Annotated in this window: 55 protein-coding genes (1 of these 55 running past the window's edge); 23 read left to right on the plus strand and 32 right to left on the minus strand. The window is 68.6% G+C overall.

Translation table 11 applies throughout. The features are described from left to right. The 10 genes from CPH63_RS00485 to rplM form a co-directional block, all read right to left on the minus strand. Positions 1-19, minus strand: partial view of an alpha/beta fold hydrolase gene (locus CPH63_RS00485; protein WP_096301085.1) — the 5' portion only. 1088 nt of this gene lie to the left of the window's left edge; 19 of the gene's 1107 nt are visible here — the first part of the coding sequence; it begins with the start codon at positions 17-19; its stop codon lies off the left edge, out of view. Next, the gene (gene alr, locus CPH63_RS00490) at positions 12-1187 is read right to left on the minus strand and encodes an alanine racemase (protein ID WP_096301086.1); all 1176 of its coding nucleotides are present in this window, start codon (positions 1185-1187) and stop codon (positions 12-14) included. The genes CPH63_RS00485 and alr overlap by 8 nt, the downstream gene beginning before the upstream one ends. Positions 1188-1201: 14 nt before the next feature. After that, positions 1202-2632 carry an NAD(P)H-hydrate dehydratase gene (locus CPH63_RS00495; protein ID WP_096301087.1) on the minus strand — a complete coding sequence of 477 codons (1431 nt, stop codon included), beginning with the start codon at positions 2630-2632 and terminating at the stop codon, positions 1202-1204. A gap of 10 nt (positions 2633-2642) precedes the next feature. Next, a complete protein-coding gene (locus tag CPH63_RS00500; protein WP_157749174.1) occupies positions 2643-3311 on the minus strand; it encodes a lysoplasmalogenase in 669 nt (222 codons plus the stop codon). A gap of 10 nt (positions 3312-3321) precedes the next feature. After that, the gene (locus tag CPH63_RS00505; protein WP_096301089.1) at positions 3322-4362 is read right to left on the minus strand and encodes an NAD(P)/FAD-dependent oxidoreductase; all 1041 of its coding nucleotides are present in this window, start codon (positions 4360-4362) and stop codon (positions 3322-3324) included. Between the two features lie 53 nt (positions 4363-4415). After that, entirely contained in the window at positions 4416-6275 is a 1860-nt protein-coding gene (glmS, locus tag CPH63_RS00510; protein ID WP_096301090.1) for a glutamine--fructose-6-phosphate transaminase (isomerizing), read from the minus strand. Positions 6276-6322: 47 nt separating this feature from the next. Then, positions 6323-7165, minus strand: a complete 843-nt coding sequence (locus tag CPH63_RS23465) for a hypothetical protein (RefSeq protein ID WP_157749175.1) — start codon at positions 7163-7165, stop codon at positions 6323-6325. Positions 7166-7256: 91 nt separating this feature from the next. Continuing rightward, positions 7257-8597 (minus strand): phosphoglucosamine mutase, encoded by a 1341-nt coding sequence (glmM, locus tag CPH63_RS00520; protein ID WP_096301092.1) that lies wholly within the window; start codon positions 8595-8597, stop codon positions 7257-7259. A 10-nt stretch (positions 8598-8607) separates the two neighbouring features. Further along, a complete protein-coding gene (rpsI, locus tag CPH63_RS00525; protein ID WP_091354334.1) occupies positions 8608-9003 on the minus strand; it encodes a 30S ribosomal protein S9 in 396 nt (131 codons plus the stop codon). A 19-nt stretch (positions 9004-9022) separates the two neighbouring features. After that, complete coding sequence (gene rplM, locus CPH63_RS00530) at positions 9023-9463, minus strand: 50S ribosomal protein L13 (RefSeq protein WP_096304851.1); 441 nt, start codon at positions 9461-9463, stop codon at positions 9023-9025. 330 nt (positions 9464-9793) lie between these two features. Here rplM and CPH63_RS00535 point away from each other — a divergent pair, with 330 nt between their 5' ends. Then, positions 9794-10255, plus strand: a complete 462-nt coding sequence (locus tag CPH63_RS00535) for an SRPBCC family protein (RefSeq protein WP_157749177.1) — start codon at positions 9794-9796, stop codon at positions 10253-10255. Between the two features lie 101 nt (positions 10256-10356). Here CPH63_RS00535 and CPH63_RS00540 read toward each other — a convergent pair whose 3' ends face one another. Together CPH63_RS00540 and CPH63_RS00545 are read right to left on the minus strand one after the other, a co-directional pair. Beyond that, a complete protein-coding gene (locus CPH63_RS00540; protein WP_096301094.1) occupies positions 10357-11976 on the minus strand; it encodes an ABC-F family ATP-binding cassette domain-containing protein in 1620 nt (539 codons plus the stop codon). Between the two features lie 107 nt (positions 11977-12083). Then, a complete protein-coding gene (locus tag CPH63_RS00545; RefSeq protein WP_096301095.1) occupies positions 12084-12464 on the minus strand; it encodes a DUF952 domain-containing protein in 381 nt (126 codons plus the stop codon). Positions 12465-12505: 41 nt separating this feature from the next. Here CPH63_RS00545 and CPH63_RS00550 point away from each other — a divergent pair, with 41 nt between their 5' ends. After that, positions 12506-13063, plus strand: coding sequence for an NUDIX domain-containing protein (locus CPH63_RS00550; RefSeq protein ID WP_096301096.1), 558 nt, complete (start codon positions 12506-12508; stop codon positions 13061-13063). 12 nt (positions 13064-13075) lie between these two features. On the opposite strand, the gene CPH63_RS00555 is transcribed toward CPH63_RS00550, so the two are convergent. The 7 genes from CPH63_RS00555 to pdxH all read right to left on the minus strand — a co-directional run bounded on the left by CPH63_RS00555 (position 13076) and on the right by pdxH (position 21211). Continuing rightward, positions 13076-13717, minus strand: a complete 642-nt coding sequence (locus CPH63_RS00555; RefSeq protein WP_096301097.1) for an MBL fold metallo-hydrolase — start codon at positions 13715-13717, stop codon at positions 13076-13078. A 55-nt stretch (positions 13718-13772) separates the two neighbouring features. Further along, on the minus strand, positions 13773-14945 hold the full coding sequence (locus tag CPH63_RS00560) for an ABC transporter permease (RefSeq protein WP_157749178.1): 1173 nt from the start codon (positions 14943-14945) through the stop codon (positions 13773-13775). Then, positions 14942-15835, minus strand: a complete 894-nt coding sequence (locus CPH63_RS00565; RefSeq protein ID WP_096301099.1) for an ABC transporter ATP-binding protein — start codon at positions 15833-15835, stop codon at positions 14942-14944. The genes CPH63_RS00560 and CPH63_RS00565 overlap by 4 nt, the downstream gene beginning before the upstream one ends. Positions 15836-15846: 11 nt before the next feature. Then, positions 15847-16746: an aldose 1-epimerase family protein gene (locus tag CPH63_RS00570; protein WP_096301100.1), complete on the minus strand. Its 900-nt coding sequence runs from the start codon at positions 16744-16746 to the stop codon at positions 15847-15849. 84 nt (positions 16747-16830) lie between these two features. Beyond that, on the minus strand, positions 16831-19161 hold the full coding sequence (locus tag CPH63_RS00575) for a hypothetical protein (protein WP_157749179.1): 2331 nt from the start codon (positions 19159-19161) through the stop codon (positions 16831-16833). A gap of 119 nt (positions 19162-19280) precedes the next feature. Then, the gene (locus CPH63_RS00580; protein ID WP_206745624.1) at positions 19281-20570 is read right to left on the minus strand and encodes an MFS transporter; all 1290 of its coding nucleotides are present in this window, start codon (positions 20568-20570) and stop codon (positions 19281-19283) included. Next, complete coding sequence (gene pdxH / locus CPH63_RS00585) at positions 20567-21211, minus strand: pyridoxamine 5'-phosphate oxidase (RefSeq protein ID WP_172892128.1); 645 nt, start codon at positions 21209-21211, stop codon at positions 20567-20569. Before pdxH ends, CPH63_RS00580 begins: the two co-directional genes overlap by 4 nt. A gap of 117 nt (positions 21212-21328) precedes the next feature. On the opposite strand from pdxH, the gene CPH63_RS00590 reads away from it, so the two are divergent. The 5 genes from CPH63_RS00590 (at position 21329) to CPH63_RS00610 (ending at position 28566) form a co-directional block, all read left to right on the plus strand. Continuing rightward, the gene (locus tag CPH63_RS00590; protein WP_096301104.1) at positions 21329-22435 is read left to right on the plus strand and encodes a citrate synthase 2; all 1107 of its coding nucleotides are present in this window, start codon (positions 21329-21331) and stop codon (positions 22433-22435) included. 30 nt (positions 22436-22465) lie between these two features. Further along, positions 22466-23575, plus strand: coding sequence for a phosphoserine transaminase (gene serC / locus CPH63_RS00595; RefSeq protein ID WP_096301105.1), 1110 nt, complete (start codon positions 22466-22468; stop codon positions 23573-23575). Positions 23576-23638: 63 nt separating this feature from the next. Further along, a complete protein-coding gene (sepH, locus tag CPH63_RS00600; protein ID WP_096301106.1) occupies positions 23639-24859 on the plus strand; it encodes a septation protein SepH in 1221 nt (406 codons plus the stop codon). 121 nt (positions 24860-24980) lie between these two features. Then, positions 24981-26762: an ABC transporter ATP-binding protein gene (locus CPH63_RS00605; RefSeq protein WP_371365068.1), complete on the plus strand. Its 1782-nt coding sequence runs from the start codon at positions 24981-24983 to the stop codon at positions 26760-26762. Continuing rightward, positions 26755-28566, plus strand: coding sequence for an ABC transporter ATP-binding protein (locus CPH63_RS00610; protein WP_096301107.1), 1812 nt, complete (start codon positions 26755-26757; stop codon positions 28564-28566). The genes CPH63_RS00605 and CPH63_RS00610 overlap by 8 nt, the downstream gene beginning before the upstream one ends. A 47-nt stretch (positions 28567-28613) precedes the next feature. On the opposite strand, the gene CPH63_RS00615 is transcribed toward CPH63_RS00610, so the two are convergent. From CPH63_RS00615 to CPH63_RS00640, 6 genes are all read right to left on the minus strand, one after another. Continuing rightward, entirely contained in the window at positions 28614-29402 is a 789-nt protein-coding gene (locus CPH63_RS00615) for an RNA methyltransferase (protein ID WP_096301108.1), read from the minus strand. Next, positions 29402-30787 (minus strand): MFS transporter, encoded by a 1386-nt coding sequence (locus CPH63_RS00620; RefSeq protein WP_197704509.1) that lies wholly within the window; start codon positions 30785-30787, stop codon positions 29402-29404. The genes CPH63_RS00615 and CPH63_RS00620 overlap by 1 nt, the downstream gene beginning before the upstream one ends. Positions 30788-30797: 10 nt before the next feature. After that, complete coding sequence (locus CPH63_RS00625) at positions 30798-31232, minus strand: MarR family winged helix-turn-helix transcriptional regulator (RefSeq protein WP_096301109.1); 435 nt, start codon at positions 31230-31232, stop codon at positions 30798-30800. Positions 31233-31321: 89 nt separating this feature from the next. After that, positions 31322-31819, minus strand: coding sequence for a GNAT family N-acetyltransferase (locus tag CPH63_RS00630; RefSeq protein ID WP_096301110.1), 498 nt, complete (start codon positions 31817-31819; stop codon positions 31322-31324). After that, positions 31816-32556, minus strand: a complete 741-nt coding sequence (locus CPH63_RS00635; protein WP_096301111.1) for a DUF5995 family protein — start codon at positions 32554-32556, stop codon at positions 31816-31818. The genes CPH63_RS00630 and CPH63_RS00635 overlap by 4 nt, the downstream gene beginning before the upstream one ends. Then, a complete protein-coding gene (locus tag CPH63_RS00640) occupies positions 32556-33392 on the minus strand; it encodes a hypothetical protein (RefSeq protein WP_096301112.1) in 837 nt (278 codons plus the stop codon). The genes CPH63_RS00635 and CPH63_RS00640 overlap by 1 nt, the downstream gene beginning before the upstream one ends. A 59-nt stretch (positions 33393-33451) precedes the next feature. On the opposite strand from CPH63_RS00640, the gene CPH63_RS00645 reads away from it, so the two are divergent. Both CPH63_RS00645 and CPH63_RS00650 read left to right on the plus strand, forming a co-directional pair. Next, positions 33452-36013: an AAA family ATPase gene (locus tag CPH63_RS00645; RefSeq protein WP_096301113.1), complete on the plus strand. Its 2562-nt coding sequence runs from the start codon at positions 33452-33454 to the stop codon at positions 36011-36013. A gap of 109 nt (positions 36014-36122) precedes the next feature. Continuing rightward, entirely contained in the window at positions 36123-36395 is a 273-nt protein-coding gene (locus CPH63_RS00650; protein ID WP_096301114.1) for a DUF4242 domain-containing protein, read from the plus strand. 50 nt (positions 36396-36445) lie between these two features. Here CPH63_RS00650 and CPH63_RS00655 read toward each other — a convergent pair whose 3' ends face one another. Next, positions 36446-38488, minus strand: a complete 2043-nt coding sequence (locus CPH63_RS00655) for a bifunctional chorismate-binding protein/class IV aminotransferase (RefSeq protein WP_096301115.1) — start codon at positions 38486-38488, stop codon at positions 36446-36448. 45 nt (positions 38489-38533) lie between these two features. Here CPH63_RS00655 and CPH63_RS00660 point away from each other — a divergent pair, with 45 nt between their 5' ends. Further along, positions 38534-38812: a DUF2530 domain-containing protein gene (locus tag CPH63_RS00660; RefSeq protein WP_096301116.1), complete on the plus strand. Its 279-nt coding sequence runs from the start codon at positions 38534-38536 to the stop codon at positions 38810-38812. Positions 38813-38819: 7 nt separating this feature from the next. Here the strand turns inward: CPH63_RS00660 and CPH63_RS00665 are convergent, their stop codons facing one another. Then, positions 38820-39581: a DUF3027 domain-containing protein gene (locus CPH63_RS00665; protein WP_096301117.1), complete on the minus strand. Its 762-nt coding sequence runs from the start codon at positions 39579-39581 to the stop codon at positions 38820-38822. An 86-nt stretch (positions 39582-39667) separates the two neighbouring features. Between CPH63_RS00665 and CPH63_RS00670 the strand changes: the two genes are divergently transcribed. The 5 genes from CPH63_RS00670 (at position 39668) to CPH63_RS00690 (ending at position 44518) form a co-directional block, all read left to right on the plus strand. Further along, positions 39668-41389 carry an MFS transporter gene (locus CPH63_RS00670; protein WP_157749180.1) on the plus strand — a complete coding sequence of 574 codons (1722 nt, stop codon included), beginning with the start codon at positions 39668-39670 and terminating at the stop codon, positions 41387-41389. A gap of 31 nt (positions 41390-41420) precedes the next feature. Next, positions 41421-41882, plus strand: coding sequence for a DUF2771 family protein (locus tag CPH63_RS22670; RefSeq protein WP_157749181.1), 462 nt, complete (start codon positions 41421-41423; stop codon positions 41880-41882). A gap of 1 nt (position 41883) precedes the next feature. Continuing rightward, positions 41884-42570, plus strand: coding sequence for a futalosine hydrolase (locus CPH63_RS00680; protein ID WP_197704511.1), 687 nt, complete (start codon positions 41884-41886; stop codon positions 42568-42570). After that, entirely contained in the window at positions 42567-43397 is an 831-nt protein-coding gene (locus tag CPH63_RS00685; RefSeq protein ID WP_096301121.1) for a 1,4-dihydroxy-6-naphthoate synthase, read from the plus strand. Before CPH63_RS00680 ends, CPH63_RS00685 begins: the two co-directional genes overlap by 4 nt. Before the next feature lie 149 nt (positions 43398-43546). Next, positions 43547-44518 carry an aldo/keto reductase gene (locus tag CPH63_RS00690; RefSeq protein ID WP_096301122.1) on the plus strand — a complete coding sequence of 324 codons (972 nt, stop codon included), beginning with the start codon at positions 43547-43549 and terminating at the stop codon, positions 44516-44518. Between the two features lie 65 nt (positions 44519-44583). Here CPH63_RS00690 and CPH63_RS23575 read toward each other — a convergent pair whose 3' ends face one another. Further along, a complete protein-coding gene (locus CPH63_RS23575) occupies positions 44584-44967 on the minus strand; it encodes a cold-shock protein (RefSeq protein WP_091361356.1) in 384 nt (127 codons plus the stop codon). 181 nt (positions 44968-45148) lie between these two features. Here CPH63_RS23575 and CPH63_RS00700 point away from each other — a divergent pair, with 181 nt between their 5' ends. The 8 genes from CPH63_RS00700 to CPH63_RS00735 all read left to right on the plus strand — a co-directional run bounded on the left by CPH63_RS00700 (position 45149) and on the right by CPH63_RS00735 (position 53153). Beyond that, the gene (locus CPH63_RS00700; RefSeq protein ID WP_157749182.1) at positions 45149-45442 is read left to right on the plus strand and encodes a hypothetical protein; all 294 of its coding nucleotides are present in this window, start codon (positions 45149-45151) and stop codon (positions 45440-45442) included. Between the two features lie 154 nt (positions 45443-45596). After that, complete coding sequence (locus CPH63_RS00705; RefSeq protein ID WP_157749183.1) at positions 45597-46475, plus strand: DUF4328 domain-containing protein; 879 nt, start codon at positions 45597-45599, stop codon at positions 46473-46475. Between the two features lie 74 nt (positions 46476-46549). Further along, the gene (locus CPH63_RS00710; RefSeq protein ID WP_096301125.1) at positions 46550-47536 is read left to right on the plus strand and encodes a S66 peptidase family protein; all 987 of its coding nucleotides are present in this window, start codon (positions 46550-46552) and stop codon (positions 47534-47536) included. Between the two features lie 83 nt (positions 47537-47619). Then, entirely contained in the window at positions 47620-47826 is a 207-nt protein-coding gene (locus tag CPH63_RS00715) for a hypothetical protein (RefSeq protein WP_096301126.1), read from the plus strand. 20 nt (positions 47827-47846) lie between these two features. Continuing rightward, positions 47847-50252, plus strand: a complete 2406-nt coding sequence (locus CPH63_RS00720) for a helicase-associated domain-containing protein (protein ID WP_096301127.1) — start codon at positions 47847-47849, stop codon at positions 50250-50252. A 202-nt stretch (positions 50253-50454) separates the two neighbouring features. Continuing rightward, positions 50455-52104 (plus strand): DNA repair helicase XPB, encoded by a 1650-nt coding sequence (locus CPH63_RS00725; RefSeq protein ID WP_096304854.1) that lies wholly within the window; start codon positions 50455-50457, stop codon positions 52102-52104. 181 nt (positions 52105-52285) lie between these two features. Then, positions 52286-52678: a DUF805 domain-containing protein gene (locus CPH63_RS00730; protein WP_096301128.1), complete on the plus strand. Its 393-nt coding sequence runs from the start codon at positions 52286-52288 to the stop codon at positions 52676-52678. Positions 52679-52952: 274 nt separating this feature from the next. Continuing rightward, positions 52953-53153: a cold-shock protein gene (locus tag CPH63_RS00735; protein ID WP_091361352.1), complete on the plus strand. Its 201-nt coding sequence runs from the start codon at positions 52953-52955 to the stop codon at positions 53151-53153. A gap of 53 nt (positions 53154-53206) precedes the next feature. Here the strand turns inward: CPH63_RS00735 and CPH63_RS00740 are convergent, their stop codons facing one another. The 4 genes from CPH63_RS00740 to CPH63_RS00755 form a co-directional block, all read right to left on the minus strand. After that, positions 53207-53782 carry a carboxymuconolactone decarboxylase family protein gene (locus tag CPH63_RS00740; protein WP_096301129.1) on the minus strand — a complete coding sequence of 192 codons (576 nt, stop codon included), beginning with the start codon at positions 53780-53782 and terminating at the stop codon, positions 53207-53209. After that, on the minus strand, positions 53779-54693 hold the full coding sequence (locus CPH63_RS00745) for an SDR family NAD(P)-dependent oxidoreductase (protein ID WP_096301130.1): 915 nt from the start codon (positions 54691-54693) through the stop codon (positions 53779-53781). Before CPH63_RS00745 ends, CPH63_RS00740 begins: the two co-directional genes overlap by 4 nt. Before the next feature lie 73 nt (positions 54694-54766). Continuing rightward, entirely contained in the window at positions 54767-55810 is a 1044-nt protein-coding gene (locus tag CPH63_RS00750; RefSeq protein ID WP_096301131.1) for a glutathione S-transferase family protein, read from the minus strand. A gap of 75 nt (positions 55811-55885) precedes the next feature. After that, entirely contained in the window at positions 55886-56797 is a 912-nt protein-coding gene (locus CPH63_RS00755) for a hypothetical protein (protein ID WP_096301132.1), read from the minus strand. Positions 56798-56974: the final 177 nt, after the last annotated feature.

Raw genomic sequence — 56974 nt, forward strand, 5'->3', positions numbered from 1 at the left:
CCTTACGTTTGCTAGCCATGGGCGACCTGCTCGACCAGGTCGGTACTGGATTCCGACGCTGGGCGATCTGCGTCCACGTAGGTGCGTGGCACTCGAACCCCGATCCGGGTGACGATCTCGTAGTGGATGGTGCCGAGCGCATCGGCCCAATCCTGCGCCGTGGGCTCGCCGCCGGCGCCCGAACCGAAGAGCACGGCGTGATCGCCCGCCTCAGCCCGCCCGGCACCGATATCCACGACGAACTGGTCCATACAGACCCGTCCGCTGATCTGGTAGCGCTGCCCGTTTATCTGCAATGGCCCGAGATTTGTGGCATTTCTCGGTACGCCGTCGGCGTAGCCCAGGGGCACCAGGGCCAGCGTCGTCTCCGATTTGGTGATGTAGGCGTGCCCGTAGGAGACGCCCTCACCGGCGCTGACCCGCTTCACCGAGGCCAGCTCCGCGCGCAGCGTCATCGCCGGGGTGAGGCCGAAGTCGCCGAGTTCCCCGGGGACGGGCGAGAGCCCGTAGATCGCGATCCCAGGGCGGACCAGATCGAAGTGCGTCTCCGGCAACGTGAGGGTGGCCGCCGAGTTCGCCAGGTGACGTACCCGCGGCACCACACCGTCTCGGGCGGCCAGGTCAAGGGCCTGGTGGAAGTTGTCGACCTGGAGCGCGATGGTCGGGTTGCCGGGCTCGTCGGCGTAGGCGAAGTGGCTCCAGATCCCCACCGCCTCGACGTAGCCGTCGGCCTCCGCGGTCGCGGCGGCGCGAACCACCTCCGGCCAGTCGGTGACGTAGGCGCCGTTGCGGGACAGGCCGGTGTCGATCTTGAGGTGGACGCGCGCCGGTAGGCCGACCCGGCGGGCCTGGCTGATGACCACGCGCAGTGCCCAGAGGCTGTTCACGTTGATGTCGACGCCGGCCTGAATCGCCGCCCCGACCGTCTCAGCCTCGGACGGGGTCCAGAGCCAGGCCAGAATCGGCGCCTCGATGCCGGCGGCCCGCAACTGCAGGGCCTCGTCGATGATGGCCACCCCGAGCCAGCTCGCCCCGCCGGCCAGCGCGGCCCGAGCTGAGGGGAGCAGGCCGTGGCCGTAGCCGTCGGCCTTGACCACCGCCATCAGCTCGGCGCTGGTGCCGGCGCGCAGGGTCTCGACGTTGCTACGGATGGCCGCCAGATCGACGACGGCTTCGGTGCGGGACATCCTTTAAGTCTGACCTATCGGCGAACGGATGCCACGGCAAGAGGTAGGCGGTTGAGCACATCGGTCGCATCGGGGTTGCCATCGGCACCGGCCAACTGCCCCGCCACACCGTGCAGGTAGGCGCCGGTCGCCGCCGCCAGGGCGGCCTCGATGCCGGTGGCCAGGATCGAACCGATGAGGCCGCTGAGCACGTCTCCGCTGCCGGCCGTGCCGAGCCAGGGGGTGCCGGTGGTGTTCACGAAGGCGGTGCCGTCGGGGGCGGCGACGACGGTGGCGTCGCCCTTCAGCAGCAGGGTGACGTTCAGCTCCCGGGCCGCCCGGCGGGCCGACTCCAGCCGGTCGCCCGACACGGGTCCGGCGATGCGCTCGAACTCCCGGTCGTGCGGGGTGAGCAGGGTGGGCGCGCGACGCTCGGCCAGCAACTGCTTCTGCTCCGCCAGCAGCGTGATGGCATCCGCGTCGACGAGCACCGGGACGTCGGTGGCCAGGGTCTGGGCGAGTAGGCGACCGGCCGCGGCGTCGGTTCCGATTCCGGGGCCGATGACCCAGGCCTGCACTCGCACATCCCCCGGCGCCGTCGCGTCATGGACCACCACATCCGGGTAGTGGGCCCGTATCTGCTCCGGCGCGGTGCCGAGGTAACGCACCATCCCCGCTCCACCGCGCCGGGCGGAGCCGGTGGCCAGCAGCCCGGCGCCGGAGTACTGCGCGGAGCCGGCGATGACCCCGACAACCCCGCGGGTGTACTTGTCGTCGGTCTCGGAGGGCTGCCGCAGCAGCGAGGCGACGTCACGCTCCTCCAGCACCTGCACGTCCGGCTCGGGCAATTCCAGGCCGATGTCGACCAGGCGCACCTGGCCGCTGCGCGCGGCGCCGGCCCCGGTGACCAACCCGGCCTTCAGGCCGCCGAAGGTGACGGTCAGGTCGGCCGGCACCGACGCGCCCTCGACGACACCGCTGTCGGCGTCGACGCCCGACGGGATATCGACGGCGACGACCAGCGCGTCGGTGATGGCGGCGACCAGTTCGGCCGCCTCCGGGCGCAGTGCCCCGCGCCCGCCGATGCCCAGGATCCCGTCGACCACGAGGTCGGTGGCGCGGACCGCCGACGCTGCGGACGTGGTGACGATCCGGCCGCCGGCGGAGATGAGGGCCGCCAGCCCCGCCGCGTGCGTGCGTGGCGGGTCAAGCAGCGCCGCCTGCACCCGCACGCCCCGACCGGCCAGGATCGCCCCGGCGAAGAGGGCATCGGCGCCGTTGTTCCCGGAGCCGACCAGCAGCACCGCCGAGCTGCCGTAGAGACGTCCGGTTCGTAGCCGCAACTGGCGAGCGCAGACGCCGGCCAGCGCGGTGGAGGCCCGGGCCATCAGGGCGCCATCGGGCAGCTGCGCCATCAGCCGCTCCTCGGCGGCGCGGATCTGCGCAACTCGGTAGACGCCCTGCATCGACGCGCTCCTATCGGCTGGTCGGGTTCGGATCGGCGGTGGCGGTGCAACCGCTGATCAAGAGTGCCTGACCGGCGGTGTAGGTCGCCATCACCAGGGCGTCCGAGCGGGGTATCGGCCGGCCGAAGCGGTCGATGGCGATGATCAGGTCGGAGAGGCAGAAGAGGGTGGCCCCGGCAATTACCCGCGGCCGCCCGGTGCCGAGCGCGACGGCGAACATGGACGCGATGATCGCGCCGTAACCGGTGACCGGCATTCGCATCGGGCCGGCTCGCCGGGCCAGCGTGAGGCTGACCGTGGTGGCCAGCCCGGCCGCCGGCAGAGCGAGCCCGGGACGGCGTCGGAGCCCGGCCCACCCGGTGGATCCGTCCCTGTTCTCCAGTCTCGCCAGGGCCGCGATGTAGGCGCAGTGCGCGAGCAGGAAGGACCCGAGACCGGCGGCGAAGGCCGGCTCCGTCGTCGCCAGCAGCGCCGTGTCGCCGGCCGTCGAGAGCACCAGCGCGCTCCCGATCAGACGCGGCTGCTGCGAATCCGGGACCTGCAGGGCCAGCGTCGGCATCAGCAGTGGCTTGGTGAGCCGGCGCCAGCGGCGGGCCGGCGCACCGGGCGGGGTGGCGGCGAGCGCGGTGTCGGCCGCGGCGAGCAGCGCAAAGAGGCCGAGCCGGCGTCCGCGGTTCATCGGCGCGGGTTCAGTGCGACGAGGACGGCGAGGTGGCACCCGAGGCTGGGGCGTAGTCCGACAGGTGCCCCGGAAACGCCGAGACATCCGGGTTGAGGTAGGCGGCGGCGTTGTTCACCGCGGTGGCCACCTCGCCGAAGCCGGTCGCGATCAGCCTGACTTTTCCGGGGTAATCGACGATGTCGCCGGCGGCGTAGATGCCCGGTACCGAGGTGGCGCCGAGGGTGTCGGTGGCGATGTGACGCTTCCCGGCGATCTCCAGGCCCCACTCCAGCAGCGGCCCGAGATTGGCGGTGAAGCCGAGGGCGGCGACCAGCTTGGTGCAGGGCAGGGTGACCGGCTCGCCGGCCACGTCCACCTTCACCTCGAAGACCTCCGGGTCGGCCCGGACGTCGGTGACCTGGGCGTCGGTGAGGAGCCGGACGCTGGATTCACGCAGTAACTCGACGGAGTGCGGGTGGGCCCGGAACTGGGCTCGGCGATGAACGACGGTGACCGACTTGGCGATCGGCTCGAGCATCAGCGCCCAGTCCAGCGCGCTGTCCCCGCCGCCGACGACGACGACGTCCGCTCCCTCACAGATCGTGGGATCGGGCACGAAGTGCACCACGCCGTGGCCGAGATGCTCCTCCCCCACCGGCAGCGGCCGTGGGGTGAACGTCCCGATGCCGCCGGTGATGACGATGGCCCGGGCGTGCACCTGCAGCCCGGTGGACGTGGTGACGGTGAACTTGTCGGCGTGCCGGGTCAGCCCCGCCGCCTGCTCACCGAGCAGGTAGGTCGGGTTGAAGGCGCCGGCCTGCTCGACGAGCTGCTCGACGAGCGTGCGCCCCTTGACCGCCGGAAAGCCGGCGACATCGAAGATCGCCTTCTCCGGGTACATGGCGGTTATCTGGCCGCCAGGCTCCTCCAGCGAGTCCATCACCGCGACCGAGAGCGTCCGAACCCCCGCGTAGTAGGCCCCGAAGAGCCCCACCGGGCCGGCGCCGACGATGAGAATGTCGACGGAGGTGCTGAACGGTTCGGATGCCGCGTGCGCGTCTGAGGTCACTTCGCGATCCTCGCAGACAAATCGCGAGATGGGCAGGTGGCGCCGCGAAAGTCTTATTCGACGGTGACGGACTTGGCCAGGTTGCGGGGCTTGTCGATGTCGCAGCCGCGGGCCAGCGCGATCTCGGCCGAGAGGATCTGCATCGGGATGGTGGTGACGAAGGGGGCCAGCAGGGTGGGCGTCGCCGGCACCTCGATGAGGTGAGCGGCGTGCTTGCGAGCCTGCTCGTCGCCCGCCTCGGCGATGACGATGGTGCGGGCTCCACGGGCGGTGATCTCGGCGATGTTGCTGAGCATCTTCTGGTGCAGCAGGGGGCGGCCGAGCGGCGACGGCATGACCACGACCACCGGCAGCCCGTCCTCGATGAGGGCGATCGGGCCGTGCTTCAGCTCGCCGGCCGGGAACCCCTCGGCGTGCATGTAGGCCAGCTCCTTGAGCTTCAACGCGCCCTCCAGTGCCACCGGGAAGCCGACGTGACGGCCGAGGAAGAGGACGGCCTTGCTGGACGCGATCTCCCGCCCCAGGTCGTGCACCTCGTCCATCATGCCGAGGGTGCGGCTGATCGCCTCCGGCATGGCGGCCAGCGCGTTGTATTCGGCGACGATCTCGTCGCCGTACTTGGTGCCGCGGGCCTGGGCCAGCGCGAGGCCGACCAGCTGCACCGCGGCGAGCTGGGCGCTGAAGGTCTTGGTGGCCGCGACCCCGATCTCCGGCCCGGCGTGGGTGTAGAGCACCGCGTCGGACTCGCGGGGAATCTGGGCGCCGTTGGTGTTGCAGATGGCCAGCACCTTGGCCTTCTGGTCGCGGGCGTGGCGCACGGCCTCCAGGGTGTCGGCCGTCTCGCCGGACTGGCTGATCGCCACCACCAGGGTCTGCCGGTCCAGCACCGGGTCGCGGTAGCGGAACTCCGAGGCCATCTCGACCTCGACCGGGATGCGCGTCCAGTGCTCGATGGCGTACTTGGCCAGCAGACCGGAGTGATAGGCGGTGCCGCAGGCGACGACGAAGACCTTGTCGACGTCGCGGAGCTCCTGCTTGTCCAGGCGTTGCTCGTCGAGGATGATCTCGCTGCCCACCAGGTGACCGCGCAGCGTGTCGGCCACCGCGGCCGGCTGCTCCTCGATCTCCTTGAGCATGAAGTACTCGTAGCCACCCTTCTCGGCGGCGGCGAGGTCCCAGTTGATCTCGAAGGGCTTCCCGTCGACCTCGATCCCGTCGAAGTCGGTGATCCGGTAGGCGTCGGCGGTGATCTCGATGATCTGGTCCTGGCCCAGCTCGACGGCGTGCCGGGTGAACTCGATGAAGGCGGCGACGTCGCTGCCGAGGAACATCTCACCCTCCCCGACCCCGACCACCAGCGGCGAGTTGCGCCGGGCCGCGACCACCTCGTCCGGGTGTTCGCGATCGACGACGACCAGGGTGAAGGCCCCTTCGAGTTCGCGGCAGGTGGCCCGCAAGGCATCGCCCAGGCCGCGGCCGTTGTCCAGTTCGCGGGCGACGAGGTGGGCCACAACTTCGGTGTCGGTGTCACTGCTGAACTCGACGCCGGTCGATTCGAGGTGGGCCCGCAGCACGCTGAAGTTCTCGATGATGCCGTTGTGCACGACGGCTATCCGTCCCGAGCCACCGACGTGCGGGTGGGCGTTGCGGTCATTCGGGGCGCCGTGGGTGGCCCAGCGGGTGTGACCTATGCCGGTGGTGCCGGTGATGTCGCGTCCGGCCAGTTCCTTGTCCAGGTTCTCGATGCGGCCGGCCTTCTTGGCCACCTGCAGCTCGGCGCTACCGGCGTCACCGACCGGGGTGACGATCGCCACCCCCGCCGAGTCGTAGCCGCGGTACTCCATACGGCGTAGACCCTCGACGATGACGTCGAGCGCCTGCCTTGGACCGACGTAACCCACGATTCCGCACACGACTCAGAGGATACCTGGGATGGGCCCTCCGTCCCGGTCGATCGCGGCTACGGGGTGAGCGACGCGGAGCTGTCGCTGGGCGTCGTCGCCGCCGGGGCGGTCGGAGTGGCCACCGGGGCTGGGGTCGGCTCGCTGGTCGGAGTCGGGGCCGGCGTCGGCTTGCTGGTCGGCTCGGGTGTCACCTCGACCGTCGGGGTGGGCGTGGCGGCCGGGGTCGGGTCAGTGGTCGCAGTCGGCGCTGACGGTACTGACGTCGTCGCCGGAGCAGGGGTGGTCTTGGTCGTCGTACCGCCGCTGAGCGACGTCCCGCTGCCATGCTCGCCCTGCACCACTGCGGCCAGCGGTCGGTGGGCGGCGATCTCGAAACCGGTGACGCCGACCATCAGGGCGGCGAAGATGGAGAGCGTCGCGACGGCGGCGTGGCGCCAATCGAGGGTCGAGAAGAAACCGCTCTTCGGCGCCTTGGAGGTCGCGTTCGACCGGGTTGCATCGGACCGGTCGTCGGCCGGGACCGGTACCAGCGCCTGGGTCGGCCGCTCTTCGGCGACGGAGTGGATCGGCGGTATGTCGGTGAGGGTGTAGTCACTGGCCCGGGCGTGCCGGTCGCGGGTGACGGTGATCGGCACGACTTCGCGGACGACCTCGGTGGTGCGGCGCAGGGAGTGGCCGAAGACGGCGTTTCCGGTGACGGTGAGCACGCTGGCCACGGCGGCTCCGACCACGGTGCCCGATATGCCGAGGTAGGAGGCGGCGACGGTGGCCAGCACTGCGGTGATCGCGCTGGCGATGATCTGGGTGGCCGATAGGCCGAGGCGCGATTTCTCGCCGCTTTTTCCGGGTGATTCATGGTCGGACGGCTGGACGGGACGGGGCGTTTCGGTATTCGGCATGACGAGTCCATTGTCCCGAGACCCGATGTGCGTCTCCAGCGACACTCACACGCCTCACAGGTCGAGCGTCGGGCCCCAAAGGTGGCCTGCTTCAGCTGGCGGCGGCGACCACATCGGCGACCCGGTGGGCGATCTGCTCGGCCTGATCCGAGGTCGGCGCCTCGACCATCACCCGTACGAGATTCTCGGTGCCCGACGGTCGCAGCAGAATCCGGCCCAGGTCGCCGAGCTCGCCGTCAGCCTCGGCGACGGCGGCCGAAACCGTGGCGGAGGCAGCCACGGCGGCCTTCTCCCCCACCGGAACGTTCAACAAAACCTGGGGCAATCGCTGCACGACCGCCGCCAGCTCGGCCAGCGGCGAGTTGGTGCGGGCCATCGCGGCCATCACGTGCAGCGCAGTCAGCAGCCCGTCGCCGGTGGTGGCGGCGTCGGTGAAGACGACATGCCCGCTCTGCTCACCGCCGAGGTTCAAGCCTCGTTCGCGCAGCGCCTCGAGTACGTACCGGTCCCCGACCGCAGTGGTGACGACTTCGATACCCGCGTCGCGCATCGCGTGGTGGAAGCCGAGGTTGCTCATCACCGTCGCCACCACGGTGTTCTCGACCAGGGTTCCGCCGTCGCGCATCGCAGTGGCGCAGAGGGCCAGGATCTGGTCGCCGTCGACGATCTCACCGTCGGCGTCCACCGCCAGGCAGCGGTCGGCGTCACCGTCGTGGGCGATCCCCAGATCGGCTCCGGCCGCGACAACCTGCTTGGCCAGCGCCTCGATGTGGGTCGACCCGACACCGTCGTTGATATTGAGGCCGTCGGGTGCAGCGGCCACCACCGTGACTGTGGCGCCGGCCCGTCGATACACCTCGGGGGCGACCGTCGACGCTGCGCCGTGGGCGCAGTCGACCAGCACGTGCAGACCGGCCAAGGACTCCGGAACGGCCTTGAGAAGATGGGCGATGTACTGCTCACCGGCGTCCGGAACGTCACGAACGCGACCGACTCCTGAGCCGGTGGGACGACCGGTCGGCTCGCCGGCCAGGGCCAGCTCTTCGATCTCGACTTCGAGATCGTCCGGGAGCTTGTGGCCACCCCGGGCGAAGAGCTTGATGCCGTTGTCGGGCATCGGATTGTGGCTGGCCGAGAGGACGACGCCGAGATCGGCGTTGAAGAGACCGGTGAGGAAGGCGACGGCCGGGGTCGGCAGCACGCCGACCCGCAGCACATCGGCGCCGGCACTGGCCAGACCGGCCACCACGGCGGCTTCGAGCATCTCGCCGCTCGCGCGCGGGTCACGACCGATGACCGCCACCGGTCGGTGGGTCGGGTCGTGTCCGATGAGTACCCGCGCCGCCGCACCTGACACCGCGAGCGCGAGCTCGGGTGTCAGGTCGGCGTTGGCGCGACCGCGTACCCCATCTGTGCCGAATAACCGGCCCATCGATGAGGGATTAACGCTTGGAGTACTGAGGAGCCTTACGGGCCTTCTTCAGACCGTACTTCTTACGCTCCTTGACCCGCGGGTCACGAGTGAGGAAGCCGGCCTTCTTCAGGGCCGGACGGTCGTCGGGCTCGATGTTGATGAGCGCCCGGGCGATGCCGAGGCGAAGCGCACCGGCCTGGCCGGTGATGCCGCCGCCGGAGAGGATCGCGATGACGTCGTACTGACCGTCGCGCTCGAGGGTCACGAACGGCTCACGGATGAGCTGCTGGTGAACCTTGTTCGGGAAGTACTCGGCCAGCGTGCGGCCATTGAGCTTGAACTCGCCCGTTCCGGCTACGAGGCGGACGCGGACAATGGCCTCTTTACGACGGCCAACGGTGGGTGCATAAGCTGCTTTAGTCACTGAAAGTCTCCTATCGCGCTTACTGCGCGACCTGCTTGATCTCGAACGGCTCGGGCTTCTGGGCGGCGTGCGGGTGCTCCGGGCCTGCGTAGACCTTGAGCTTCTTCAGCTGGGCGCGGCCCAGCGTGTTCTTCGGGAGCATGCCCTTGACAGCCAGTTCGACGACGCGCTCGGGCTTGGTCTCGAGCAGCTCACCGACGGTGCGCTTGGAGAGACCACCCGGGAAGCCGGAGTGGCGGTAACGGAACTCGCCGAGCTTGGAGCCGGTGACGGCAACCTTCTCCGCGTTGATGATGACGACGAAGTCGCCGGTGTCGACGTGCGGCGCGAAGGTCGGCTTGTGCTTGCCTCGCAGCAGTGTCGCGGCCTGGGACGCCAGACGTCCGAGGACGATGTCATTGGCGTCGATGACGTGCCAGCGGCGGGTGATCTCGCCGGGCTTTGGGCTGTAAGTTGCCACTTTGCTCATTCTCTCTAGTCGGTCTTCACGACGCTGGTTGCGCCGCCCCCACGGTCGTCTCCGCCTCGTGGCGGTTCGGACCCCAGGACATGGCCGTGCGTGTGCTGTCCAGTGGACGCACACCAGCCGATGACTCTACCTGGGCGCCTGGCGTCCGGCCAAATCGTCGGTTGCCAGCGTTCCCGGCCCGTCCCCCGGCTCTTCACCCGGAATTGCCGGTTTCACCGCCCAGATCGGCAATTCCGCGCGAAAGGCGGCTGGGCGGCGGCGGGCGGAATTCCCACCGCAGGAGGATTCCCCGACGGCACCGCGACTGCGATGATGTCGCCCATGGCCGACCTCAGCGAGAGCATCGACATCACCTGCAGCCCCGCCCAGATCTACGGAATGGTCTCCGACCTGCCCCGGATGGGTGAGTGGAGTCCGGAGAACCGGGGTGCCCGCTGGTTCGGACGACCGGCCGGACCGGCGGTGGGAGCGAAGTTCGTCGGCGTGAACCGCTTCAAGTGGCTGGTCTGGCCGACCAATGGCCGGGTCACCGTGGCCGACCCCGGCAGCGCCTTCTGCTTCGAGGTGGTGGCGGGCCCGCTGCCGGTCGCGCGCTGGGAGTACCTCATCACGGCCACCCCCGACGGCTGCACGGTCACCGAGTCCTGGACCGACCGGCGCCCCAACTGGATGCTCAAGCCGATGAACCGGATCTTCGGCGCGCCGCGGGAGACGCTCAATACCACCGGCATCAAGATCACGCTGGCCAATCTGAAGCAGGCGGCCGAACACACGTCGGTCTGAGATCGGGCCCGGTCGAGGTCCGTCACAACCCGCTCGCGGGGAGTTTTTTGCCCGGATTCCGGGAAGAAAACTCCCCACAAGGTGGACATTGGCCGTGCCAACTAGCGGGCCCGGGCGACGCGACCCTCGTCGAAGACCGGCTCGGCCGACTCGTAGACGATCCCGTCCGCCCCGAAGACCAGGAAGCGGTCGAAGGATCGGGCGAACCAGCGGTCGTGGGTGACCGTGACGACGGTTCCGTCGAAGGCGTCGAGGGCCTCCTCCAGTGCCTCGGAGCTCAGCACGTCCAGGTTGTCGGTGGGCTCGTCGAGCAGCAGCAGCGTCGCACCGGAGAGCTCGAGGAGCAGGATCTGGAAGCGGGCCTGCTGCCCACCGGAGAGCGAGCCAAAGTTCTGATCACCCTGCTGCTGCAGGGCATAGCGGCGCAGGGCCGCCATCGCTCGTCCCCGGTCGACGCCGCTGCGACCCTCCTCGCCATGCCAGAGCAGGTCGACGAGGGTGCGCTTCATCCACTCCGGGTGGGCATGCGTCTGGGCGAAGAGGCCGGCCACCACGCGGGAGCCGAGGCGGAACTCGCCGGTGTGCGCGACCTCGGCGCCGCCGAGCATCCGCAGGAAGTGCGACTTCCCGGCACCGTTGGCCCCGAGGACGGCCAGCCGCTCTCCGTAGTAGATCTCGAGGTCGAACGGCTTCATCAGGCCGGTGAGTTCCAGCTTCTCGCAGATGACGGCCCGCACTGCGGTGCGACCACCGCGCAGCCGCATATTCACCTGCTCGTCCTCGGGCTTCTCCGGCGGCGGCCCCTCCGCCTCGTAGCGGGCGAGGCGAGCGGCCTGCACCCGGTACTTCTGGGCCATTACTTCCGAGATTCGCGCCTGGATCTGCAGGGTTAGCACCAGTGCCTTCAGACGGGCGTGCTCCTCATCCCAGCGACGGCGCACCTCGGCCATCCGCTCGTGTTTCGCGCTGCGAGCCTCGTGATAGGAGTTGAAGCCACCGCCGTGGACCCAGACCGTGCCGCCCTCGACCGTCACGATCCGGTCGGCGACCCGGTTCAGCAGTTCGCGGTCGTGGCTGATGAACAGGATCGTCTTGCGGGTCTCCAGCAGCCTGTCCTCCAGCCACATCTTTCCCGGCACGTCGAGGTAGTTGTCCGGCTCATCGAGCAGCAGCACCTCATCCGGGCCGCGCAGCAGCGCCTCCAGCGCCAAGCGCTTCTGCTCCCCGCCGGAGAGGGTGTTCAGCTGCCGGTACTTGCAGCCGTCGTAGCTGATGCCCATCGCCGCCACGGTGACCGTGTCCCAGAGGACCTCGGCGTCATACCCACCGGCGTCGCCCCAGGAGGCGAGGGCGTGCGCGTACTTCAGCTGGGTCGCCTCGTCGTCGGTCTCCATCAGGGCCAGTTCGGCGGCCTGCAGTTCATCCCAGGCGACGCCGACCGGCGGCGGGGCGAGGCGAACCAGAAAGTCCTGGACGGTGGTCTCGTCGCGGACCGATCCGACGAACTGCCGCATCACGCCGAGCCCGCCCGAGCGCACGATCGCCCCGGCCTGGGCGTCCAGATCGCCGCAGATCAGGCGGAGCAGGGTGGTCTTTCCGGCGCCGTTCGCGCCGACCAGCGCGGCCCGGGCTCCGTCGCCGATGCGGAAGGAGACATCCTCCAGCAGCAGCCGGCCGTCGGGAAGCGCGTGCTGCAGTCCGGAGACGTCGATATAACCCACTGCGCAATTCTGGCACGGTCAGACGAGCCAATTCGCCGCGTCGGCCGCGTCGCTGCGCGAATTTGAGCGGTTGCGCCGCTACCCGGGTCTGGGCGGCTGCGAACGTCTCAGGCGACGTCGAGACCGCTGAGGTCAGGGAGGAGGAGGGTGCCGTCGGCGTCGCGGCCCACCTCCAACTGCGCGACCACCGCCGCGACCGGGATCGGACCGTAGATATGCGGGAAGGGATCGGCCGAACCCTCGACCGCGTCCCAGCGCAGCGGGGCGCCGGCCGCCTCGCAGAGGTCGGGCTCGACAACCAGGAGCAGTTGGGTACTCAGATCGACGTCGGCGTAGTACCTCGAGGCGACGCCCGGCACCTGAGCCGCCGTCGACATGTGCATGAAGCCGACGTCGGCCAGCGAGGCGTCGCGGGTGGACTCGGAGTACTCGCCGGTGCGTAGCGCCTCTTCCCAAGCCGAGCGAGACGCGAGATGCAGAATTCTCATGCCTACAGTCTGCGCGAGCGCCGGCAGGACACAATGAGCGGATGCGAAAGATCGAGCAGGTCAGCACCCGGATCGCCCATCAGACGCCCTGGATGACCGTTCGAGCCGACGAGGTGCGCTTCCCGGACGGCTCGACCGGGACGTACTCGGTGCTGGAGAAGCGCGACTTCGCCCTGGTGATCGCCGAATCGCAGGAGGGGTACTGGCTGGTGGAGCAGTTCCGCTACCCCATCGGGCGACGGGTCTGGGAGTTCCCCCAGGGCGGCTGGGGCGCCGGGAAGGACGGCAGCAAGGAGGAGCTTGCGGCCAGCGAGCTCGAGGAGGAGACCGGCATTCTGGCCGGCGGATGGGCGCATCTGGGCCACCTCTATGCCGCCTACGGCTACAGCAACCAGGGTTTCGACGTCTTCCACGCGACCAACCTGACGATGGGTGAGCCGAAGCGCGAGGCCAGCGAGCAGGACATGGTGCACGGTTGGTTCTCCGACGTGGAGGTGCGGGCGATGATGGCCCGCGGCGAGTTCGTCGACTCGCACAGCATCGCCGCGCTTGCCCTACTGGATCAGGCGAAACTGCGTCAGGCCCAGACCCGACGCTGACCGGCTGACTGACTACAAGGTGAGCGTCTCGCGGGGCGCCAGATGCCGATAGCTGGAGCCGTGCTCGGCGCCGATTCGCGTCACGTGCCCCTCGACGACACCGAGGCCCAGTTCATTGAGCAGGCCGTCGTGCACCTGGAAAGCCTGCGGGGCCCGGACCGCGATGACGAAGTCGATGACCTCGCTCACCTTCGACCAGGGGGCATGGATCGGCACCAGTAGCGTCTGCACCGGCACAGTTGGTACGGCGAAGGAATCACCTGGATGATAAAGGTGATCGTCGATCAGGTAGCCGACGTTGGAGATCACCGGAATGCTGCTGTGGATCACCGCGTGCTGGCCACCGAACGTCTGTACCGCGAAGCCCGCCGCCTCGAAGTTCTCGCCGACCGCCGCGACGGCGAAGCGCTCCTGCAGCGGGGCGAAGCTATCGGCCAGCGACTGCGGCGCCCAGACCCGAAGGTGCGGATTCTGCTCGGCGGCGCTCAGCACCCGATTCAGGTCGAGGTGGTCGACGTGCTCATGCGTTATCAGCACCGCATCGGCACCGTCGAGCGCTTCATCCAGTTCGGAGAAGGCACCCGGATCGATAACCAACGTGCGGCCGCCGTCGTCGAGGCGGACGCAGGCGTGGGTGTACTTGGTGAACTTCACGGCGATCCCCTTTGCTGATAAGTCATCTCTGACGCTACTCCGGTGCTCGCCGCCTTCAGGCGAGGTCCCCCACCGCCTCGCCCCGCCACGCGCTGCGCAGGGTGAGCTTGTTGCCGGTGTGCAGGATGGAGGCCCGGTAGAGACGCCCGGCCACGACGAGCGCGACTGCGGTCAGGGCGAGCATCAACAACGCCGCTGCCAGCACGTCGGTGATGGGCACACCGCCGCGAGCCAGGCGGGCCGGCATCGCGATCGCCGAGATCGGCGGGATCATCGACAGCACGCGGGCCCAACTGGTGTCTGGATTCGCCGAGACGGCAAAGCTCGCGGCATAGGCGACGAAGAGCAGTCCGGTCACCGGGGTGAGGACGCCGGAGACCTCCTCCTGCCGGGAGACCAGGGACGCCAGGCCGGCGGCGAGAGCGGCGAAGAAAGCGAATCCCAGGGCGAACCAGCCGAAGGCGACCAGCAAGGAAACATAGGCCGATCCGGGCAGTGTCAGCCCACCAGTCCCGATCGACACGCCGAGGGCAACCAGGGCCAGCAGCGCGACCTGGGCCAGCGCCAGGCCACCGATACCGACGAGCTTGCCGGTGAGCAGTTGCACCGGCCGAACGGCCGAGAGGATGAGCTCCACCACGCGACTGGACTTCTCCTCGACCACTCCGATGGCCACCCAGGTGCAGAAGGTGAGGAGTTGGGCGAAGAGGAAGACGACCGCAATCGTCGCCACCACCTGGCGCTGCGTCGTCTCGGCCGAGTTGGTGGCGGTGACCGCGAGCGCCTTCACCTCGAACGCATGCTGGATCTGGATACCGGTGAGACCGGCCGCCGCGAGATTGTCGCGCAGCTGCTGGGCCTGATGGGCTGATTGGATAAGGGTGACTGCTCCCGAGTCACTTGATTTGGCGACGATCCGATCGCCGTTGATCACGGCGGCGTCCCAATCGCCGCTGCGTACCTTGGCCGCCGCCTCGGTGGCGTCGGTCGGGTGCAGCCTGATCGGCTGACCGGCCTGCTTGGCGGCTGCGTCGAGGTACGTGCGCAGCTCCTCACTGCCGCCGACCACGCCGATCTGATACGTCGAGGCAGCGTGACCACCAATGATCTTCGGGGCGGCCGCGCCGAGGGCGATGATGATGACAGCCACGGCCAGCCCGATCCGGAACCCCCGCTGCTGCAGACGGACGATGACCTCGCGACGAGCCACCAGCAGAACGGTCCTCACTGGGCCGCCACCGCCTCTCGGTAGAGCTCGGCCAGTGGTGGCTGCCGCCAACCGAAGTGACTCACCCGTCCGGCGGCCGTCGCCGCGGCGAGTATCCGTTGGTCATCGCCGGTATCGTCCAGTCGCAGACGCAGCCGATCGCCTTGGGTCACCGTCACCGTCACGCCGGTGAGGCCATCGACCCAGGACGAGTCGATTCCCTCCACCTCCACCTCCAACTCCGCCCGCCCGCCGGCCCGACGCAGCTCGTCGAGGGTGCCGGCCGCGACGATCCGCCCCGCCGTGATGATGATGATGCGGTCGCAGAGCCGCTCCACCAGCTCCAGTTGATGGCTGCTGAAGAGCACCCCGACGCCGGTGGCCCGACGCTCGGCCAGCACCTGCTCCATGGTGTCGACGCCGACCGGATCGAGGCCGGAGAAGGGTTCGTCGAGGATGAGCAATTCCGGGTCATGAACGAGGGCGGCGGCGAGCTGGACCCGCTGCTGATTCCCCAGCGAGAGCGACTGCAGCACGGCGTTCGGCTCGGCGACCACGCTGAGCTTCTCGATGATCGATGCCGCCGTGGCGTCGGCGTCCCGACGCGACATGCCGCGCAGTCGACCGAAGTAGCTGACCTGATCGACGATCCGCATCTTCGGATAGAGGCCACGCTGCTCGGGCATGTAGCCGAAGCGCTGCCGGGTTGCGAAGCTCAGCGGCTCGCCACGCCAGTGCACACTGCCTGAGTCGGCGGCCAGTAACCCCATCGCGATCCGCATGGTGGTGGATTTCCCGGCGCCGTTGGCACCGACGAAACCCACCATCTCACCGGGCTGCACGCGCAGCGAGACGCCGCGCAGCGCGGCCACGCTGCCGTAGGACTTGGTCAGGTCGAGGATATCCAGCATCGTGTTCGCCGCTAGCCGATCGGGGTGACTCCCCACGTGCCGGTCCAGTCGGCACCCGGCTCCAGCACGATTAGGCCAGTGCCGGAGTTGAAGGCATCGGCCGGGCAGGTCATCGGCTCGACGGCCACCGCCGGTGAGAAGTGGGCCAACTCCTCGGCGGTGAAGACCTGCAGGAAGCGGAAGGATTCGTCGTACCAGATCTGGGTGGAGCCACTCGGGGTGCTGAGCAGTACCGCACCGCGGCCGTCCACATAGTTGAGCTCACCGAAGGCGTCGTCCAGCCGTTGGCTCTTCAGGGCCCGCGCCCCACGGAAGTCGTATTCGCTGTCGTCGACCTCGGCCTGCCCGACCGGCACCTGCGCCTCGTCGGTGATGATCCGGCTATTGGCCGGGATCTGCAGTACAACCTCGTCCAGCGAGTGGCCGTGCAGCGATAAATAGGGGTGGAATCCGGCACCGAACGGGGCCCGCCCCGTCCCCTCGTTGAAGACCGACGAGGTGACCGTCAGCCCCGCCTCGACATCCACCGAGTAGGTCACGGCGGCTGATATCTCGAAGGGCCAACCGGTCTGCGGAACGATCTTGCAGGCCAGCGTGATGGAGTCCTGCTCCTGCGCGATGGGCGCCCAGCGCGACCAGCGCGCCAGGCCGTGATTGGCATTGTTCTGTGGCCGTTCGGTGACCGGCACCTGGAGCTTCTGCCCCTCGAAGACGTACTCGCCGTTGCGCAGCCGGTTCGGCCAGGGCATGAGCACGGCCCCGTCGCAGCGTGGCGGAAGCTCGTCCGTTGCATAGGGGGCGGTGATGTCGACGCCGCCCCTGGTGAAGCGCCGCAGGCCGGCACCAACCTCGACCACGGTGGCCTCATAGTCGCCCGCGGAGATGGTGAACTGGGTACCCGTCAGTGCCATGGTTGCGACGTTACGTGACGCCGCCGTGAAGTGACATGGCAGGTGGGTGGTCCCTCCGGACCACCCACCGACCACAACTATCCGCTAGTGCACGTACTGCAGGTTGAAGTAGTGATCGACGGCCACTCCGGCCGTATTCACACACTGCAGGTAGGCGTAGGTCGCGGTGCTGCCATGCGCCCAACCGGTCGAGCGGCAGGACGAGCCGTCCGAGCCGTAGCTGGTCACCTGGATGTCTCCACCGCTGGCCAGCTGCCCGGGGATCGTCACCATGTAGTTCCCGGCACTGCTGCGGGTGATGGTGTTGGTCTGACCGGTCGAGTTGTAGGACCAGGCCGCCGCCGGCGTGTAGGAGGCCGCAGAGGGCGAGTTGCCCCAGACGTAGCCGTAGGCGGTGGTCTTGCCGGTCAGTGAGAGATGCGCGGCGTAGCTGGCGGTGAAGTAGGTATCCACCGGAGCACCGGTCGCGGTGTAGCAGCGCACCGTGACGCTCTCGTTGTACGGGCTGGAGGCTGGACCGTACCAACCACCGGAGAGGCAGGAGTAGTTACTCGAGCCGTAGGCGGTCACCTTCACCGTCCCCTGGTTCGTCGACACGACCGGCGAGAGCGCGGCGAAGTTGATCGTGTAATCACCGACCCCGTTGCGGGTGATGGTGTTGGTGAGATTCTGGTTGTTGTACTGGTAGAACGTGCTCGGCGTGTAGCTCGCCGTGGTGGGCTGGTTGGCCCAGACATAGCCGAGTGAGTTGTTCGACAGGTTGGCCGAGCCGACGATGCCGGCCGGGTTTGCGAAGACGACGTCGTAGTAGGAGTCGAGGGCCACACCGGAGTTGCTGAAGCAGTAGACGTTCACCACCTCGCCGCTGCCGGAGTAGTACCAGTTGCCCACCTTGCAGCGGGCGTTGGTCGAGTACCCGGTGACATCGACGGTGCCACCACTGGCCAGCCGTCCGAAGGTCACCGTGTAGCTGCCGACGCCATTGCGGCGAATCGAGTTGGCGCCGCCGTAGGAGTTGTAGGAGTAGGTGGTGCTGGGCGTGTAGCTCGCCGTGCTGGGCTGGTCGGCCCAGACGTAGCCGTAGCTGTCCCGCGGTGCGGTGTACGGCGTGCCGACACCGGTCGGTCCGTCGTAGCCGTAGCCGGCTGTGCAGAGGTAGGAGCCACCGCAGGAGCCATTGCTGCCGGAGAGGACATCGTTGATCCCGTACCCGTTCTGCATGCGGTAGAAACCCTGCGCGCCCTTCGCGGTGCGGAAGTCAGCGTTGGCCTCGGCCGAGATGGCCGCGATGATCGGCGCTGAGACGCTGGTGCCACCACTGGTGATCCATCCGCTGTGGCCGTAGCTGCTGTACATGGCGACCGGAGTGGCCGGGTCGGCGACCGCGGAGACGTCGGCGACGGTGCGCTTGGCGCAGCCGCTGTCGGTCTGCCACTTCGGCTTGGCCTCATACAGCGAGCAGCCGCTGCCGGCGCCGCTCCAGGCGGTCTCGCTCCAGCCGCGAGTCGAGCCGTCCGTCACGAGCTTGGTGCCACCGACGGCGACGACCAGCGGGGCGGCCGACGGGTAGGAGACGCCGTAGCCGTAGTCACCGGTCGATGCCGTGGTGACGATTCCGGGGTGGCTGTAGGAGGCGTTGTAGGCCGTCTCACCGCTGCTCTGGGAGGCGCCGTAGCTATTGCTGATGGCCACCACACCGGGCAGGCCGGCCGCCATGTTGGCGGCGGCGGCGAGGTTGGCACTCGAGTTGTTGTTCGCCTCGACCAGCACGATGTTGCAGAGCGGGCAGACGGCCGAGACCATGTCCACGTCGAGCGCGATCTCGGTGGCCCAGCCGACGTTGGCCGCCGGTAGCGGCGAGGTGGCGCCGCTCTGGTTGAGGATCTTGAAGCAGCCACTGGCCACCGTGCAGGCCGGCAGGCCGTAGGCGGCGCGGTAGGTGTTCAGGTTCGAGGCGATCGTCGGGTGGCTGTAGGCGTCGATGATCGCGACGGTGAGACCCTTTCCGTTGGCGGTGGCCAGCCGGTAGGCCGAGGCGAGGTCAACCGGGCCCCAACCGAGTGGGATCGCGGGTGTCGCAGTGCCGGCGGCCGGGGTCACGATCTTGCTGAAACACTTGGCATACCCGGCGTTCGCCGTCGCACAGGAGTCCTTGGTTGTGAAGTTGGTGAGCGGCTTGGCCAATCCCGGATGTGGGTCGGGCAGCGGGGCGACCGGGGCCGTGGCCGTGGTGTCGCCGAGTTGCTTGCCGGTGGTCGGCGGGCTGAGCTTCACCGCCCCCGGCGCCGGAGCCGGGGTCGGAGTGGCGGCGGATGCGGTAACGGCGGCTGCGCTGAGCAGGCCGGCCGTCAGTGCGGCTACCAGGAGCGCCACTGCGCCCCGGGCCGCTATTCGTCGTGTGGCTATTGGCTTCATGAATGAGATCCCCAGAGATGATGACTGCGGGCTATCCGCAGGTCCACCAGTGAAGACACATTCCGCTCACATCTGATACCTATGTGTGATGCCGATTGTGTGATGCCGACGTGCTTCCGTCAGGTCGAAACGCCTACGACCTCTTCGTCGCGGCCCGCCTCGACGGCATCGGTGCGGTAGTTCCAGAACGGCCGCACCATCACCCCGGCGATGAGCACCACCACGATGCAGGCGATTCCGCCGGCCACCCAGGAGAAGGTGGCCGAGGTGAAGGATGCGGTGGCCCCGGCGCGCAGGTCACCTAGGCGCGGCCCGCCGGCCACCACCGCGATGAAGACGCCCTGCATGCGTCCACGCATCTCGTCCGGGGCATAGGTCTGCAGGATCGTCTGCCGGTAAACCGCACTCACCAGGTCGGCCGCGCCGGCCACGGCCAGCAGAATGACGACCAGCCAGAGTTGGTGAGCCAACCCGGAGAGCGCGACGGCCGCACCCCAGGCCACGATGGCGAAGGTGAGGGCGCGACCCTGTCGCCGTACCCGCCCGATCCACCCGCTGGAGAGTCCGGCGACCACCGCCCCGATGGCGATGGCCGCATAGAGCGGGCCGACCGAACCACCGAAGCGCTCCGCCGCCACCTCCGGGTACAGGGAGCGCGGCATGGCCAGCACCATCGCCACGATGTCGACGCCGAAGGACATCACCAGCACCGGGTTCGAGCCGATGAAGCGCAGGCCGTCGATGACCGAGCGGAGTCCGGCCTTCTGGGCCTGCCCGTCCGGCGGCAACGACGGTAGCCGCAGCGCCGAGTAGAGCGCGGCCAGGAAGAGGAGCGCGTCGATACCGTAGGCGTACTCGAAGCCGTGGTTGAGCGAGACCAGGAGCCCGGCGATGAGCGGCCCGGCCACCATCCCGAAGTTGCCGACGGTGAAGTTAAGAGTGTTAGCCGCTGGCACCAGCTCCGGCTCGACGATTCGCGGAATGATCGCCCCACGGGCCGATGACGCGATCGCGAAGACGCCTGACTGCACCGCGACCAGCACCAGAATCACCGGAACGCTACGGAGATTAGCCAGAGTCTGCAGCAGAAGCAGGATGGTCACCAGCCAGGTGCCGATCGAGGACCAGAGGTACAGCTTGGCCCGATCCATCGAGTCGGCGATGGCCCCTCCGTAGAGACCGAAGAAGACGATCGGCAGTAGCCCGACGAGGCCGACCATGCCGACCATCAACGACGACTTCGAGATCGAGTAGACCTGCACCGGGACCGCGACCTGGGTGAGCATCGAACCGATGAAGGCGGTGCCCTGTCCGACCAGCAGTCGCTTGTAATAGACGTTCTTCAGTGGTCGGGTATCGACGGCGTGGTGCAGAAAGCGCGCCTTGAGGCTTGAAGCGGAGTAGCTCACGGGGCCAGCCGTTCGATGACCCAACCCGAGGCATTCCGGCGGTAGCGAATCCGATCGTGCAGCCGGTCGGCCCGTCCCTGCCAGAATTCGACCGCTTCGGGCGCGATCCGATACCCGCCCCAGTTCGGCGGTGGCGGCACCGGATCGTCATCGCCGAAGCGGGCCCGCACCACCTGCACCGCCTCCTCCAGCTCCAACCGGGAGGAGACCACCGAGGACTGCGGGGAGGCCCAGGCACCGAGCTGCGAGCCGCGTGGACGGGACGCGAAGTAGGTCGCGGTCTCCTCCCGGCTGACCAGTGTCACCGGGCCGCTGAAGCGGACCTGCCGCTCCTGCGGTAACCAGGCGAAGACGACGGCGGCATACGGCGCGGCCTCCAGATCCAGGCCCTTGGCCGAGTCGTGGTTGCTGTAGAAGACCAGCCCGGAATTGTCGAAACCCTTGAGTAGAACGGTCCGCACGGAGGGGTGTCCGGCCCGGTCGACGGTGGCCAGCTGCATCGCGTTGGGCTCACTCACCGCATCATCGGCGACGGCGGCGTCGAACCACACCCGGAACTGCGAGAGCCAGTCGGCGCTCACCGCCGATTCGCTGAGCTCGCCCCGGATATACGCCCGGCGCATGCCAGCTGGATCAGTCACTGCACCAATCTTTCCACCTCGCTGCAACTCGAAATCGCACTGTGGGCACAATGGGCAGAAGCGCGGGTGTAACCCACCCGCAATAGACGGCACCTTTCCCGATCGGAGACAGAGTCGATGAGTAGCGATTACAGCCCGGGTCTCGAGGGCGTCATTGCCTTCGAGACCGAGATTGCCGAGCCGGACCGCGACGGAGGCGCGCTGCGCTACCGCGGCGTCGACATCGAGGATCTCGTCGGTTCGGTCACCTTCGGAAACGTCTGGGCCCTCCTGGTGGACGGCAAGTTCGGGCCCGGCCTCCCGCCGGCCGAGCCCTTCCCGATCCCGGTTCACACCGGCGACGTCCGCGTCGACGTGCAGGCTGCCCTGGCCATGCTCTCGCCGATCTGGGGCTACCGCCCGCTGCTGGACATCACCGACGAAGAGGCCCGCGAGCAGGCCGCCCGAGCCTCGATCATGGCACTGAGCTACATGGCCCAGTCGGCCCGCGGCATCAGCGCCCCGGCCGTGCCACAGTCACGCATCGACAAGTCGCGCACCATCGTCGAGCGGTTCATGACGCGCTGGCGCGGCGAGCCCGACCCGGCCCACGTAAAGGCGGTTGACGCCTACTTCGTCTCCGCCGCCGAGCACGGCATGAACGCCTCCACATTCACCGCCCGCGTCATCGCCTCCACCGGCGCCGACGTGGCGGCCGCCATCTCCGGAGCGGTCGGCGCGATGAGCGGCCCGCTGCACGGCGGCGCACCGGCCCGTGTCCTGCCGATGGTCAAGGAGGTTGAGGAGAAGGGCGATGCCCGCAAGGTCGTCATCGACATCCTGGACCGTCACGACCGGCTGATGGGCTTCGGACACCGCGTCTACCGGGCCGAGGACCCGCGCGCTCGGGTGCTGCGGCGCACCTGTAAGGAGCTCAACGCGCCACGCTACGACGCCGCCGTCGCCCTGGAGCAGGCCGCACTGGCTGAGCTCAAGGAGCGCCGTCCAGACCGGGCCATCGAGACGAACGTCGAGTTCTGGGCCGCCGTCATCCTCGACTTCGCCGAGGTCCCGCCGCACATGATGCCGGCCATGTTCACCTGTGCCCGCACCGCCGGCTGGTCGGCCCACATCCTGGAGCAGAAGCGCACCGGACGTCTGGTTCGCCCGTCGGCCCGCTACATCGGCCCGGCGCCGCGTAAGCCGTCCGAGGTCGAGGGCTGGACGGACATCGCCACCGTTTAACCACGTGCGCCGGGATGGGATCATGGTGCGGTGAGCGCACTGCAGATCCCTGACTCGCTGAGACCGGTCGACGGCCGGTTCGGCTCCGGACCATCGAAGATTCCGGCGGCGGCGCTGGCCGAGCTGGCCGGCGCCGGCGCCGCGGTCATGGGAACGAGCCACCGCCAGGCCCCGGTGAAGTCGCTGGTCGCCGACGTCAAGCGGGGGCTCGGCGAACTCCTCGGCCTGCCCGAGGGGTATGAGATCGTCCTCGGCAATGGCGGCTCCACCGCATTCTGGGACGCGCTGGCCTTCGGCATCATCGCCGAGCGTTCCCAGCACGTCGTCTGCGGCGAGTTCTCCAAGAAGTTCGCCGCGATCAGTGCCGACGCGCCGTTTCTCGGTACCCCGACGGTGATCAATGCCGACCCCGGCACCGCGGCCGAACCCCAGCTCGAGGCGGGCGTAGACAGCTACGCCTGGCCGCAGAACGAGACCTCCACCGGCGTCGCACTGCCGGTCCAGCGGGTGGCCGGCAGCGACGGGCTGATGCTCATCGATGCCACCTCGGCGGCGGGCGGGATGGAGGTCGACATCAGCCAGACCGACGTCTACTACTTCGCCCCGCAGAAGTCCTTCGCCTCCGACGGCGGCCTCTGGCTGGCGGCCTTCTCCCCCGCCGCGCTGGCCCGCGTCGATGAGATCGCCCGCTCCGACCGCTGGGTGCCACCGTCGCTGGACCTGCAGATCGCCGTCGACAACAGCCGCAAGGATCAGACCTACAACACCCCGGCCCTGGCCACCCTGCTGCTGCTGCGCCACCAGCTCGACTGGCTGCTCGGCCTGGGCGGGCTGTCGGCGGCCGCCGCCCGCGCCGCCGACTCCTCCGGACGTCTCTACCGCTGGGCCGAGGCGTCCAGTTATGCCGCACCGTTCGTCAAGGACCCCGACCTGCGCAGCCCGGTGGTGGCGACGATCGACCTCGACGGGGTGGAGGCCACCGCGGTGAATACGGTGCTTCGGGCCAACGGAATCGTCGACACCGAGCCCTACCGGGGGCTCGGACGCAACCAGCTTCGCATCGGCGTCTATCCGGCCGTCGACCCCGACGACGTCAGCGCGCTCATCAGCTGCGTCGACTACGTGGTCGAGCATCTCTAACCCATCACTTCCGCATCGGCGTGGATACCACGCGCTACCTTGATCTGCTCGTATGGTGCTGGAATGCATGAGTTGCGGTTTGTCGGACCGGGTGACGACAGCGACCACGTGCGTGTGGAGTCGACCGATGGGTTGGACCAGTTCAGCCTGCTGGTGGATGACACTCTGCGCGAGGCGATCAAGCCTGCGCCGCTCAGACCGAACGCGACCTCAGACAGCGACGGGGTCAGCCCCCGCGAGATCCAGGTTCGCGTGCGCGCCGGTGAGGACCCCAACGCGATAGCGGAGGAGGCCGGCATCGATGTGGCCCGCGTCCTGCTCTTCGCTCGCCCGGTGATCGCGGAGCGTTCGCGGGTAACCGACGAGGCTCGCCGGGCCCGCGCCCGCCGCTCCACCCCGGACGGACAGCTGGTGGTCTTCGGCGAGTCGGTCGACGAGCGCTTCGCCGCGCATGGCCTCGACCCGCTGAGCGTCGGCTGGGACTCCCACCGCCGCGAGGACGGGCAGTGGCTGGTCACCGCCACCTGGCGCGGCGGTGACTCCGACCGCTCGGCGCAGTGGGCCTTCACCCTGGCCGGACGTACGGTGACTCCGCTGGATGAGACGGCGGCCGACCTGCTCTCAGATCGCCCCATCCGTCCCGTTGTGCGCGCCGTCCCCGACCTGCCGACGGCCGACGGTGACACCGGGCCGATACCGATGGACGACAGCCTCCTCGATCAGCCGCCGGCCCCCCGCGACGAGGTCTATGACCAGGACGCGGTCGAGCGCTCCATCGCCGACGAGGCGCAGACCCGGGCGACGCCGCCCCGCAACGGCGGCGTGCCGACCGCGGTGACCGGTGGAAAGCCGGCGCGCAGCTCGTCACCCAAGTCCTTCGAACACCGCACCCAGTCCCGCTCGGCGGCCCGTCAGACCAACGGGGCCCCGAAGCTGGCGATGAACTCCGTCGCGGTTCGTGAACCCACGGCTTCGCGCGAGGCTGCTCCCTCGCGCGAGGCCGTGCCCAATGGCCGGGCTGTGCCCAATCGAGAGTCGGCGGTGGCGAATCGCGAGGCGGCCACCGCCCGCGACGCAGTCGCCATCCACGAGCAGCAGACCGAACTCTTCGCCGAACCCCTCCGGCTGGCCGAGCCCCTGCCGCGGTCCGCGGAGCCGGCGTCGGTCGGTGACCGGGACGATGCGGTCATCGCCATCGACGAGTCCGAGGAGCAGAAGGCGGCCCGGGCCCGGATCCCCTCCTGGGACGACATCCTGCTCGGGGTCCGCCGCAAGCGCGACTAGTCCCGCCGGTCCCGATCAGCGGGCAGAGAATTGAGTCGCGCTTTGTCGGTCCCTGGAAGTAGCGTGGATCGACGTGAGTGTTGAAGCAGAATCGGCCCAGAACGAGCCGCTTCCGCCTAACCTGACGCGACCCGGATCAGCCGACGAGAACGCGATCCGGCCGGGAGCCATCGCCACGCTCTGGCGGCTGCGGCGGTGGGGCATCCACTTCCGCTGGTCGATCCTGACCATGATTCTGGCCGCCACCCTCGCCATGTCGGCCCAGACGATGATCCCGCTCATCATCGGCCGGATGGTGGACGGACCGATCGCCGATCATGACCCCAACGCAATCTGGCCGCTGGCCGCCCTGGCTCTCCTCTTCGGGGTGGCCGAGGCGATTCTCTTCGGGGTGCGCCGCTTCGCGATGACCCGGGCCAGTCTCGGCATCGAGACCGAGGTCCGCCGCGACCTCTTCGCCCAGCTGCAGCGACTTCCGGTCGCCTTCCACGACGGCTGGTCGTCCGGGCAGCTGCTGTCGCGGATCAGCACCGATCTCAGCACGATCCAGCGCTTCGTCGGCTACGGCTTCGTCTTCCTCTTCGCCAACGTGGTGACGATCTCGGTCGTGCTGATCCTGCTCATCCATCTGCAGGTCTGGCTCGGGCTGCTGGTCACGCTGGCCATCCTGCCGGTGGTCTACGCGACCCGCAGCTTCGAGAAGCACTACGGACGGGACGCCCGCCGGGCCCAGGATCTTACCGGCGATCTGGCAACGTCGGTCGAAGAGTCGGCGTTGGGCATTCGGGTCATCAAGTCCTACGGACGGGGCCCGGAGATGATCACCTCGTTCATGCGCGACGCCGAGGTGCTGCGCCGGGCCGAGATCACCAAGATCAGCACCCAGGCCCGGTTCTGGTCGGTGCTGGAGGGGCAACCCCAACTCGTCGTCGCGGCCGTCACCTGCCTCGGCGTGCTGGCGGTGGCGCACGGGTCGATGAGCTCCGGGCAGCTGGTCGCCTTCCTGACGCTCTGCCTGCGGCTCATCTGGCCGCTCATCTTCCTGGGCTGGAACGTCGCGGTCACCGAGGAGGCCATCACCGCGACCCAGCGCATCTTCGAGGTGCTCGACACCGAGCCGACGATCGTCGACCCGCCACAGCCGCGCCGGCTGACCGGCCCGGCGACCATCAGCTTCGACGACGTGCACTTCCACTACCCCGACACCGACCACGAGGTGCTGCGCGGGGTGAACCTCGAGGTGCGCGACGGCGAGACCCTGGCAATCGTCGGTGGTACGGGGTCGGGCAAGACGACCCTGACGTCACTGGTCACCCGTCTCTACGACGTGACCGGCGGCCAGGTCAGCGTCTGCGGCGAGGATGTCCGCAGCGTCGCCTTGGACGAGCTGCGCTCCTGCATCAGCATGGCTTTCGAGGACGCGACGCTCTTCTCGGCCACCGTCGCCGAGAACCTGCTACTCGGCCGGCCGGAGGCCAGTGAAGCCGACGTCGCCGAGGCCATCGAGATCGCCCAGGCCCAGTTCGCCTACGACCTTCCGGACGGGCTGCAGACCCGGATCGGTGAGCAGGGCCTCTCCCTCTCCGGCGGTCAGCGGCAGCGCCTGGCACTGGCTCGGGCCGTGCTCGGGCAGCCACGGATCATGGTGCTCGACGATCCGCTATCCGCGCTCGACATCCACACCGAGGGCCTGGTCGAGCAGGCGCTGCGCCGGGTGCTGCACGCGTCGACCGCGATCATCGTCGCGCACCGCCCTTCGACGGTGCTGCTGGCCGATCGGGTGGCGCTGCTGGTCGACGGCCGGGTCGCAGCCGTCGGCACCCATTCGCAGCTGCTGGCCGAGAACCCGGCCTACCGCAACCTGCTCGCACAGGAAGCGGCCGAGGTGGGCTCCGATGTCTGATCCGACCCCTGATCCGACGATGGTAGCGGCGGCACCGGGCAGCCCGTCCAAGCCACCCCCGCGCCTGTCACGAGTGCTGCTGCGAGACCTCGTGCGTCCTCATCACCGTGGCATCGGGATCGTCATGCTGGCCGGCCTGGTGCAGGTGATCTCGGCAATGACCGCCCCGCTACTCATCGGCGTCGCGATCGACACCGCACTGCCGTCGGCCCGCACCGGCGACTACCGCCCGCTGGCCCTGGTGACGCTGGGGCTGGTCGTCAGCGCGTTGCTGGCCGGCTGGCTGCGCTTCGTCTTCGTGAAACGGGCCGGCGTGGTCGGGCAGGCGATTCTCTTCGAACTGCGCCGCCGAATCTTCGTCCACGTGCAGTCGCTGTCGGTCTCCTTCCACGAGCGCTTCACCTCCGGGCGGGTCATCTCCCGGCTCACTTCCGATGTCGACACCCTCAACGATCTCCTCGATGCCGGCCTGGACGGGCTCATCACCGCCTTGATGAACATGGTGATCATCACGATCGTGATGCTCGTCCTGGATGTGCCGATGGCGCTGTTGGCGGTGGCCGCGCTGCTGCCACTGATGCTGCTCTTCCGCTGGTTCGCCCGCCGGGCTACGCCGGCATTCGCCAAGACGCGCGACACCGTCTCGCTGGTCATCGTCAACTTCGTCGAGACCTTCAACGGCATCCGGGCGGTTCAGGCATTTCGAGCCCAGCGCCGTAACGAGGCCACCTTCGACAAGCTGAACACCGACTACCGGGCGGCCAACGCCACCGCATTTCGGCTTCAGGCCCTGCTGATTCCGGGGACGTCGATGATCGGCAACGTCGCGACCGTCCTGGTGCTCGTGGTGGGGGCGCATCGGGTCGCCACCGGCGGCCTGGAGCTCGGGGTGCTGACCTCGTTCATCTTATATTTGCGGCAGTTCTACGACCCGATGGACGATGTGGCCGTCTTCTACAACTCGCTGCAATCAGCGTCGGCCGCCCTGGAGAAGATCGCTCAGGTACTGGCCGAGGAGCCGTCGGTGGCACCCCCGGGCGCTCCCGTCACGCTGGCCGAACCGGTGCGCGGCGAGGTCGAGCTGAACGATGTCCAGTTCGGCTACGTCGACGCCACTGCGGTGCTGCCCGCGCTGGATCTGCACATCCGCGCCGGCGAAACACTTGCCCTCGTCGGGGCCACCGGAGCCGGAAAGTCGACGATCGCCAAGCTGATCTCGCGCTTCTACGATCCGAGTTCGGGCAGCGTCCGGCTGGACGGCACCGACCTGCGCGACATCGCCGAGCATCAGTTTCGTAGCGCCGTCGTCATGATCACCCAGGACGGCTTCCTCTTCTCGGGCTCGGTGGGCGACAACATCGCCTTCGGTTCACCCGGTGCGACTCGTGCCGAAGTGGTCCGGGCGGCCGAGGCGGTTGGGGCGCATGAGTTCATCAGCCGGTTGCCGGAGGGGTATGACACCGACGTCCGCAAGCGTGGCGGCCGGCTGTCGGCCGGGCAGCGGCAGCTCATCGCCTTCTCCAGGGCGTTCCTGGCCGATCCGGCCGTGCTGATCCTCGATGAGGCCACCTCGTCGCTGGATGTCCCAACCGAGCGTGCCGTTCAGCGGGCGCTGCGCACGGTGCTGCGCTCGCGGACCGCGCTGATCATCGCCCACCGCCTCTCGACGGTGGAGATCGCCGACCGCGTGGTCGTGCTCAGCGGCGGGCGGGTGATCGAGGACGGCACCCCGGCCGAACTGATCGCGCACTCCGGTGGCCAGTTCGCCTCGCTGCACTCCTCCTGGCGGGACTCTCTGGTCTAGCCTCCGTCGCAGCGGCCGATCAGGCGGGTCTGGTCAGGCGGGTCCGGTCAGGCGGTGAAGTGGGCCAGCGCGACGGCGACCGCGGTGGCGACGTTGAGCGAATCCACCCCGGTGGCCATGGGAATGCGCACCAGCTCCTGAACGCCGGCGAGGGCGGCCTCGGTGAGGCCCGGCCCCTCGGCGCCGAAGGCCAGCGCCCACCGCGCGGGTACGGCGGTCGCGGCCAGCGGTGCGGCCCCGGCCCGCGGCGTCAATGCGAAGGTGGCGAATCCGGCCTCATGCAGCGACGGCAGCGCATCCGGCAGCGACGTGGGGAGCACCGCGAAGGGAACCCGCAGCACATGACCCATGGAGACCCGGACGCTGCGCCGGTAGAGGGGGTCGGCGCACTGCGCGTCCAGGAGCACCCCGTCCGCGCCGAACGCCGCGACATTGCGGAACAGCGCACCCAGATTCTCGAAGTCGTTCAGCCCCTCCAGCAGCACAAGTCGACGCGACGAGGCCAGCAGCGCGGCCGCGTCCCAACCCGCGTGCCGGTACGCCGAGGCCAGCACGCCCCGCGTGACCCGGAACCCGGCGACATCCGACAGCATCCACTTGTCACCGGAGTAGACCTCGACGTCATGCTCGGCGAGAATCGGGGCGAGCGCCTCCAGTCGGGCCGCGACGCCGAAGACCGCCTTTACCCGGTACGGCGAATTGAGCATCCGCTCGACGACGTTGACGCCCTCGGCGATCACCACCCCACGGGCGGCGGCATCACCGTCGACACTCTTGAGGTCCCGGAAGTCATCCAGCCGGGGATCGGCCGCGTCGGTGACCGCGATCGGCTCCATCAGAGCGTCTCGGCGAGCGGGCGCCGGATGATCCGAGCGCAGAGCTGCGCCACCGCATCGCCCAGGCTCAGCTCCCGCTGGCGCATCAATGCGAAGCCGAGGACGACCGCGGAGCCGGCCGAGATGAGACCGCCGCCGATGATTCCCCAGCGTGGCCCGATCGCCGATGCCATCCAGCCGACGACCGGCGCGCCGAACGGCGTTCCGCCCATGAAGCACATCAGGTAGAGCGCCATCACCCGGCCTCGCATCGTCGGCTCCACGCCCAGCTGCACCGACGCGTTGGCCGCCGTGGTGAAGGTGAGCATGGCCAGACCCGTCGGGACCAGCACCAGCGCGGTGCTGAGGAAACCGGGCATGAGTCCAGAGGCTATCTCGAGCAACCCGAAGGCGAGCGCGGCGCCGATCAGGAAGAGGCTCCCGGGGCGCCTACGGCGTCGGGTGGCCAGTACCGCGCCGATGCAGGCACCAACCGCCAATGCGGTGGAGAGCAGCCCGTAGCCGGAGGCGGACTTGTGGAAGACATGCTTGGCCAGAATCGCGGTGGTGATCTGAAAATTCAGGCCGAAGGTGCCGATGATGAAGACCAGCAGCATCGTCAGCAGCAGATCCTGCCGGTGACGCACGTACCGCACGCCGTCGCGCAGCTGTCCCTTGGCCCGCAGCAGGTGCGGCGACGGGTAGAGCTCCGCCGGGCGCATCATCCAGAGGCCGGCGAGGACGGCGATGCTGGAGATGGCATTGGCCACGAAGGCCCAGCCCAGCCCGACGACCGCGATCATCACACCGGCGATGGCCGGACCGAGGATTCGACCGGCGTTGAAGATGGTGGAGTTGATCCCGACCGCGTTGGTGAGATCATCCTTCCCCACCATCTCGACCACGAAGGCCTGCCGGATCGGGGTGTCGATCGCCGCGATGATCCCCATCGCCAGCGCCAGTGCGAGTACCTGCGGATAGGTGATGACCCCGGCCAGCACAAGCACTCCGAGAAGCATGGTGGTGAGCGCGAGCAGGCTCTGGGTGAGCAGCAGCAGCCGGCGCTTATCACCCCGGTCGGCCAGCACCCCACCCCAGAGACTGAGCAGCAGTGCCGGCCCGAACTGCAGGGCGGTCACGATACCGAGCGCGGTGCCGGAGTTGGTCAGCTCGAGGACGAGCCAGTCCTGAGCGACCCGGGCCATCCAGGTCCCGGTGAGGGAGATGAGCTGTCCGGAGGCGTACAGCCGGTAGTTACGCACCCGCAGGCTGCGGAACATCCCGTCCTTCTCGGCGCCGGAGGCAACCGCGTCTGACCCGTCATTGCCGTCGGGGCCGCCGTACTGGGTGCTGAGGTCGGGTTCGGTGTCGCGAGAGGATAAGGACGAATTGAGCGTAGAGGTCACAACCAACCCGTCACAGCTGCGCCAATTTGTCGAAGACGGGGACGATCGCCTGCAGCGCGGCTCGCTCCTCAGGGGTCAGCGCGGCCAGACGTTGGGAGAGCCACTCGTTTCTCGACTCCCGCTCAGCGGCGAGCAGCGCGATACCGTCGTCGGTGATCGCGATGATGGCCTGCCGCTTGTCGTTCGGGTTCGCCACCCGGGAGACGAGACCGTGCTCCTCCAACGCCCCGAGAATCTTGGTCATCGACGGTGGCTGCACCCGTTCGTGTCCGGCGAGCTCGCCGGCACCCATCGGACCACGCGTGTTCAGCGTCCCCAACGCCGAGAGCTGGGTCAGGGTGACCGAGAGATCGACTCGTTGATTGCGGATGACGCGGGTCAATCGCAGGATCGATGGGCGCAGTAGCGCCGCGAGTTCTGCCGCTGTGGTGGTCGCCGTGGTCACGATCGTTAGCTTACCTAACGATTACTTCAACCGCCAATTCATGGGTATTCACCATTGGCGCCCCCGGCCTCCGACCCAGCAGCGCGCCGTCAGAGGTCGATCCAGAAGCGATCCTCACCGCGGGCCTGGCCATCGGGCACACCGGCATTGGCGAGGATGACCCGCCGGGACGCCTCATTCTCGATCCCGCAAGTGAGCAGCACCCGCTGCAGGCCGATGCGGCCCGCCTCGACGAGCCCGGCGGCGAGCATCCGAGTCGCGTGGCCCTGCCGCACCCAGGGCGACACCACGTGATAGCCGATATGCCCGCCGGCCTCGGCCAGCACCGGCGTCAGCTCGTGCCGAATCACGAGCGATCCGAGGTAGTACGGGCCGGCGACGTACCAGAGGATGGAGGAGGGCACCTCCCAGCGCGTCTGCACCCCGCGCCGGGCGGCGACATAGGCCGCGAAGTCCTCACTGGCCGCGGTCACCCACTCCGAGGAGGTACCGCGCTGCAGGCAGTCGGCCGCCGAGCCGACCAGGAAGGAGACCTCTACCTCGGTGGTCGGCTCCATCAGCCGAGGTGGCACGGGCAGCGCGATCACGGTGGCGGCAGCACCACTCCGAAGCCGCTCACCGCCAAGCGCAGCAGTACCTGCCCCGGGGCCAGCAGGTCGGCGATGCGAGCGGCGCTGAGGACTTCGAGTTCGCCCAATCGCAGCCGGTAGGCGTCCTCATCGAGCAGTCGCGCTGCCTGCAGGGAGTCCACGTTGAGCCACACCTTCTGCCGTGCTTCACGGAGGAATCTCTTCGAGCCGAGACGATTCAACGGAGCCAGCGCCCGGTCGATCAGGCGCCGGGAACCGGCCAACTCGGCGTCCTCGGCCCTGACTCTAGCCGACAGCACTTCATCTATCCGTTCGTGATCGCGGCGCCGGCTGGCGATGAGTTGAGTTTCGGCGAAATCCTCCGGGGCGATCACGGCCAGCATCGCCTGCGGCAGGTCGTAGTTGACGTGCGCATTGATGCCGAGCAGGACATGACGCAGCACTGGCAGCTGCGGGTCGGAGTCGAAAGCCAGCCGCCAGGGGCGGGGGATGTTCGCACGATCACCGGCGAGATAGGCATCATGAGCCGTCAGATACAGCTCGGCGAAGACGATATCCCAGCGCTCCACCCAGTCCGGATCCTCGAAGCGGCCCTCGGCCACCGCCACTCCGACCGCCTCGGTGGTGCGCAGATAGGTGGCCAGGAACGGGCGTCGGTGCTGCATATCCATCGGCAACTCGTCCAAACGCTGCTGCAGGCGGGCCACCACCGCCGCGATCGCCGGCGACGTCATCACCCGACCTCCCCGCTCGTCCGGGCCCGTCGCTGCATCCGAAGATAGAGCAGGCCGCCGGTCAGCACGGTGGCCACGAAGCCGACCAGGAAGAGCCAGGTGAGCGGCTTCGACGTATCGAACTGCGAGCGCGCCCGGGCCGCCGAGATGAGGATCAACAACAGCATGAATCCGGCGACCTGCAGCAAAATACGGGCTGAACTCCACCTTCGCTCGTGGATGACTCCGAGACCGGCCAGCCCCAGTGCGAAGATGGCACCCATCATGCGAGCGGTGAGCGGGGTCAGCGGCCAAGGCCAGATGCTGACCGCTCGGTAGGGGAAGAGGAAGAGAAACGCGCTGGTCAGAAGCGAGAGCCCACCCGCAGCGGCGATGATCACTGCGGCCAGTGACGAGAGGCGCGGGTCGCCGGCATCGCCGGGCCCGTACTCGCGCTGGTTGCGCAGGAACACCGCGAGAACCAGGAGCGGCGTCGTGAAGTAGAGACCGATCCAGAGCCAGAAGGCCAGATTTCCATGGATGAATCGCGACCAGTGCAGGATCGTGGTGATCGCCATCAACCCGGCGAACGTGGCTACCGGCAGGAACCCACCGGCCACGCAGTGCCACCGTGGCTCGCCCAGCACCCGCACGAAGAAGTAGGCGCCCCCCAGATACACCGATCCGAGCACCATGGCCGACATACTCGGCTTGATCGCCCAGGCGAATAGCCGTTTCGTGTCTGACGGCCACGGCACCAATACGAGGAATGCCAGCAACAGAAAGGGGATGATGACCGCGGCCAGGACGCGCGTTGCCGGGAGAACACGATCCTGCGGCGAATTGCCGGGCGCCATGAACTGGAGACGCTACGCGCGTGCGCCGGGATAGTCATCACTCAGCTAGCCTCTGCAGCATGGTGCTCCTCGAGCGCGAGCAGGAGGTAGCGCGGCTACGGTCCGCGACCGACGCCGCGCAGCGCGGTGCCGGTTCGCTGCTCTGGGTCAGCGGCGAGGCGGGGAGCGGCAAATCGTCCCTGCTGCGTGCGGCTGTTCCGTCGGCGATCTGGGGCTTCTGTGAACCGCTCTCGACCCCACGCCCGCTCGGCCCGTTCCGCGACATCGAGAGGAAACTGGATCGGCCCACCGCACAGCCGCGGCCGAGTGACGTCACCTCGATGCGGGAGCGACTGCTGGACTGGATCAGCGACAGCGACAGCGATCGCTTGAGGCCGCCGCTGGTCATCGAGGACGCGCACTGGATCGATGACGCCAGCGTCGATGTGCTGCGTTTCCTTGGCCGTCGGGTCGCCGGCTCGCGCGGCCTCATCGTCGCCACCTTCCGCGACGAGCTGGGCAGCGACCATCCGCTACGCCAGCTCCTCGGCGATCTCACCGGCCTGCCGGCGGTCGGACGTATCGATCTGTCCCCGCTCTCCGCGGCGGCGGTAACCCAACTCGTCGAGGCCACCGACATCGACGCCGACGAGGCGTACCGGCTGACCAACGGCAACGCATTCCTGGTCAGCGAACTCGTGCGCACCCCGCAGGCGGCGGCCTCATCGGTGCTCGATTCGGTGACGGCCCGGCTGATGCGCCTGTCGCCGACGACCCGTGGCGTGGTCGAGTTTCTGTCGGTGATCCCCGGCCGGGTGTCCTGGTCGCTACTCGGCGCGGAGTGGAAGAGTATGGACGAGGCGGTCGTCGCCGGCCTGCTCAACGTCGACGGCCCGGTGGTCGAATTCCGTCACGAGTTGGTCCGCCTCGCCGTCGAGCGGGAGTTGCCGCCGGGTCGGCGGCGCGAGCTGCACACCGACGTAGCGGCTCGGATGCAGGCCGCGTCGGGTGTCGAGCCGGCGGCGATCGCCTTTCACGCGCGCCTGGCCCGCAATCAGCCGCTGGCCCGAAGCAGCGAGATCGCCGCCGCCGAGCTGGCCATCGCCGCCGGTTCGCATCGCCAGTCGGCCGAGCATCTGCGCCGCGTGCTGGATAGCAGCGACACGGACGCCGATCCGGGCAGCGACGCCGCGCTCTGGCTGGCCCTGTCGCGTGAGGAGTACGTACTCGGACGCGACGCCGCGGCCGTCGAGGCGGCCCAGCGGGCGGTCCGGCTGCGCCCCGCCGGATCGGACGTTCGGCTGCGGGCGGTGGCGGTCTGTTGGCTGGGTCGGGTGACGGCCTCCGAGACCGAGGCTCACGAGCTGACCCGCTCTGCGGTGCAGATGCTGGAGCCGCTCGGCGGCAGCCCCGAGCTGGCCGAGGCCTATGCGTATCTGGCCACCAATCGGATGCTGGCCCGCGACCTCGGCGTGGCCCAGGAGTGGGCACGGCGAGCCCTTCGGCTGGCGGAGGAGGTCGGGGCCATCGAGACCCAGGTCGTCGCGCTGCAGGCCCTCGGCGCCGCCTTGACGCTCAGCGGTGACGAGCCGGACTGCCGGCACCTGCGCCGGGCAGTCCAGCTGGCCCGCGAAGCCGGCCTCGACGCCGAGATGGGTCGCGCCTATTCAAATCTTGTGTCGGCCGCCGGGGAGGCGAAGCTCTACGAGGTCAGCGGCCTGGCCGCCGACGAGGCACTGGCTGAATTCGTAGCCCGCGACCTGGACGGGCACGCGAACTACACCCGCGCCTGGCACGCCCGCTGCCTCTTCGAGCAGGGTCGTTGGTCGCAGGCCACCGCTCGCGTCGACGAGATCATCGCCGCCACCGCCACGAACAAGACGATCGCCGCCGTCACCGCCTTCACCATTCAGGGGCGCATTCGAGCCCGGCGGGGTGATCCGGCCGTCGCCGGCGCCCTCCGGGAAGCGGCCGCCCGGGCGGCGCTCACCGGGTCGCTGCAGCGGACGGCACCGGTCGCCGCCGCACTCAGCGAGGCTCGCTGGCTCGGCGCCGATGTCGCGGATCTCGATGTCGATTTCGATGTGGATGAGGCGGAGCTGGCGCAAAACTACGAGCTTGCGATGCAGCTCGCCAATGCCTGGGCGATCGGCGAGCTCGGCCTCTGGATGTGGCGCGCCGGAGATCTCGACGTTCTCCCGCCGATCGCCGCCGAGCCCTACCGCCGCCACGTCAACGGCGAGCCGGAGGCGGCCGGCGAACTCTGGCTGGGCATCGGCTGCCCCTACGAGGCGGCCGATGCCTGGTCTGACTCCGGCGACGAGCAGTTCGTCCTCAAGTCGCTGCGGATCTTCACCGACCTCGGCGCCCGTCCGGGGCGTCAGCGGGCGGCTCGCCGGCTGCGTGAGCTGGGTGTGCGCTCGATACCGCGCGGACCGCGGGCCAGTACGGCTCAGCAGGCGGACGGCCTCACCAACCGCGAACAGGAGGTGCTGGGTTGGGTCCGTCGGGGCTACACCGACGCCGAGATCGCGGCCCGGCTGCAGTTGTCGGTGAAGACCGTGGGGCACCACGTCTCGGCGGTGCTGCGCAAGACCGGATCGCGCTCCCGACGCGACCTACAGCCGCCGAACCCGCTCTGACGGCGAGATAGGGAGCAGCAAGATAGGGAGTCACTCCCCATGTGCCGGGGGGCGCGGAGACCTACTTTCGTCTCAGGCAAGCAATCCACCACAACCTGAGGAGAACCCAATGCCCCGTTACCTGGTCGAGCGGACTTTCACCGACGGACTCGAGATCCCGATGAACGCCGACGGCGTGGCGACCTGCAGCGCGGTCGTCGACGCCAACACCAAGCAGAACGTCACCTGGGTGCACTCCTACGTCACCACCGACAAGTCGAGCACCTTCTGCATCTATGACGCGCCCTCCCCCGAGGCGATCCGGGCCGCGGCCGATGAGACGCAGCTGCCGATCGACCGGATCACCGAGGTACGCGTGCTCGATCCGTACTTCTACGTCTAGACGTTCCGGCCGGAGGGGGAGCTCGGGTCGATGAGGTCCGGGTGCCGAGGCTAGACCGGGTGCACGAGCGCGCGCAGCGCTTCGATCCAGTCGGTGCAGGCGGGCAGCGCGACGTCGTCGACCCGAGCAATCTCCACCAGACCGCTCAGCGAACTGGTCCAGAAGGCCGGTGACCGTCGCAGTTCCGGCAACGAAATCAACGCTATTCGGGTCGGCATCCCGAGGTCGGCCGCCGCGTCCAGCACGCAGCGCCGGGTCACCCCGGGCAGCAGTTCGTCGGTGAGCGGCGGGGTCCGGAGCACACCGTCGGCATCGAGAACGAAGAGGTTTCCCCGGCTGGTCTCGAGCAGCTGATTCTGCTCATCGAGGAAGATCGGAGTGGCCAGCTGCTCCGCCTCGATCGCCGCCAACTCACCTCGGTCGGCCCATTTGTGTCGCCAGATCCCCTTACTTCTTAGGGCAACCCGTGCGTCGCAGGTGGTTCTCGCCGTCCTCGCAGGGGCAGCCGGGGCGGCTGCGACGGTGATCGTCAGCCCGTCCGGCCCGGCCCGCACGACGACCCGGACGATCGCTCGCTCCGGCCTTGTTCCGTCGCCCGAGCCCGGCCCGGCAACGGCCACGATTCGAGCCGGCAGGTCGTCTGGGAGTTCGGCGGCGAAGAGTTCGCGACAGGAACGCCCCAGGCGGGCCAGGTGGTCGGCCAGATGCTGGACCTCACCCCGGATGGCCAGCATCGTCTCCAGAAGTCCGCCGTCCAATTGACTAGCGGTGGGGATCATCGCCGGTTCGACCAGATTCAGGTGACCGCCGGCGGCTGAGATGACCGGGGCCGCCTTCTGTAGACACTCCGCCCACTCCAGCATCGGCACGCTGTCGGCCGTCACCCCACCCCCGACCCCGAACTGCACGCTCGGGCCGGCGATCTCGAAGGTCCGGATGGCAACGCTGAGCTCCATCCCCCAGGACGGGCTCAGGAATCCGATCGCGCCGGTGTAACCGCCGCGGCGGGTGGACTCCAGGTCCGCGATCACCTGCTGGGCCCGAATCTTCGGAGCCCCGGTCACCGACCCCGGCGGGAAGCAGCTGGCGGCGACCTGCGCGTCACTCACTCCGGCCCGTACCCGCCCCTGAACCGTCGACACCAGGTGCCACACTCCGGCATGCGGTTCGACCCGCAGCAGATTCGGGGTTCGCACGCTGCCCGGTTCGCAGATCCGGGCCAGATCATTGCGCATCAGGTCGACGATCATGACGTTCTCGGCCACCTCCTTGGCCGAACCACGCAGCCGACTCGGCCCCGGGTCCACGGCGGCTCCGTCGGCCAGTCGCGCCGAGGTGCCCTTGATCGGGTCGGTGCTGAGGGTCGGGCCGCGGCGGCGCAGGAAGAGTTCCGGGCTGAGGCTCAGCACGGACCGGCCGTCGGCTGCGCTGAGGTAGCCGCCGTGCGCAGGTCGCAGTCGCTCGTTGGCGGCATTGAAGATGCTCACCGCCGCCTGCCTCGGGTCAGAATCACCGGACGGATTGGCCTGCAGACGGGTGCAGATGTTCACCTGGTAGACCTCCCCGGCCCGGATCAGACCGATCGCCCGCTCCACGGCGACCAGATGCTCAACGCGCTGCGCCGCGGAGTACCGGAAGTCACCGATACCGAACGATTCCCGGGTCTCGGGGTTGGGCCCGGCATCGAGCAGTCGAATGATCTCCAGCCGGGCCTGGGCCAGTGCCACCTCCCGTTCGGGGCTGGCCAGCATCTCCAGCCGCCACCCCTGCCCGGCGTCCCAGCGCAGCATGTGATCATAGAAAGCAAGGTGATTCTCATCGTCGTCGTAGCCGAGCTGGCCGATCCAGCCACCACCGACGATGGAGGAATCGACGCTGTCCAGACGCGGTTGTACAGCCAGCGCTGACCAGGGATCGGCGCCGGCCGCAAGCCGAAGCAGCGGCTCCCAGGCGATCAGAACGCTGCCGTCGGCCCAGTCACCGCTGAGACAGATCAGCCCGTCACGACCACTCACCCGACTCAGCAGCTGCGATGGCGAGACACCCGATCCGAGGGACTCCGAGCGCGGAGTGCAGCGCAGACCTGCGAGCACAGCCGTCTCCTTCCGTCCGGGTGACGGCGTATTCTGCGGCTCATCATGACTGATCAACGACCAGCCGCGGCAACGACTCCGACCGGCGCCGAGAAATCCAGCGAGCTGATCGTCGTCGAGCCGGTGACCGTGGACTCGCGCCGCATCCTCACGGTACTTACCGGGCTCTGGCTGCTTGCGCTCATCGTGCTCACCGCTATGTGGAGCTGGCTCGGCACGCACGGGCACCGCGACTGGCTCTGGACCGCACTGGCCGGAACGCTGCTCGGTCTGGCCGGGATCGTGCTGGCCGGGCGTCACCGCAGCGAGGGGCGTACCCGCTGAGCTCAGCTCAGACGAACTGTTCGTCCTCGTAGATCTCGCCGACCGGCTCCGACAGCGAGGCAACCTCGATGACCAGCTCGGAGTGCGCACCGCAGCCGTGCTCGACGCTGACGATCCGACCGTCGGAGTTGGCGATGGAGTTGGCACAGGCGCCGAAAGCCGCGGCCAGCGAGCCGGCCAGCGGGAGGTAGAAGCCGCAGGTACCGCAGTGGGCAGGGGCGTGACGAGCCATCGCGGTGTCCGGACCGGTCTCGCCGAGCTGCCAGCGCTCGGCGGTGTCCAGTCGCCCTTCGCGGGACATCACGTGCACGCGGCCGACGCCGAGTTCGGCGGCTACCGCTTCCACAGCCGGGTCGTCGGAGAGCGTGTACGCGGGGGCCAGTCGCGGGTCATTGGGGTCGGCCGGGATCAGGTCACCGGGGCTGAGGTCGCCGGGGCGGACGCGCTCATTCCACGGCACCCAGGCTGGGGCCAGCAGCGCGTCGGTGCCTGGCAGCAGCAGCACCTCGTCGATGGTGATCACCTTGGAGCGGGATGCCCGGGCAACCGTCACCGACCAGTGCCAGCCGGTGTAGCCGGGCACTGAGGCGGCGAAGCGATGGGTGACGATTCGGTCGGCGACGGCGTCGGCTCCGAGGTACTCGCCGACCTCCTGCTCACTGGCCTCGACGGCCGCGGCGCGCGCTAGGTCGGCTGCGGCGGCACAGGCCGCATCGAGCTTCGCGACGACGTTCGATGGGCGCTGTTCAAGCTCGACGGTGGTGTCCATAGATGTCACGCGTTCATTGTGCTTGATTCAGCGCGGTTCGACCCAATCGGCGCACTCACTTCCGCGCGGTGGGGCAGGATGGAGAGGTGTCCAGGGACGAGCAGCGGCGATCCGATGAGCGACCGCGCTCGCGCTTCTCCCGCTCCGGACACACCCACCATCCGCAGGCCGTCCAGCCACCGCCTCCGCCCGCTGCGCAGCCGGCCGCACCGCCGCCGACACCGCCGCCGCCGACACCGCACCCGTCAGCGCAGCAGCCGCCCTACTACGGGCCGCCGGAAAATCCGCCGCCGGGCAACATGGCGCCGGGCAATGTGGCGCCGGTAAAGAAGTCCCTGCCGCGCAGCGTCGCCGCCACATCCAATCGGGCCGCTCGTGGGCTGGTACGCCGGGTGGTCGAGGCCAGCAAGGCCGACGGTGCCCACGAGTCGGGCCTCACCGCGCTGATCTGGAACCAGGTGCTCTCCTACGGCACGGACGCGATGATCACGGTCGCACTGGCCGGCACCGTCTTCTTCGGCGCCTCGACCCACGCCCAGCGCGGCAACGTGCTGCTGTACCTGCTGGTGACGATGGCGCCGTTCGCGGTGGTGGCCCCGGTGATCGGCCCGGCCCTGGATCGGCTGCAGCATGGTCGCCGCTGGGCGATGGCCGGCACCGCGATCGGGCGGGCCGTACTGGCGATCATGATGGCCGAGCACTCCGACAGTCTGCTCGTCCTCTACCCCTGCGCGCTCGGCTCGCTGGTGCTCTCCAAGGCTTACAGCGTCATCCGCTCCTCGGCCGCGCCGAGGCTGGTGCCGCCGCAGATGTCTCTGGTCGAGGCGAACGCCCGCCTATCCCTCTTCGGGCTGGGGTCCGCGATCCTCGGCGGCGCCTTCGTCGGTGTCGTCATCAAACTCTCGGGCTCCTACACCGCGGGCCTGCTGGTCACCGCGGTGGCCTTCGCCGTCTGCGGCTTCTTCGCCTTCAAGCTGCCGCCCCAGGTCGACTCGGCCGCGCCGGCGCCACGACATCCGGAGGAGCCACGGCGGGGGGCCACCGAGCAGCCAGTGCCCAGCTGGCAGCGTCTGATGCGCTGGGCCAGTCGGGGCATGCAGCCGCAGGTGGTGACCTCCCTGCAGGGTGAATCCGCGCTGCGTTTCCTCTCCGGGCTGCTCACCATCTACCTCGCCTTCTACATCGAGTCCACCTCCGAGGGCTTCGATGCCGTCCTGGCCCTCGGCGGCATCGCGGTCGGCACTGGTGCCGGCAACTTCCTCGGCACCGGAATCGGGACGCGGCTGAAGTTGAGACGACCCGAGATCGTCATCACCGTCGGGGTCCTCGCGTCGGCACTGGTCTGCATCATCGTCGCGCTCTTCTTCAGCATGTGGCTGGCCGTGGCCGGCATGTTCGTCAGCTCCGTCGCCAACTCGTTGAGCAAGATCGCCCTCGATGCGGTGATCCAGCGTGACGTCGAGGAGAAGTTCCGCTCCAGCGCCTTCGGCCGCTCCGAGACGTTCCTGCAGCTGGCCTGGGTCGTCGGCGCGGCGATCGGTGTGGTGCTGCCCTCCAAGGACGGTCAGGTCGGGTTCTGGGTAGCCGGTGTCACGCTCGGCATCGTCGGCAGCGTGGTGGCCCTGCGCAACCGGGCGATCGGCCGCGGAATGGGCCGGCCGACCGAGGCCGATCAGGCTCGACCGGCACCCGGTAACGTCTCCGGTGGATATCCGGGGGCACCTCCGGGAGCAACTCCGGGGGCAACTCCGGGGGCACGGTATGCACCGGACTCCCCGTACCCGCCGAATCCTCAGTACCCGCAGTAGTTGGCCAGCACAAGCAGGAGCAGAGAACCAGATGAAGTCTTTCCGCCGCATCGGCGTCATCGCCGCCGTCACCCTCGCTGCCGCCGGGGTGCTGAGCGCCTGCGACAAGCCGGTGCCGCTGGTCACCGTGCTGGCCAACAACACGGCAACTCAGCTGACGCCGCAGGTGTACTGCTTCGATCCACAGAGCTGCCGCAAGTCCGGGGAGAACCCCGAGCCGGTCAAGGCGCGCGCCGGCTCCACGATCAGCATCGATGTGCCGAAGTCGGTCGCCGACAAGGCTTGGCTGGTGAGCGCCTACTCGCTGGATGACAGCAACAAGGCCACCGCCATCGAGGGGGCGGGCACGACGCTGCTGCACGACCAGAACAACGCCCGCATCAACGTGCCCTTCACCGGCACGACGTACTACATCGCCATCCAGCAGACGGACGGCAAGACGGCCACCGGCATCTGGCAGGCCGCCGTGCAGATCACCGGCTCCGAAGGCTGAGTTGACGCAGCTGCTGATCGTCACCGCGGTCGAACCGGAGCGAGATGCGGTCTGCCGGCATCTGGACGCCCGGGGTGACCTGCTGGGCTGGCAGGCCGTCTCGGTTGCCGACACCCCGCTGGGGCGCGTCACGGTGCTGGCCGGTGGCGTCGGTCCGGCGGCATCGGCCGCCTCCACCGCGGCCGCCCTCGCCAACGCGGGCAGTACCCCGTTCGACCTGGTGCTGAGCGCGGGCATCGCCGGCGGTTTCGACGTCGAACCTGGGGGCGTGGTCAGCGCGACACAGATCGTCTTCGCCGACCTCGGCGCCGAGACGCCGGGTTTCGAGTCGGCCTCCGAGCTGGGCTTCGGTCACGACACCTACCCGGTCTCGCCCCAAATCGCGGCCGAACTCGCGCAACGCACCAGGGCCCGGCTGGGCAGCGTCCTGACCGTCTCGACGGTCACCGGCACCGCCGCCACCGCCGCGCTGCGCCGGGGCCGCCACCCGGACGCCAGGGCCGAGGCGATGGAGGGGGCCGGCGTCGCCGCCGCCGCCGTCGCCGCCCAGACCCCCGTCGCTGAGCTACGCACGATCAGCAACCTCGTCGGCCCGCGGGACCGGTCGTCGTGGCGGATCCCGCAGGCCCTGGATGCGCTGGCCGCCGCCGTCCGCGACCTCACCTCGACCCCATTGGAGATCAGATGAGCAGCCCGCTGCAGCTGGCCTACTCGCCCTGCCCGAACGACACCTTCACCTTCCATGCCTGGACCCACGGGCTGATCACCGGCGCACCGGCGACCGAGGTGACCTACGCCGACATCGACGTGACGAACACGGCGGCGCTGGACGGTCGCTTCGACGTGGTGAAGGTGAGCTACGCGGCGCTGCCCTGGCTGCTCGACAAGTACCGCCTGCTCCCCTGCGGCGGCGCACTCGGTCGTGGCTGCGGCCCGCTGGTACTGGCTCGCGAGGAGCTGCCGAACCTGGACGGGCGAAGCGTCGCCGTCCCGAGCGAGCGTTCCACCGCCTACCTGCTCTTCCGCCTCTGGGCCGCCGGTCAACGCCCGGCCAGCATCGACGTCGTGCCGTTCGCCTCGATCATGCCGGCGGTGCGCGACGGGCGCTACGACGCCGGACTGGTGATCCACGAGGCCCGCTTCACCTATCAGAACTACGGGCTGCAGTCGCTGGTCGACCTCGGCGCCTGGTGGGAGAGCGACACCGGGCTGCCGATTCCGCTCGGCGCGATCCTCGCCCTGCGCGACCCGTCCCGCCCCGAACTCGAGCCGGCGGCGCTCAGCACGACGATCCGGGCCTCGGTGGATTACGCCTGGGCGAACCCCGCCGCGAGCGCCGACTACGTCGCCAAGTACTCCGACGAGATGTCGGCCGAGGTCTCGGCCCAGCACATCGCGCTCTACGTCAACTCCTTCACCCGCGACCTCGGCGATGAGGGCTTCGCCGCCGCCCAGACACTGCTGGAGCGAGCCCATCAGGAGGGGCTCACCCCGGCCGCTCCGCCGCTGCGCTGAGTGCACCCGGCCACCTGCGGCGAGGGGGCCGACCAGCTGGGCGGCTGGGCTGTATGGGCAACCTCCTCGCCCATACACAGCACCGGCGAGTACCTTCGAAGAGGTAAAGCCCATTTGTATATAGATCCGATAGGGAATGTGATTACTCGATGGAGTACACGCACCTCGGCCGTACTGGCCTAAAGGTCAGCCGCCTGGTACTGGGCACCATGAACTTCGGGCCGGAGACCGACGAAGCTACCGCGCATTCGATCATGGACGCCGCACACGGGTACGGCATCAACTTCTTCGACACCGCCAACGTCTACGGCTGGGGAGAGAACCGGGGCCGCACCGAGGAGATCATCGGCAACTGGTTCGCCACCGGAGGCGGCCGCCGCGAGAAGACGGTGCTGGCCACCAAGCTCTATGGCGACATGAGCGACTGGCCCAATGACGGGCGTCTCTCCGCGCTGAACATCCGCCGGGCGCTGGACGCCAGCCTCAAACGCCTGCAGACCGACTACATCGACCTGTACCAGTTCCATCACGTCGACCGCGAGACGCCCTGGGAGGAGATCTGGCAGGCGATCGAGGTCGCCGTCGCCCAGGGCAAGATCCTCTACGCCGGCAGCAGCAACTTCGCCGGTTGGCACATCGCCCACGCGCAGGCCGCGGCGGCCCAGCGAAACTTCACCGGGCTGGTCAGCGAGCAGTCGATCTACAACCTGCTCACCCGCAGCGTCGAGCTCGAGGTGCTCCCGGCGGCCCAGCACTACGGCCTCGGTGTCATCCCATGGTCGCCACTGCATGGCGGCCTGCTCGGCGGGGTGCTGCGCAAGGAGCGGGACGGAAGTCGTCGGAACAAGACCCGGGCCGCCGATGCGCTCACCGCCCACCGCGACCAGATCGAGCAGTACGAGGCGTTCGCCGAAGAGCTCGGCCACGAGCCCGGTGACATCGCGCTGGCCTGGCTACTGCATCAGCCCGCCGTCACCGCGCCGATCGTCGGCCCGCGCACCCACGAGCAGCTCGACGCCGCGATACGCGCCTTGGACGTCAAACTGGATGAGAAGGCGCTGACGCGCCTGGACGAGATCTTCCCCGGCCATCGCACTGCGCCGGAGGACTACGCCTGGTAGGCCCCGCTTTTGGCAGATCCGCGTCACTGACGACGGGGATCTGCCAAAAGCGATCGAAGTTTCGGTCAGGCGTCGAGGTTGTCAGCGACCGCGCGGAGCACCGCGCCGACCTTCTTGGCCTCCGCCTTCTCCGGGTAGCGCCCCCGGCGAAGGGAGTTGGAGACGTCATCGAGCAGTTTGATCAAGTCCTCGACGATCGGGGTCATCTCCTCCGGGGGACGCCGTTGCGCGCGCACCACCGAGGGCATCGGGTCGAGCAGCCGGACGGAGAGAGCCTGGCTGCCCTTGCGTCCCTGGACAATGCCGAACTCAACCCGCTGGCCCGGCTTCAGCGCATCCAGACCGGTCGGCAGGGCATCGCTGTGCACGAAGACGTCTTCGCCTTCGTCGTCGGCCAGAAAGCCGAATCCTTTTTCAGCGTTGAACCACTTCACCTTGCCGGTAGGCACGCCGGACTCCTCTACTCGAATTTCGTCGAAAGCTGACGGATCGCGCGACCTGCATCGATCCCATACGCACAGATCGAAGGCACCGCGTCGCGGTACCTTCGACTACCTACAGGCTACTGGTCCACACAGGAAAAGACACCACAGTTAGTCGGCTCTAAGCGTAAGCCCGATAATGGACGCCGTGGCCTCCTCATCCTCAGCCCTCCCCAGCTCCGAATCAGTGCTGGCGACACCGCAGTCACCGCCGTCTCGGCCGCTCTCCCGCGGTGTGCGCGTCGGGCTGGTCCTCTTCGCCATCGGCCTGGTCTTCATCGTGATCAACGTGATCCCGTTCTTCTTCGGCACCACCGACCGCCCGCTGTGGCTGAACCTGGCCTGCCTGGCCGCGCCGGCCGGACTCGTCACGGCTGTGGTCAGCGCCTGGCGCAGCGGACGGGCCGCGGCCCGCCAGGCGGCGCACGAGCTCGCCGAGTAGCCAAGCCGCCCCAGGACGGAGATACTCGCAGTCCACTGCGGCTCGCACGGACGCGCCTCGCAGCCGAGTACCGAGACAGCCAACCGAGCCTGCGATGTTCCGCCGGCTCGGAGTCAGCACCACGCCGAGTCAGCACCACGCCAGGGAAGGCATCATGACGTTCTCCGACCCGAATCCGTCGGAATACGGGACTGCGCAGTATCAGCCGCCCCCGGTGCAGTACCAGCCGGTGCAGTACCAGCCGGTGCAGTACCAGCCGGTGCAGTACCCCTCTCAGCCCTACCCGCCGCAGCACCAGTCGGCCTACCCACCTGCCTATCCGGCGGCGTATCCAGCTGGCTACGGCGGACTGATCGAGCCGAGTCCGCGCCGTTCGGTGGCCGGACTGGCGATCGCGCTGCGCGTCCTGCTGATCGCCATGACCGTCATCTCAGCTGCTGGCGTGCTGGCCTGGCTCAACGAGCTACGGCTACTCTCGGCCGTCCGCTCCGACCCCGGGTCGGTCGATCTGGAGACCGCCCGGACGGCGGATGATCTGGTGACGCTGACCAATGGGGTTCGTATCCTGCTCCTCATCGCGACCGGTGTCGTCACGATCGTCTGGCTCCATCGAGCTCGCGTGAACGCCGGCAGCTACGGCGGACATCGACAGCGCTACTCCCCCGGCTGGAGCATCGGCGGTTGGTTCATACCGGTGGCCAGTCTCTGGATCCCGTACGCCATCGTCGTCGACGCCCAGCTGGCCAGCGAACCGACGCAGCCGCCAGCCGGTGCCCGGGGTGGCCGGTCGGTTCTGGTCATCCGAGCCTGGTGGGGCATGTGGGTTCTGGGCAATCTGGCGACACTGGCCGGCCGCGGCGGCGACAGCAATGACCTTGACTCGCTGACCACGCATGCCCGGCTGGCACTGGCCGGCGCAACCGGATGGCTGGTCGCCGGTCTGCTCATGATGCCGGTCGTCTCGCGGCTGAGCGCCGTGCAGACCCGGCGCAACGTCCAGCTCATCGGCGGCCGCACCGACCGCCACCTATAAACCGCCACCCATAACCCGGGCCGCTATCGCCGACGCCCCGGGCCCGAGCGCGGTGGGAGGGATATCGTCGGGTCATGCCGCCCGTCTATCCGGCCAAGCTGCGTCCCGGCGACCACGTGCGGGTCATCGCACCGTCACGCTCGCGTGCATTGGTGAACGAGCACGACCACAGCGCGGTCATCGACGCCCGCTTCGCCGAACTCGGTCTACGCCTGTCCTACGGCGCGCACGTCGACGAGCGGGACGCCTTCGATTCCTCCGCCATCGATTCCCGGGTGCGGGACCTGCATGCCGCCTTCGCCGACCCCGAGGTCAATGCGATCCTCACCGTCATCGGCGGTTTCAACTGCAATGAGTTGCTGCCTTATCTGGACTGGGACCTGATCGGTGCCAACCCGAAGATCTTCTGCGGGTACTCCGACATCACCGCGCTGAACAACGCGATCCTGGCCCGCACGGGGCTGGTCACCTACAGCGGCCCACACTGGTCCAGCTTCGGCATGATCGAGCATTTCGACCAGACGCTGCGCTGGTTTCGCGACGCACTCTTCGGCAGCGATCCGATTCTGATCACCCCGGCCGAGTCCTGGACCGACGACCTCTGGTTCCTCGACCAGCACAACCGCGAGCTGCACCCGAACGAGGGTTGGTGGTCACTGCAGCCCGGCGAGGCGTCCGGGTCGATCGTCGGCGGGAATCTCTGCACGCTCAACCTGCTCCAGGGTGGGGAGTCGCTGCCGTCGCTGGCCGGTGCCCTGCTGATGCTCGAGGACGACTTCGAGAGCAACGCCCCGACGTTTGCCCGCGATCTGGCCTCACTGCTGCAGTTGCCGCAGGCCGCCCAGGTGACCGGCCTGGTGGTCGGGCGCTTCCAGCAGGCGAGCGCCGTGACCCGCCCACTCTTGAACGAGATCATCACCCGGCAGCCGGCGCTGCGCGGTAAGCCGGTTCTCGGCAACGTCGATTTCGGGCACACCAGCCCGCAGCTCACCCTGCCGATCGGCGGGCAGGCCAGCCTCCGGGTGGGGACCCAGACCGAGCTGACGATCACGCGGCACTGACGCTAGGTCGCGCCGCTTACCACTCTCTCCCCGTGGCATGGCAGACTAAACGCTTGCCCTAACGACGCTAAGGAGCAGCCGCGATGGTCGGAAGCAGCAAGAAGACAGTCCAGCCGTTCCGCATCGATCAGGATGCCGAATTCCACGTCGACGAGTTCGCCTCCAACTCGGCGGGAGCGATGTCTCCCTTCGGCGACGACGTGGTCTTCCCGCTGCCGCTGGACAAGATCAACTACTCGCATCCGACCCGGGCCAACCGCCCGCACCTCCCGGTCGACGCGGCTAACTGAGCGACCAGTCGCCGCACCGCATGGCACCTAGCGCAGCGCGCGCCTCAGGCGCTGACTCTGCCGCGAAACCAGCCGCCACTCTCACCGAGTGGCTGCGCCGCCGTACCGACGAGCAACTGACCGATCTGCTGCGACGGCGCCCAGATCTCGCCCTGCCCGCACCCGGCGATCTGGCCACCCTGGCCAGCCGCCTCAGCGTTCGTTCCTCGGTTCAGCGTGCGGTCGACCAACTCGACGCCTTCACCCTGCGGGTGCTGGAGGCGGCTGTGCTGAGTGCGTCCCCCGACGACCACGCCAGTGCTGCAGCCACCGCGAAGCTGCTCAACGGTGCCGACCCGACGCCGGCCCTCCAGACCCTGCGGCAGCTGACGCTGATCTGGGGCGAGGATGACCGGCTCCGGTTGGTCTCCAGCGTCACCGACGCGGTTGGCCCCTACCCAGCGGGGTTGGGGCGACCGATCGGGGTGCTGCTGCGGACCGTGTCGGACGTGTTGCTGGCCCCGGTGCTGCGCAACCTCGACCTGCCGCCGGCCACCCAGCCGACATCCGGGCTGGCCATCCGGGATGCGCTCAGCGATCCCGAGCGGGTAGCCGGGGTGATCGAGGACTGCGGGACGGGCGAGCGCGAGGTGCTCTCCCGGCTGGCCGGCGGCCCGCCGGTCGGGGTGGTGCGCAATGCCTTCACGCCGGCCGAGATCTCCGATGCCGCCAGCCCGCCGCACCGCCTGATCGCCCGCGGGCTGCTCGTCCCGATCGACATCCAGACGGTGGAGCTGCCCCGCGAGGTCGGGCTGGCGTTGCGCGGCGGTGTTCTCGACCACGACCTGGCGACGACGCCGCCGCCGCTTCAGGTCACTGCACGAACCCCGGACGAGCTGGACCGGCTGGCCGGCACCGCGGTGCTGGAGACCCTTCGACTGGTCGAACGGCTGGCCGGCAGCTGGACGCGACACGCCCCGTCGATGCTGCGGGCGGGAGGCGTGGGGACCCGGGAGCTGCGTCGCACGGCCCGCGATCTGGACGTCTCCGAGGAACTGACGGCACTGATCATCGAAGTGGCGGCAGCGGCCGGCCTGGTCGGCAGCACCAGCGTCATCAATCCGGTCTACCTGCCGACCACCGAGTTCGACCATTGGGTGAACCGGGAGCCGTCCCAGCGCTGGGTTGCGCTGGCATCGGCCTGGCTCGGGATGAGCCGGCAGCCCAGTCTCATCAATCAACGCGATGAACGGGAGCGCTTGATCTCCGCCCTGGGACCGGATGTGGAGCGCGGCACCGTCATCTCGGTGCGCCGCTCGACGCTTGCCGCGCTGGCTGAACTACCGAGGGGCACAGCCCCGAACACGCCGACCGAGGTGCTGACCCGGCTGGCCTGGCTCGCACCGCGGCGGGCCGGTGGGCAGCGGGCGATCGCCGAGGCGGTGCTGGCCGAGGCCGAACTCCTCGGATTCACCGGCGCCGGTGGTCTCACTGACTTCGGCCGGGCCCTCCTGGACGGTGCTCCGGCGGACGCGAACGCGGCGCTGGTGGCCGCACTGCCCAAGCCGATCAGTGAGTTTCTGCTGCAGCCGGACCTGACCGCCGTGGTGCCTGGACCGCCGACGCCCGAACTGGCCCAGGCCCTGACCGAGGCGGCCGACCTGGAGTCTTCGGGCGGCGCCAGCGTGTACCGCATTACCGAGGCGACCCTGCGCCGGGCCCTGGACGCCGGGCGCACCAGCGCCGAGCTGGCGGAGTTCTTCCGGAGCCACTCGCGCACGCCGGTGCCCCAGGGCCTCTCCTACCTCATCGAGGATGTCACCCGGCGCCACGGAGTCCTGCGGACTGGCACGGCGAGCTCGTATCTGCGCTGCGACGACGAGTCCCTGCTGGCCCGGGTGCTGCTCGATTCCAATCTGGGGGCGCTGGATCTGCGCCGCCTCGCCCCGACCGTGGTGATCTCCTCGGCGCCCGTCGCCCGGGTTCTGGAGCTGCTCCGGGGTGCTGGGTACGCGCCATCAGGTGAGGCCGCGGATGGGGCGATCCTCAACCTCACCCGCGAGCAGCCCCGCGCCCCGGCCCGGCCGATGCGCGGCGCCCGTGCGCGTACCTCGCCGACGACCGACGCGCACCTGCAAGAGCTGGTGCGCCGGCTGCGCTCAGGTGACACGCTGGCCGAGGTGACGCGCCGGGTGCAGCCGACCGGCCAGCGCATTCCCGGAGTGACCACGGCGGCCACTCTGGAACTGCTCCGCAACGCGATCCGGGCGGGTGACACGGTCTGGGTTGGTTACGTCGACACCCATGGCACCGCGTCGCAGCACACCATCGTCCCCATCTCGATGGCCGGCGGCACGCTACGCGGACACGACACAGACACCGGCCTGCTCGACGCCTTCGCGCTGCATCACATCACCGGCGTCAGCGTCGTCGAACCGAGCAGCTGACCCACCTGCCCCCAACTGGCCGTCGTCGTTGGCGGCGCGACGCTCGTGTGCAGTTCGAACCAGGTGAGCACATCCGGGCCGAGTGGTCCGCGGAAGGGCTTTCTACCGGCACGCACTGACAAAAGCGGTGCTCGCCCGGCGGTTCGCTCGTAGCGCAGCGATTGGCGAGCCCCGGCCAGTGCGGCAATGGATAATGGTTCGAGTGACAGACGGCCCGCTCATCGTTCAGTCCGACAAGACTCTGCTCCTGGAGATCGATCACCCACAGGCCCAGGAGGCGCGCGCCGCGATCGCCCCCTTCGCCGAGCTGGAGCGGTCACCGGAGCACGTCCACACCTACCGGCTCACGCCGCTGGGCCTCTGGAATGCCCGGGCCGCCGGGCACGACGCCGAACAGGTTGTGGACGCGCTGGTGCGTTACTCGCGCTATGCGGTGCCCCACGCGCTGCTCGTCGACGTCGCGGACACGATGGATCGCTACGGACGACTTCAGCTGGTCAAGGATCCGGTGAATGGGCTGGTGCTCATCGCCAAGGATCGGGCCGTCCTGGAAGAGATCCTGCGACAGAAGAAGATCGCGCCGATGCTCGGCAACCGTATCGACGACGACACCGTCTCGGTGCACCCGTCCGAGCGTGGCCGTCTGAAGCAGGGACTGCTCAAGGCCGGCTGGCCGGCGGAGGATCTCGCCGGCTACGTCGACGGCGAGGCGCACGCCATCGCCCTGGAGCCCGATGGCTGGGTGCTGCGCGACTACCAGCAGATGGCGGTCGAGTCGTTCTGGGCCGGTGGCTCCGGTGTCGTCGTCCTCCCTTGTGGCGCGGGCAAGACACTGGTCGGCGCCGCGGCCATGGCCCAAGCCGGGGCAACCACTCTCATCCTGGTCACCAACACCGTCTCCGGCCGGCAGTGGAAGCGCGAACTGATCGCCCGCACCTCGCTCACCGAGGAGGAGATCGGCGAGTACTCCGGCGAGCGTAAGGAGATTCGTCCGGTCACCATCGCGACCTATCAGGTGATGACCACGCGCCGTAAGGGCGAATACCGCCACCTGGAGCTCTTTGACAGCCGCGACTGGGGGCTCATCATCTACGACGAGGTGCACCTGCTCCCGGCGCCGATCTTCCGCCTCACCGCGGACCTGCAGTCTCGCCGCCGACTGGGCCTCACCGCCACGCTGATCCGCGAGGACGGTCGCGAGTCCGACGTCTTCTCCCTCATCGGGCCCAAGCGCTACGACGCGCCCTGGAAGGACCTGGAGAACTCCGGTTGGATCGCCCCGGCTGACTGCACGGAGGTCCGGGTCACGCTCACCGATGCCGAGCGCATGACCTACGCAACCGCCGAGCCCGAAGAGCGTTACAAGCTGGCCGCCACCGCACGCACCAAGCTGCCGGTGATCGCCACCATCGTCGATCAGCACCCGGACGATCAGGTGCTGGTGATCGGGGCCTATCTGGAGCAGCTTGACGACGTGGCCGAGGCTCTGGGCGGCGTACCGATCATCCAGGGGTCGACGCCGAACAAGGAGCGGGAGCGCCTCTACGACGAGTTCCGTCGCGGTGAGCTGCGGGTGCTCGTAGTCAGCAAGGTGGCCAACTTCTCCATCGACCTACCCGAGGCCTCCGTTGCCGTCCAGATCTCCGGCACCTTCGGTTCGCGGCAGGAGGAGGCACAGCGCCTCGGACGGGTCCTACGCCCGAAAGCGGATGGGCGTCAGGCGCATTTCTACACGGTGATCGCCCGGGACACCCTGGACGCTGAGTACGCGGCCCACCGGCAGCGCTTTCTGGCCGAACAGGGTTACGCGTACACCATCGTCGACGCCGACGACCTCCTGCGTCCGCTCTAAGCGCGCTGCTCGACGCGGGCCCTCGTAACGCTCCGCAACCGCGCGCATCGCTCTGGTGCCAGATCGAGAACCCGATGGATCTCCCTATTGCGAAAGGGGAATCCCTCCTGCGAAGATCAACCGCCGGCGACGCCCGGCTGCGGGGTCGAAGACGGTCCCGCCTTCGACAGGGAGAGAAAATATGACGTTCGCCGATGCGGTCCGCTCGGTCCTCACCAAATACGCAACCTTCGGCGGACGGGCGCGGCGATCGGAGTACTGGTTCTGGACCCTTGCCGTCATCCTCGCCTACATCGTGGTGGTGATCGTCAGCGCAGTTATCGGGACGGCGATCCTCGCGTTCGTCTTCATCCTCGCCGTGGTCATCCCGGGCATCGCCGTCACGGTGCGCCGACTGCACGACACTAACCGCTCCGGCGCCTGGTACTTCATCGCGTTCGTCCCGATCGTCGGGGGGATCATGCTGCTGGTCTTCACCTGCCAGGACAGCACTCCCGGCCCGAACCAGTACGGCCCGTCGCCGAAGGACCTCGGTAATGCCGCGCCGGCCGCGCCCTATGGACAACCCGCCTGACACTCTAGCTATCGGCGGCCCGATTGAGCCGAGCGCGTGTTAATACCCCATTCGGTCGATCCGCGAAAGTCTGGACCTTTACTCGACGCCCGTGTAGCGTCCGGGCCGGTCATTGTTACAAAGTTTCAGCGAAACCAAGTACGACGGACGCATCGAGAAAGCGCTTACCGCGCCGACGGTGAAGACGTGCACGAAGTGAAAGCGGGACCGAAGAACGAAGACCCCGGGGCTCACGAAGTGTGCGCTCCGGTTTGGCCCCTAGCAAGGAGTGCACGTGGCACAGGGCACCGTTAAGTGGTTCAACAACGAAAAGGGATACGGCTTCATCGCCGTAGACGACGGACAGGACGTATTCGTCCACTACTCAGCAATTGAGTCCGACGGCTACCGTTCGCTCGACGAGAACCAGCGCGTCGAGTTCGAGGTTGCGCAGGGTCCGAAGGGCCCGCAGGCGGAATCGGTCCGCGTCGTCTGATCCTCACCAAATGTAGAACGGCCCGACATCTGCCCGATGTTCGGGCCGTTCTGCTATCCGGCCGAGCCAGGTCGCGGCCCTGGGTGGACGAACGTATCGTCCTGAATGCGCAGCGTCCCGATGAACGTTGCCAGCATCTCGTAGTGCGTGATGAGCATGCACACCTCGATCAGTTCCGAGTCGGAGAGAAATCCGCTCAGTTCCGACCAGAGTGTTTGGTCGATATCCCGTGTCTCATGTATCGAGTCAACCGCGCGCAGAATGCTCTGCTCGCGCGCCGACCAGCTGGCGGCGGTCGACCCCTGGGCGATATCGGCGATCTCATCGGCCGTCAATCCGATCGAGCGTCCAATTCGTTCATGGTGGGTGAATTCGTAGGTGCAGGAGCGGAGATAGGCGACGCGCAGAATCATCAACTCGGTCTCGCGACGGGGAAGTGTCCCGCGGGGCATCATTGCCGATCCGAAGCGCAGCCAAGCCCGGAAGAGTTTACGATTGCGCCCCATTGTCGTGAATAGGTTCGCCGAGCTGGCCTTCATATAGCGGGCGCCGACTTTGGTGATCACCGAGTTCAGCAGACCGAGCTCCCGTCGATCTCCCGGGCGAATACGCGGCGCGTCGATCGTCATGGGTCATCCCGTTCTGCCGCGGCCACAGCCGTCGGCGGTTTGGGCGCTGCCTGAGGCAGCGACTTCGGCACCGGCTGCAGGGTGGTCAGCGGAGCATGCTCGACTCGAGCGATATCCACCGCGCGCTGCACCCCGCGGCGCATTCCCAGATCCACCACACGCTGCGCGACGGCCCGCGCCGGCAGTACCGCCCGGAAGCGCCGGGGGGCGACGATCGAGCGCGACCGGCGGGCAATGCCCCGCTCGAGCGCGTCGATCGCCACCGAGAGTGGCGTGACGTGATGGAACGGATTCCCAGCCATCAACGAGGTGGCGGAGGCGGCCGCGAAACCCCGGCTGGTCATCTCGGTGTCCAGTTCGCCGAAGTACGCGATCCCCACCCGCGCACCGGAGGGACGCAGCTCCATCCGCAACGTGGTTCCGAGCGCCTCGACGGCCGCTTTGGAGGCACTGTAGGCGCCCATCAGCGGCAACTGCACCGCAGCCGCCACCGACGCCGTCAGGAGCGCATACCCGGCGGTGTGGTCGATGTACTCACCGGCGGCGTCGATCGTGTAGTAGGTGCCCAGCAGGTTCACCGCGATGGTGCGCTCGAAGGTCTCCCGATCCCCGCCGATCAGGGGCAGCGCGCTGGCTACGCCGGCGTTGGCCACCACCACGTCCAGACCACCGAGCTCAGCGGCCATCGCGGAGACGGCGGTGCGCAGCTGAGCGGCGTCGGTGACGTCGCACTCGCGGTGTGGCGCATCCGAGCACGCCTTCGCCACCCGGTCGAGGCATTCGGTCTCCAGACCAACCAAGGCAACCTGCGCGCCACGGGCGTGCAGACGCTGCGCCAGCGCGGCGCCGATGCCCCGCGCCGCTCCGGTGATGAGAACCCGCCGACCCTGCAGTGCCTCGTCACGAGCCATAGCTGGACAGTACATGCGTACCGCACTGAATCTAACTACAGGATCCAGCGATCGGCGCCGTCGGCACGGGCAGCTAGGCCTGATAGCCCGGTGGCGTGTGCGACGGATCGACGACCTCTGCCGGCTTCGGAGGCGGCGGCGGGGTCCCGTCACCGAATGGCCGCCCACCCAGCTCCTCCCGGCCGTGCCGGGTGAGCCAGCCGTTGAGATCCGGTCCCTTGGGCACGATCTGCGTCGGGTTCACGTCCTTGTGCACGATGTAATAGTGCTGCTTTATCTGGACGAAGTCGGTTGTGTCACCGAAGCCGGGCGTCTGGAAGAGGTCCCGCGCGTAGGCCCAGAGCACCGGCATCTCCGACAGCTTGCTGCGGTTGCACTTGAAGTGACCGTGGTAGACGGCGTCGAAGCGGGCGAGGGTGGTGAAGAGGCGGACATCGGCTTCGGTGATGGTGTCGCCGACCAGGAACCGCTGCCGTCTCAGGCGCTCACTGAGCCAGTCGAGGCGGGCGAAGAGATGTTCGTAAGCCCGCTCGTAGGCCCGCTGCGAACCCGCGAAGCCGGCCCGGTAGACGCCGTTGTTGACGTCCCGGAAGACCAGGGCCGCCACCTCGTCGATCTCGTCCCGCAACTGCGGCGGGTAGAGCTCGGGCGCACCGTCTCGGTGAAATCGCGTCCATTCGGTGGAGAAGTCAAGGGTGATCTGCGGGTAGTCGTTCGTCACCACCTGCCCGGTGCTCACCTCGACGATCGCCGGCACCGTGATGCCCCGCGGGTAGTCGGGGAAACGGGCGAAGTACGCGTCGGCGATGCGCGGAATGCGCAGCACCGGGTCCAGGCCGTCCGGGTCCAGATCGAAGGTCCAGCTGCGCTGGTCGTGGGTCGGTCCACAGATCCCCATCGAGATGGCATCCTCCAGCCCGAGCAGCCGGCGCACGATGATCGAGCGGTTGGCCCACGGGCAGGCCCGCGCGACGATGAGGCGGTAGCGGCCGGCCTCGACCGGGTACCCATCCCGCCCGTCCTCGGTGATGCGGGTCTGGATGTAGTTGGTGTCGCGGGTGAATTCGGCACCCGGCTCGATATAGCTCCCACCCAACGTGCTGACGTCGCTGCTCATCCCGGTCCCCTTGATCGTCTTCGGTGGTGACCCGTCGGACGCTACGCCTGCGCGGCGATCAAGGTCGGCCGCGATTCAGGCGCCGCGGACCGAGCGGGGGGCCGCGCCGTTCGCGGCGGCGAAGGCGAGGGTGAAGTGACCGTGTCCGTCGTTGAGGTAGACGCGCGGCGGGGCGTCGCCACCGCTCACCTGGACGTCCGTCTTGTGGTCGTGGTTGGCGTCCAACAGCGCGGTTGCGTACATGGTTTCACCGGTCGGGTCGGACTCCAGGGTGACGATGGCGCCGCTGGACCCGAAGGCGACGAGGGCCCCGGAACCGCTCTGGCCCGGCTGCGGCCCGTGGGAGAACGCGTAGCTGGTCGCGATGTCGGTGCCACGCTTGCCGTCCAGGTTGCCGAAGTTCACGGGCACTCCGGGGTGATCATTGGCGAAGTGGATGGGCCCGGCAACGAAGGTCGCGCCGGAGCGGAGGAAGGTCTGGAAGCCCTCGCCCTGGTCGGTGGACTCCCACAGGTCGCCGCGGCCGTCACCGTTGAAGTCCTGCGAGCCGATCACGCTCGGCATCCACTCGGTTGGTCCGGCGGCCGACAGCACGTGGAACCCGCCCAGGGCATAGGAGTGGTTGAGCGTCGACGGGTACGGCCCGTCGAACCAGGTCACCACGATGTCATCAGTGGCACTGTGCTTGCGGGCAACAGCGACGCCCATGTCGGGGCAGATACCGCCGGCGGCGAGTCCCGGGATGGTGTACTCGTGCACTACCGGCGGGGCGAAGGTGCCGTTAGCGCGCCCCTTCTCGACGGTGACGGTGCAGCCGTTGGCATCAGAGCCGAGGGTGATTCGGTCGGGGCGAGCACCGCCGGTGACGTTGCCGAGGAAGGGCTGGTTGCGGCCGTCTCCGGTGTCGGCCGAGGCGGGCTGGGCCAGCGCAATCGTGGCGATGGCGACGGTGGCGGCGGTGCTAGCGAGCAGAGCAAGGCGACGCATCTGAATTCCCCCCCAAGCGCGGCGACCCCCTGTCACCGACCTAACGCCGAATGTACGCACGAGTACGGGGCGCGATCAAGTGTTTACCGAGAAATTCTGGAGTCAACTCTTCTGGGCGCCCGATGGGCACGGAGGAGGAGGATCCACAGCTCCCCGGGCGGTAGCTTGCACTCTCCA

Origin of the sequence: Jatrophihabitans sp. GAS493, from assembly GCF_900230215.1 — a bacterium.
In the GTDB taxonomy this organism is placed as follows: domain Bacteria; phylum Actinomycetota; class Actinomycetes; order Mycobacteriales; family Jatrophihabitantaceae; genus MT45.

Coding starts and splice junctions, on each gene's coding strand:
- CPH63_RS00565 (WP_096301099.1), bottom strand. CDS start 15,835: ATGCTGGATATCCTCGACCTGACCAAGTCCTACGGCAGCGTGGCCGCG.
- CPH63_RS00575 (WP_157749179.1), bottom strand. CDS start 19,161: ATGAAGCCAATAGCCACACGACGAATAGCGGCCCGGGGCGCAGTGGCG.
- glmM (WP_096301092.1), bottom strand. CDS start 8,597: ATGGGCCGGTTATTCGGCACAGATGGGGTACGCGGTCGCGCCAACGCC.
- CPH63_RS00750 (WP_096301131.1), bottom strand. CDS start 55,810: ATGAGCAGCGACGTCAGCACGTTGGGTGGGAGCTATATCGAGCCGGGT.
- alr (WP_096301086.1), bottom strand. CDS start 1,187: ATGTCCCGCACCGAAGCCGTCGTCGATCTGGCGGCCATCCGTAGCAAC.
- CPH63_RS00740 (WP_096301129.1), bottom strand. CDS start 53,782: ATGACGATCGACGCGCCGCGTATTCGCCCGGGAGATCGACGGGAGCTC.
- CPH63_RS00615 (WP_096301108.1), bottom strand. CDS start 29,402: ATGGAGCCGATCGCGGTCACCGACGCGGCCGATCCCCGGCTGGATGAC.
- CPH63_RS00590 (WP_096301104.1), top strand. CDS start 21,329: ATGAGTAGCGATTACAGCCCGGGTCTCGAGGGCGTCATTGCCTTCGAG.
- CPH63_RS00610 (WP_096301107.1), top strand. CDS start 26,755: ATGTCTGATCCGACCCCTGATCCGACGATGGTAGCGGCGGCACCGGGC.
- CPH63_RS00640 (WP_096301112.1), bottom strand. CDS start 33,392: ATGGCGCCCGGCAATTCGCCGCAGGATCGTGTTCTCCCGGCAACGCGC.
- CPH63_RS00495 (WP_096301087.1), bottom strand. CDS start 2,632: ATGCAGGGCGTCTACCGAGTTGCGCAGATCCGCGCCGCCGAGGAGCGG.
- CPH63_RS00745 (WP_096301130.1), bottom strand. CDS start 54,693: ATGGCTCGTGACGAGGCACTGCAGGGTCGGCGGGTTCTCATCACCGGA.
- CPH63_RS00665 (WP_096301117.1), bottom strand. CDS start 39,581: ATGGACACCACCGTCGAGCTTGAACAGCGCCCATCGAACGTCGTCGCG.
- CPH63_RS00635 (WP_096301111.1), bottom strand. CDS start 32,556: ATGACGTCGCCGGCGATCGCGGCGGTGGTGGCCCGCCTGCAGCAGCGT.
- CPH63_RS00650 (WP_096301114.1), top strand. CDS start 36,123: ATGCCCCGTTACCTGGTCGAGCGGACTTTCACCGACGGACTCGAGATC.
- CPH63_RS00570 (WP_096301100.1), bottom strand. CDS start 16,746: ATGGCACTGACGGGTACCCAGTTCACCATCTCCGCGGGCGACTATGAG.
- CPH63_RS00645 (WP_096301113.1), top strand. CDS start 33,452: ATGGTGCTCCTCGAGCGCGAGCAGGAGGTAGCGCGGCTACGGTCCGCG.
- CPH63_RS00715 (WP_096301126.1), top strand. CDS start 47,620: ATGGTCGGAAGCAGCAAGAAGACAGTCCAGCCGTTCCGCATCGATCAG.
- CPH63_RS00535 (WP_157749177.1), top strand. CDS start 9,794: ATGGCCGACCTCAGCGAGAGCATCGACATCACCTGCAGCCCCGCCCAG.
- CPH63_RS00690 (WP_096301122.1), top strand. CDS start 43,547: ATGGAGTACACGCACCTCGGCCGTACTGGCCTAAAGGTCAGCCGCCTG.
- CPH63_RS22670 (WP_157749181.1), top strand. CDS start 41,421: ATGAAGTCTTTCCGCCGCATCGGCGTCATCGCCGCCGTCACCCTCGCT.
- CPH63_RS00545 (WP_096301095.1), bottom strand. CDS start 12,464: ATGAGAATTCTGCATCTCGCGTCTCGCTCGGCTTGGGAAGAGGCGCTA.
- CPH63_RS00755 (WP_096301132.1), bottom strand. CDS start 56,797: ATGCGTCGCCTTGCTCTGCTCGCTAGCACCGCCGCCACCGTCGCCATC.
- CPH63_RS00705 (WP_157749183.1), top strand. CDS start 45,597: ATGACGTTCTCCGACCCGAATCCGTCGGAATACGGGACTGCGCAGTAT.
- CPH63_RS00685 (WP_096301121.1), top strand. CDS start 42,567: ATGAGCAGCCCGCTGCAGCTGGCCTACTCGCCCTGCCCGAACGACACC.
- CPH63_RS00730 (WP_096301128.1), top strand. CDS start 52,286: ATGACGTTCGCCGATGCGGTCCGCTCGGTCCTCACCAAATACGCAACC.
- CPH63_RS00550 (WP_096301096.1), top strand. CDS start 12,506: ATGCGAAAGATCGAGCAGGTCAGCACCCGGATCGCCCATCAGACGCCC.
- CPH63_RS00720 (WP_096301127.1), top strand. CDS start 47,847: ATGGCACCTAGCGCAGCGCGCGCCTCAGGCGCTGACTCTGCCGCGAAA.
- CPH63_RS23465 (WP_157749175.1), bottom strand. CDS start 7,165: ATGCCGAATACCGAAACGCCCCGTCCCGTCCAGCCGTCCGACCATGAA.
- CPH63_RS00710 (WP_096301125.1), top strand. CDS start 46,550: ATGCCGCCCGTCTATCCGGCCAAGCTGCGTCCCGGCGACCACGTGCGG.
- CPH63_RS00660 (WP_096301116.1), top strand. CDS start 38,534: ATGACTGATCAACGACCAGCCGCGGCAACGACTCCGACCGGCGCCGAG.
- sepH (WP_096301106.1), top strand. CDS start 23,639: ATGCATGAGTTGCGGTTTGTCGGACCGGGTGACGACAGCGACCACGTG.
- CPH63_RS00500 (WP_157749174.1), bottom strand. CDS start 3,311: ATGAACCGCGGACGCCGGCTCGGCCTCTTTGCGCTGCTCGCCGCGGCC.